At 35.4% G+C, this 44,429-nt stretch carries 41 protein-coding genes, 3 tRNA genes, 1 rRNA gene and 1 pseudogene (1 of these 46 only partly in view); 34 read left to right on the top strand and 12 right to left on the bottom strand.

The annotated features are described in order from the left end of the window. The first annotated feature begins 191 nt into the window (after nt 1–191). The 34 genes from rrf to HNR32_RS02515 all read left to right on the top strand — a co-directional run bounded on the left by rrf (nt 192) and on the right by HNR32_RS02515 (nt 31,156). Nucleotides 192–308 (top strand): 5S ribosomal RNA (rrf, locus tag HNR32_RS02680). Between the two features lie 58 nt (nt 309–366). Next, nucleotides 367–443, top strand: a tRNA-His gene (locus HNR32_RS02675). A gap of 5 nt (nt 444–448) precedes the next feature. Next, nucleotides 449–524 (top strand) — tRNA-Trp (locus HNR32_RS02670). A gap of 18 nt (nt 525–542) precedes the next feature. After that, a tRNA-Ser gene (locus tag HNR32_RS02665) sits at nt 543–633 on the top strand. 163 nt (nt 634–796) lie between these two features. Beyond that, on the top strand, nt 797–1,024 hold the full coding sequence (locus tag HNR32_RS02660; protein WP_183859391.1) for an Imm74 family immunity protein: 228 nt from the start codon (nt 797–799) through the stop codon (nt 1,022–1,024). A gap of 166 nt (nt 1,025–1,190) precedes the next feature. Next, a complete protein-coding gene (locus HNR32_RS02655) occupies nt 1,191–2,396 on the top strand; it encodes an MFS transporter (protein ID WP_183859389.1) in 1,206 nt (401 codons plus the stop codon). Nucleotides 2,397–2,594: 198 nt separating this feature from the next. Continuing rightward, nucleotides 2,595–3,878, top strand: a complete 1,284-nt coding sequence (larA, locus tag HNR32_RS02650; protein WP_183859387.1) for a nickel-dependent lactate racemase — start codon at nt 2,595–2,597, stop codon at nt 3,876–3,878. Nucleotides 3,879–3,912: 34 nt separating this feature from the next. Continuing rightward, a complete protein-coding gene (locus HNR32_RS02645) occupies nt 3,913–4,803 on the top strand; it encodes a LysR family transcriptional regulator (RefSeq protein WP_183859385.1) in 891 nt (296 codons plus the stop codon). A 138-nt stretch (nt 4,804–4,941) separates the two neighbouring features. Beyond that, entirely contained in the window at nt 4,942–5,751 is an 810-nt protein-coding gene (locus HNR32_RS02640) for a methyl-accepting chemotaxis protein (protein ID WP_196611145.1), read from the top strand. Nucleotides 5,752–6,013: 262 nt separating this feature from the next. Beyond that, nucleotides 6,014–7,066 (top strand): hypothetical protein, encoded by a 1,053-nt coding sequence (locus HNR32_RS02635; protein ID WP_183859383.1) that lies wholly within the window; start codon nt 6,014–6,016, stop codon nt 7,064–7,066. A gap of 99 nt (nt 7,067–7,165) precedes the next feature. After that, entirely contained in the window at nt 7,166–7,570 is a 405-nt protein-coding gene (locus HNR32_RS02630) for a DUF3783 domain-containing protein (protein WP_183859381.1), read from the top strand. Beyond that, complete coding sequence (locus HNR32_RS02625; protein ID WP_183859379.1) at nt 7,563–8,195, top strand: hypothetical protein; 633 nt, start codon at nt 7,563–7,565, stop codon at nt 8,193–8,195. Before HNR32_RS02630 ends, HNR32_RS02625 begins: the two co-directional genes overlap by 8 nt. Nucleotides 8,196–8,595: 400 nt before the next feature. Then, the gene (locus tag HNR32_RS02620) at nt 8,596–9,459 is read left to right on the top strand and encodes a YitT family protein (protein WP_183859377.1); all 864 of its coding nucleotides are present in this window, start codon (nt 8,596–8,598) and stop codon (nt 9,457–9,459) included. A gap of 247 nt (nt 9,460–9,706) precedes the next feature. Then, a complete protein-coding gene (locus HNR32_RS02615) occupies nt 9,707–10,438 on the top strand; it encodes an MIP/aquaporin family protein (RefSeq protein ID WP_375782628.1) in 732 nt (243 codons plus the stop codon). Between the two features lie 70 nt (nt 10,439–10,508). Further along, the gene (gene glpK, locus HNR32_RS02610) at nt 10,509–12,002 is read left to right on the top strand and encodes a glycerol kinase GlpK (protein ID WP_183859373.1); all 1,494 of its coding nucleotides are present in this window, start codon (nt 10,509–10,511) and stop codon (nt 12,000–12,002) included. A 394-nt stretch (nt 12,003–12,396) separates the two neighbouring features. Beyond that, nucleotides 12,397–14,004: an anaerobic glycerol-3-phosphate dehydrogenase subunit GlpA gene (gene glpA, locus HNR32_RS02605; RefSeq protein ID WP_183859371.1), complete on the top strand. Its 1,608-nt coding sequence runs from the start codon at nt 12,397–12,399 to the stop codon at nt 14,002–14,004. Beyond that, nucleotides 14,001–15,263 (top strand): anaerobic glycerol-3-phosphate dehydrogenase subunit GlpB, encoded by a 1,263-nt coding sequence (gene glpB, locus HNR32_RS02600; protein ID WP_183859369.1) that lies wholly within the window; start codon nt 14,001–14,003, stop codon nt 15,261–15,263. Before glpA ends, glpB begins: the two co-directional genes overlap by 4 nt. A gap of 8 nt (nt 15,264–15,271) precedes the next feature. After that, a complete protein-coding gene (locus tag HNR32_RS02595) occupies nt 15,272–16,480 on the top strand; it encodes an anaerobic glycerol-3-phosphate dehydrogenase subunit C (protein WP_183859411.1) in 1,209 nt (402 codons plus the stop codon). A 227-nt stretch (nt 16,481–16,707) separates the two neighbouring features. Then, nucleotides 16,708–17,703: a dihydroxyacetone kinase subunit DhaK gene (gene dhaK, locus HNR32_RS02590; protein ID WP_183859367.1), complete on the top strand. Its 996-nt coding sequence runs from the start codon at nt 16,708–16,710 to the stop codon at nt 17,701–17,703. Nucleotides 17,704–17,873: 170 nt separating this feature from the next. Continuing rightward, entirely contained in the window at nt 17,874–18,491 is a 618-nt protein-coding gene (dhaL, locus tag HNR32_RS02585; RefSeq protein WP_183859365.1) for a dihydroxyacetone kinase subunit DhaL, read from the top strand. Nucleotides 18,492–18,503: 12 nt separating this feature from the next. Continuing rightward, on the top strand, nt 18,504–18,893 hold the full coding sequence (gene dhaM, locus HNR32_RS02580) for a dihydroxyacetone kinase phosphoryl donor subunit DhaM (RefSeq protein ID WP_183859363.1): 390 nt from the start codon (nt 18,504–18,506) through the stop codon (nt 18,891–18,893). Between the two features lie 384 nt (nt 18,894–19,277). Beyond that, nucleotides 19,278–20,402: a hydrogenase small subunit gene (locus tag HNR32_RS02575; protein ID WP_183859361.1), complete on the top strand. Its 1,125-nt coding sequence runs from the start codon at nt 19,278–19,280 to the stop codon at nt 20,400–20,402. 8 nt (nt 20,403–20,410) lie between these two features. Then, complete coding sequence (locus tag HNR32_RS02570) at nt 20,411–22,306, top strand: nickel-dependent hydrogenase large subunit (protein WP_183859359.1); 1,896 nt, start codon at nt 20,411–20,413, stop codon at nt 22,304–22,306. Then, nucleotides 22,303–23,064 carry a Ni/Fe-hydrogenase, b-type cytochrome subunit gene (cybH, locus tag HNR32_RS02565; protein ID WP_183859357.1) on the top strand — a complete coding sequence of 254 codons (762 nt, stop codon included), beginning with the start codon at nt 22,303–22,305 and terminating at the stop codon, nt 23,062–23,064. The genes HNR32_RS02570 and cybH overlap by 4 nt, the downstream gene beginning before the upstream one ends. Before the next feature lie 13 nt (nt 23,065–23,077). Next, complete coding sequence (locus tag HNR32_RS02560) at nt 23,078–23,320, top strand: heavy-metal-associated domain-containing protein (RefSeq protein WP_183859355.1); 243 nt, start codon at nt 23,078–23,080, stop codon at nt 23,318–23,320. Between the two features lie 79 nt (nt 23,321–23,399). Next, a complete protein-coding gene (gene hypA, locus HNR32_RS02555; RefSeq protein ID WP_183859353.1) occupies nt 23,400–23,741 on the top strand; it encodes a hydrogenase maturation nickel metallochaperone HypA in 342 nt (113 codons plus the stop codon). After that, entirely contained in the window at nt 23,741–24,400 is a 660-nt protein-coding gene (hypB, locus tag HNR32_RS02550; protein ID WP_183859351.1) for a hydrogenase nickel incorporation protein HypB, read from the top strand. Before hypA ends, hypB begins: the two co-directional genes overlap by 1 nt. Continuing rightward, a complete protein-coding gene (locus HNR32_RS02545) occupies nt 24,397–24,879 on the top strand; it encodes a HyaD/HybD family hydrogenase maturation endopeptidase (RefSeq protein WP_260162431.1) in 483 nt (160 codons plus the stop codon). The genes hypB and HNR32_RS02545 overlap by 4 nt, the downstream gene beginning before the upstream one ends. Nucleotides 24,880–24,892: 13 nt before the next feature. Continuing rightward, nucleotides 24,893–27,166 carry a carbamoyltransferase HypF gene (gene hypF / locus HNR32_RS02540; protein WP_183859349.1) on the top strand — a complete coding sequence of 758 codons (2,274 nt, stop codon included), beginning with the start codon at nt 24,893–24,895 and terminating at the stop codon, nt 27,164–27,166. Nucleotides 27,167–27,245: 79 nt separating this feature from the next. Beyond that, on the top strand, nt 27,246–27,470 hold the full coding sequence (locus tag HNR32_RS02535) for a HypC/HybG/HupF family hydrogenase formation chaperone (RefSeq protein WP_183859347.1): 225 nt from the start codon (nt 27,246–27,248) through the stop codon (nt 27,468–27,470). Then, a complete protein-coding gene (gene hypD / locus HNR32_RS02530) occupies nt 27,457–28,554 on the top strand; it encodes a hydrogenase formation protein HypD (RefSeq protein ID WP_183859345.1) in 1,098 nt (365 codons plus the stop codon). Before HNR32_RS02535 ends, hypD begins: the two co-directional genes overlap by 14 nt. After that, nucleotides 28,544–29,551: a hydrogenase expression/formation protein HypE gene (gene hypE, locus HNR32_RS02525; RefSeq protein ID WP_183859343.1), complete on the top strand. Its 1,008-nt coding sequence runs from the start codon at nt 28,544–28,546 to the stop codon at nt 29,549–29,551. The genes hypD and hypE overlap by 11 nt, the downstream gene beginning before the upstream one ends. A 335-nt stretch (nt 29,552–29,886) precedes the next feature. Next, nucleotides 29,887–30,675, top strand: a complete 789-nt coding sequence (locus HNR32_RS02520) for a DeoR/GlpR family DNA-binding transcription regulator (RefSeq protein ID WP_183859341.1) — start codon at nt 29,887–29,889, stop codon at nt 30,673–30,675. 1 nt (nt 30,676) lies between these two features. Further along, complete coding sequence (locus tag HNR32_RS02515; protein ID WP_231038142.1) at nt 30,677–31,156, top strand: TIM barrel protein; 480 nt, start codon at nt 30,677–30,679, stop codon at nt 31,154–31,156. A gap of 99 nt (nt 31,157–31,255) precedes the next feature. On the opposite strand, the gene HNR32_RS02510 is transcribed toward HNR32_RS02515, so the two are convergent. From HNR32_RS02510 to HNR32_RS02455, 12 genes and pseudogenes are all read right to left on the bottom strand, one after another. Further along, nucleotides 31,256–32,692, bottom strand: a complete 1,437-nt coding sequence (locus tag HNR32_RS02510) for a sucrose-6-phosphate hydrolase (protein ID WP_183859338.1) — start codon at nt 32,690–32,692, stop codon at nt 31,256–31,258. A 12-nt stretch (nt 32,693–32,704) separates the two neighbouring features. Beyond that, nucleotides 32,705–33,676, bottom strand: coding sequence for a LacI family DNA-binding transcriptional regulator (locus HNR32_RS02505; protein WP_183859336.1), 972 nt, complete (start codon nt 33,674–33,676; stop codon nt 32,705–32,707). Between the two features lie 10 nt (nt 33,677–33,686). Continuing rightward, entirely contained in the window at nt 33,687–35,543 is a 1,857-nt protein-coding gene (locus HNR32_RS02500; RefSeq protein WP_183859334.1) for a glucose PTS transporter subunit IIA, read from the bottom strand. 161 nt (nt 35,544–35,704) lie between these two features. Next, nucleotides 35,705–37,063: an S-layer homology domain-containing protein gene (locus HNR32_RS02495; protein WP_183859332.1), complete on the bottom strand. Its 1,359-nt coding sequence runs from the start codon at nt 37,061–37,063 to the stop codon at nt 35,705–35,707. 216 nt (nt 37,064–37,279) lie between these two features. Continuing rightward, nucleotides 37,280–39,166 carry a type I glutamate--ammonia ligase gene (locus HNR32_RS02490; RefSeq protein ID WP_183859330.1) on the bottom strand — a complete coding sequence of 629 codons (1,887 nt, stop codon included), beginning with the start codon at nt 39,164–39,166 and terminating at the stop codon, nt 37,280–37,282. 271 nt (nt 39,167–39,437) lie between these two features. Then, nucleotides 39,438–40,592: a glycerate kinase family protein gene (locus HNR32_RS02485; protein WP_183859328.1), complete on the bottom strand. Its 1,155-nt coding sequence runs from the start codon at nt 40,590–40,592 to the stop codon at nt 39,438–39,440. Between the two features lie 54 nt (nt 40,593–40,646). After that, a complete protein-coding gene (locus HNR32_RS02480) occupies nt 40,647–40,862 on the bottom strand; it encodes a helix-turn-helix domain-containing protein (RefSeq protein ID WP_183859326.1) in 216 nt (71 codons plus the stop codon). 362 nt (nt 40,863–41,224) lie between these two features. Beyond that, nucleotides 41,225–42,232: pseudogene (locus HNR32_RS02475) on the bottom strand (Gfo/Idh/MocA family protein). Nucleotides 42,233–42,538: 306 nt separating this feature from the next. Further along, the gene (locus HNR32_RS02470; protein ID WP_183859324.1) at nt 42,539–43,378 is read right to left on the bottom strand and encodes an AraC family transcriptional regulator; all 840 of its coding nucleotides are present in this window, start codon (nt 43,376–43,378) and stop codon (nt 42,539–42,541) included. A 14-nt stretch (nt 43,379–43,392) separates the two neighbouring features. Beyond that, nucleotides 43,393–43,734 carry an MDR/zinc-dependent alcohol dehydrogenase-like family protein gene (locus HNR32_RS02465; protein WP_183859322.1) on the bottom strand — a complete coding sequence of 114 codons (342 nt, stop codon included), beginning with the start codon at nt 43,732–43,734 and terminating at the stop codon, nt 43,393–43,395. 6 nt (nt 43,735–43,740) lie between these two features. Next, the gene (locus HNR32_RS02460; protein ID WP_183859320.1) at nt 43,741–43,989 is read right to left on the bottom strand and encodes a zinc-binding dehydrogenase; all 249 of its coding nucleotides are present in this window, start codon (nt 43,987–43,989) and stop codon (nt 43,741–43,743) included. 65 nt (nt 43,990–44,054) lie between these two features. Next, nucleotides 44,055–44,429 carry the 3' portion of an alcohol dehydrogenase catalytic domain-containing protein gene (locus HNR32_RS02455; RefSeq protein ID WP_183859318.1) on the bottom strand. 54 nt of this gene lie beyond the right edge of the window, so the window shows 375 of its 429 coding nt (coding positions 55–429); its start codon lies off the right edge, out of view; its stop codon occupies nt 44,055–44,057.

The raw sequence follows: 44,429 nt of genomic DNA, 5'->3' as shown, positions 1-44,429 counted from the left end.
CGAGGTTGATAGGTCAGGAGTAGAAGTGCTGTGAGGCATGAAGCGGACTGATACTAATAAGTCGAGAGCTTAACTTAATTTCAACGAGCAACAAAAAGAGTAAGAAAAAGAATGTTTGGTCTAAGATTTCTTCTGTGAAGTTTTGAGTGTGCAAACACTTAGAAATGAATATCTGAAAAGGTAGTCATTATTCCGGTGGCGATACCTGGATGGATCCACCTGTTCCCATTTCGAACACAGTAGTTAAGCATCCACAGGCCGAAAGTACTTGGGGGGCAGCCCCCTGGGAGGATAGGATGTTGCCGGTTAATAAGTTAATATCAGGTTATCGCTGATAGCCTGATATTGCTTTATAAAGCTAATATGGTGGCTATGGTGAAGCGGTCAACACGGCGGATTGTGGCTCCGTTATTGCGTGGGTTCGATCCCCACTAGTCACCCCATTTATAGGGGTATAGCTCAATTGGTAGAGTAGTGGTCTCCAAAACCATTGGTTGAGGGTTCAAGTCCTTCTGCCCCTGCCATTCTTAATTAAATATTGTGGAGTGATACTCAAGAGGCTGAAGAGGACGGTTTGCTAAATCGTTAGACCGGGTAACCGGTGCGAGAGTTCGAATCTCTCTCACTCCGCCATTTATGTAAGTTCAACGGCATTGGATAATAAATCTGATAGCCGTTTTTTTGTGTGCCTAAATAATTATAAATTTTATTGGTAAGAAGTAAAATTTTTTATATGACTTCTTTTTATAAAGCGGTATAATATAAGATAATCTTATGGGAAAAGGATATATTAATAATGAAGATAGTAGGAACGAAATCTTATATAAAAGTGGAAATTGAAGGCAAAAAACTTATAATTAAAGGTGAATTACTGCAAGGCGGTTTTATTGCATATAGGGCTTCTATAAAAAATTGGGAAGCACCATACGAATCAGAAGTAATAAATGATATCGAAAAGGAAAAAATAATTGCCAGCATAATCAATCAAACAAGCAATTCACATTTAATAATTACATTTGAATAGCTATAAAAATTTATAGCTGGGGTATTAATTCTTACAATATTATTTTATGACATTTATCGAATTATACTGTTATACAAATTAATAGTTAGAGTATATAATAGGCGTTATCATCTTAAGGGATGAAGTTATTATATATTTTAATCAGGTGTAATGGAGAGATGAATGGATGAATAAAGATTCCTTGTTTAACAAAGATTTTCTGTTAGATACAGGCATTAATTTTGTTGTGTATCTTATTTATTATTTATTGATGGTTATAATTGCCGTGGTAGCTAAACAGCAGTTAAATGCATCATTAAGTGAAGCTGGTTTGGCTTCTGGTATTTTTATTTTGGGTACATTATTGGCTCGTTTGCAAGTCGGTAAAGGAATTGAATTATATGGTCGTAAAAAGACGCTATATATTGGAGTGTTCTTTTATTTGGTAACGACATTAATGTATTTTTATATTCCTAATTTAGGAATTATGTATGTTATACGTTTTCTTAACGGTATGGCTTACGGTCTTCTTTCTACCGCAACTAATACTATAATTACAAGCTGTATTCCAGAACAGCGTCGCGGTGAAGGAATCAATTATTACGGATTAAGCACGAGCCTGGCTGCTGCTATTGGTCCATTTTTAGGAATGTTATTGATGCTTGTAGCAAACTTTACTGTTATAATAATTACTTGTACCGTTCTCATTGGGCTTTGTGTAATAGGCTGTCTGATGCTGCATGTTACTGAAATAAAATTGACAGATGCAGAAATAAAGCGCATGAAAGCTTTTAACCTGGAGAATTATGTTGAAGTAAGAGTATTGGTAATTTCTGTCATTGGATTTTTGATGGGATTTGCTTATTCTAGTGTACTTAGTTTTTTGGCAGCATATACAAGAGAAATAAATTTAGTGCAGGCCGGAACATTTTTCTTTGTTGTTTATGCAGTGATCATAACAATTACAAGGCCCTTGACTGGGATAATATTTGATCGTAAAGGTGAAAATTATGTATTATATCCTTGCTACATTTGTTTGGCATTAGGTTTGTTTATGCTTAGCATCACGAATACAGCGGTAATGCTGCTTTTAGCCGGAGTTTTCGTAGGATTAGGTTATGGCACATTCATGTCAAATGGACAGGCAGTATGTATAAAATTAACACCATCACATCGTGTTAGTGTAGCTCTTTCTACTTATTTTGTAGCATTGGATTTAGGTCTTGGTGTTGGTCCCTATATTTTAGGTTGCTTAAGAACACTGCTCACATTTCAATCGCTTTATCTAGTAGCTGCTGCAATAGCAGGTATATGTTTTATATTATATTTTTTGTTTTATGGCAGAAAAGCCAGCGCACAAGTATCATTAGCTATGGAAAATGATAATAATTAAATAGTGTTTGGACATTTTACAGGTATAGAACAAAGACGCAATATTACTTTGTTCTATACCTATTTTATTTATTTAATTGATCAATATATCACTTTTTTTGATAGCAATTATAAAATTTATTTATTAGATTGATAAATAAAAATGATGTATACTTTAAGAAGAATATTAATAAATAAGAAAACAGAAATGAGGATTTTTATGAAAACAGAAAAAATTTTTTTACCGTATCATAAGGGTCATAGCGAAGCCATCATTAATAAAGATAATTTAGCAGCCGTATTAGTTTCAGGAGCAGAAAAATATAAAGCACAAAATACCGAAGAAAACATAGTCGAAGAATCACTTGATAATCCTATCGGTTCTGTAAAATTAGAAGAGTTAGTCAAAGGTAAAAATAAAATTGTAATTATTAGTTCGGATCATACCCGTCCGGTTCCCTCAAAAATTATAATGCCTATTTTATTACGGAGAATTCGCAGTATTGAACCGCTAGCCGATATAACAATATTAGTAGCTACAGGTTTTCATCGTCCCTCCACTAAAGAGGAATTAATTGGTAAATATGGTGAAGATATCGTTAATAATGAAAAAATTGTGATGCATATATCTACAGATGATGAGTCAATGGTAAAAATAGGAACACTGCCATCAGGTGGCCCCTGCATAATTAATAAATTAGCGGTAGAAGCGGATCTTTTATTAGCAGAAGGATTTATTGAATCGCATTTTTTTGCTGGTTTTTCTGGCGGACGAAAATCGGTATTACCGGGAGTAGCTTCATATAAAACAATAATGGCTAATCATTGTGGCGAATTTATTGATTCCCGCAATGCCCGCACGGGAAATTTAACGGGAAATCCTATACATAAAGATATGGTATATGCTGCCAGAAAAGCTAATTTAAAATTTATTATTAATGTGGTACTAAACGGTGATAAAAAAATTATAGCATCTGTTGCCGGTGATATGGAAAAAGCTCATGAACAAGGCTGCGAATTTGTAAAGAATCTAGCACATGTGAAAAAAGTAGAATGTGATATAGCTATATCGACTAATGGCGGTTATCCACTTGACCAAAATATATATCAGGCAGTAAAAGGCATGACAGCAGCAGAGGCTGTCAATAAGAAAAATGGTGTAATTATTATGGTAGCAGGCTGCGCAGATGGTCATGGCGGCGAAGGGTTCTATCATAATTTAGCTGATTATGCAACACCGCAGGAATTTTTGTCGAAAGCTATTGCTACTAAACGGGATGAAACTTTACCTGATCAATGGACGTCACAAATTTTAGCCCGTATTTTAGCTAATCATCATGTTATCTTAGTTTCTGATTTAGTTGATGCTGAATTAGTCCAAAGTATGCACATGGAATTGGCAGCAAGTTTTACTGAAGCATTGCACAGAGCTTTTGCAATAATGGGAGAAGCAGCAAAGATAACAGTTATCCCGGATGGACTATCAGTAATTGTGGATGAATAAAAAAATTATATCAGGCTATTAGGAGTAAGATTATATGTCAGAAATGCCAACTATTCAGCAGTTAGAAAACTTTATTTATTATGGTGAGGTTAAAAATTTTACTTTGGCAGCAAAAAAAGCCAATATAACTCAATCAGCCTTTAGTGCCCAAATAAAAAAATTGGAAGAAATTGTTGGGGTAAAACTTATATCACGCAGTAAACGGGGCAGTGATTTTACTAAAGCCGGTGAGGAATTTTATCGTCAGATAAATGAATGGCTCGAACATTTGCACAGTATTGTGTATGATGTACAGTCGATGTCTAAAAATATTATGACTAATCTGCATGTTGGTGTATTGCGTTCATTTGGTGATGTATTAATGAACCAGCATGTCGCTCATTTTCAAAAGAATAATGAAAATATCAGGATAGATGTTTATGATATGGAAGAGAATAATTTATTGGCGGCTTTACGTAATGAACAGATTGATATTGCATCAATTTATGGCATTGAACCGTTTTTGATGGAAGAATATGAGCGGATTTGTTTTTGTCGGGATAAGTTTGTTTATTATGCTCCGTTATTATTGCAGGAAGATAAATTGATTTCGGTTCACGAGATAATTCAAAGTGATTTTGTGGGATATCCTAATGAATATTCGGTAAATCAGGTTTTTCAAAAATATTTTTTAGAACATGGGAAATTACCTCATATTGTGGCACGATTAGCAACACCATATGCCATGATACACTATTGTAAAGACAATGAAGCTGGAGCATTATTGCCAAAACGTTTATTAAAAGCATTGGGAATAAATAATGGCTGGAGAGAATTAGCTCAGGAATTAGTATTAGAAGAATGCTTAATTTATAAAAAGAATAATCCTAAATATAAAAGCTTACAAATATATATAGAATATATACTGTCCGTTAACAATAATTAATGATTTATTTTGCCATCAGTAAAATTCTGATGGCTTTTTTATTATAAAAAAGGAACGTAAACATCATCGAATAATTTAACATCTAATGCCACACAGTCGGCACAGGGAGCAACACAAACTGCTAATGCTATTGTTGAAGTGGCAGCAGGAACAAGCCGGGAAATAAAGGTTGTAGAAAAAGCCAGTAATGTAGTAGATGCTATTAATCAAAAAATATCTCATGCAGCGGAAAATATATACTATGTTGAAAGTACTGCCGATAAGGCTGCTGATTTTGCCGAAGAAGGTGGGAAGTCAATAAAAAATGCTGTCAACCAAATGGAAATTATCAATAATAAGGTATCACATTCAGCTAATGTTGTAGTAGCTTTGGGGAATCAGTCCAAAGAAATAGGACAGATTGTAAACACAATATCAGATATCGCTGGTCAAACTAATTTATTAGCACTTAATGCTGCGATCGAAGCAGCACGTGCGGGGGAACAGGGAAAAGGGTTTGCGGTGGTTGCTGATGAAGTGCGTAAGTTGGCAGAACAATCACAGACAGCGGCTAAGCAGATAGCTGATTTAATTGCGCAAATTCAAATGCATACAGATAGCGCTGTAGTTGCTATGAACGAAGGTTCAGCGGAAGTGAAGCTTGGAACAGAAGTTGTTGATATGGCAGGTCGAACATTTGCTGATATCGTTAAATTAGTCAATCAAGTTTCTGGGCAGGTACGTGAAATTGCTGGTGCGGTTAAAGACATAACAAATAGCAGCGAAGAAGTTGTTAATTCAGTAAATGAAATTGATATTATTTCACGTGATACAGCAGCGCAGGCTGAAACGGTATCTGCAGTTACGGAAGAACAGTCAGCGGCTATGGATGAAATTACATCATCGAGTGCAGCATTGGCTAAAATGGCAGAAGAATTATCAGAGGCAATAAGTATATTTAAATTGTAAGTAAAAATGTTTTACAGAAGTTGAGTATAAGGTATTGGGTGAAGCGACCCTCATAATTTAGATTTTTTATTCTAATTTGTGGGGGTTGCTTCATTTAATAATAGATATTAGTTGATAACTACTAAAATAAGTTAATAGATGATATTATAATAGATAACAGTGATAAAAATATTTGTTGGAAAATTTAGGGAAGTACTATTGCAGAAACATTGACAAGATGTCATAATATGAGTTACATCTGAATAGAGAGAAGGTGTGAACAATGAAAAAAATTTTTAGCAATATGAAGATAAAATTGTTTTTAATAGGAATAATTTTATTACTGATAGCACTCTCATCATTATATTGGTATTTTGCTTATCATATAAAAACACCAGAATATGCATGGCAGATGGTGCAAACTTCTATTGAAAAACATGATATCGAAAAATTTAATAAATATATTGACGAAAAAGCACTTGTAAATAAATTATCCCAAGATATTATAGAAAATATGCTTATTTCACGTACAGCCCAGCAAGGCGACACTCGTCTTGTAATGCAGGAATACGCAGGAATTTTCCAAGAAGCGTTAGGCAAAAAGATAGATGAGGCTGTTAATTTATATGTAAAAACAGGTAAATGGGAAAAAGATACTGCGCAATCCCAGGAGCAAATGTCGGAAGATGCTGCACTTATCGATAATTTAGGTTTGAATGATATCAAGGTAATAGATAAAAAGCTTGTAAATATTGATGAAAAAGCAGGAAAGGCAATTTATAAAATTGATATACAGCAAACGGAGATAGCACAGAATTTTTCCTTTACAGTACTAATGGAACGTCAGTCTAATGGTGTGTGGAAAATTGTGCAGATAAATAATTTCTCTGAGTTTTTAACTTTATTGAACAATCATCGCCGTCAATATATGCATGAGTATGTAGAAAAGACCGATGCCTTAATGCAGCAGCATAAAAAGACATTTTCTGATATACAAAATCAGCTTAATGCTATAATTAGCAAAAATAGTATTGGCAGTGATGCTGTCCGTAATGACTTAAAGACAATAATAAATACTAATATGGTACCGCACTGGAAAATGTTAAAAGAAGCCTTAACGGCGATTAATGCACCTAAATCAGCCTCAACACTGCAAAAATTGCGATTGCGTATTTGTGATTTATATCTGGAATATTATACGAATTACAGCAAATGGCTTGATGATAAAAACATACAGACTTTGCGTGCGGCTAATAAAGCCTTAAATCAGGTAAAAATATTAGAAAGTAATGAAAACAATTTGACTAATATCGTGAAAAAAGATATTCTTCAGTAAAAAAACAGACAATATTTTGGTAAATAAATATTGTCTGTTTTTTATTTGAGATATTAAGAGTAATTGCGTATAATATACATTAAGAGGTGAAGTGTTTTTATGGATAAAAGAAAAGAAGAAAAAATTTTATTGTATAATTTTTCCGATGAAGAATATTTAAATCAGATTAGCGGGATATTTAAAGCTTTACGTATACAAGTGGTAATATTAAAACCGGAAGATTATTGTCAAAAAATAGGTTATTTATTAAAATTACCAGGTTTTTCAGTAGTAGAACGTGATGAAGATAAGGACTTTGATTTCAACCATGAAGTATTAGTCTTTTATAATATAAAAAACAAACGACTTGATGAAGTTTTGAAAAAATTACGTAATGCTGATATTGAAATAATATATAAAGCTGTGGTAACACCGCTTAATCGATTTTGGTCATTGGAACGATTATGTTTGTCAATACAAAAAGAACATGGTTATATTTTAGAACAAAAAAGTAAAAATGAATAAAAATAGTACAGATAAATTTAATCAAACTAAATTTATGAGTAAGGTAAATTCGAATAAAATTAGTATTGAAAAAAATAATGATATAGTAAAAAAACAAATTTTCGGTATAAAAAATAATAGATATAGATATTTTTTAATTGTAACACTAGTGTTATTTATTTTTATCGGTGGCATATTAAGTGGTTTTAAAATAGCAAATTATTGTCAATATCAGTGGCAATCGTTAGAAAATTCATTTTTACATCAACAATATACTTGGCAGCAGCAGGAGAATGATCTGCAAACGCAGAAAGATAAGTTTAAGGCAATAAAAAAACAGTTGCAGCAAGAGACAGAAAATTTGCTTGAGAAAAAAAATCAACCAGTGCCAAAAGAATCATTGTTGAATAATATTTGGAATGCTATTACCGGAAAAAATAAGAAAAATAGTCAAAAAGAACAGGCAGAAAAGCAAGATATAAATACACGTTTGCTGCAAATACAGGAAAATATTAAAAATATTGATAAAGAAATTGATAAATTAAACCAAGAGGAAAATAAATTAGATAAATTAAAAAGGGAAATTGAAAAAAAATATCAGGAAAATAGTACATTGATTGGCTATTTTAGACAATTTTTTCTATGAAGAATGTTAAAAATGTTATATTTTGAGGTAAAAATGTACTTTTATCAGTTTAATATAGTAATATGAATTTGAAATACTGAAAAAAGATAAATAACGTATTATATTATATGTAATACGTTATTTTATAAAAAAATATATAGTTAATAAATTTTGAAATTTAATTATAAATAAAAATCAATTTAATTACGTTACAAATAATAAAAATAAATAAAATGTAATAAAAAAATTTCGTTCGTACGTTTTTTTTTGTAGGAAAAAATTATAAAGATTGCGAAAATATTTTTTGTTTGCATAAATTGCTAAATTGATTTATAATTATGGCACGGCAATAATTTATAACTATTTGTGGTCATAAGAACATAATGAAGGTAGTTTGTATTTGAATAATTTACATAAAAATATGGAAAATAAAAAAAATATTCGTAAACGTCAATATATTGACTGTGCGAGAAAATACATATTGTTGTTTATAGGGACAATAATAACAGCAGCTGGTCTGGAGTTATTTTTAGTACCTAATAATATTATTGATGGCGGAATTGTCGGTCTTTCAATAATGGGCTCATATGTGTTTAATGTTCCGCTGGGTGTATTTTTGACGGTATTAAATATCCCATTCTTATACTTGGGATATCGTAATATGGGCAAGGCTTTTGTAATTGCCAGTGTTTTTTCCATAATTTCTTTATCAGTATGGACAGCGGTTTTGGTGCCGATACCTGAAGTAACTGAAACACCGTTTTTGGCAGCTGTTTTTGGCGGGATTATCACCGGAATAGGTGTAGGGTTAATCATTAGAAATGGCGGTTCTTTGGATGGGACTGAAATGGTTGCTATTATTTTAGATAAAAGAACGGTTTTTTCTGTTGGTGAGATTGTAATGTTTATCAACATATTCATTCTAAGTGGGGCAGGCCTGATCTTCGGCTGGGATAATGCCATGTATTCGTTAATTGCCTATTTTATCATAGCAAAAACAATTGATGTAGTAATACAGGGATTAGAAGAGTCCTATGCAGTTATGATTGTTACATCTAATTATGATGAAGTAACAGATACGCTTATAAATGAATTAGGACGCGGTGTTACTCTTTTACATGGCGAAGGCGGCTATTCTAAAGAACCGCGAAAGATTCTCTATTGTGTTGTTACCAGATTAGAAATCAGCAAATTAAAGGCGACTGTCTTAAATGTTGATGAGATGGCATTTGTGACAATATATCAGGTAAATGACATAATTGGTGGGCGATTAAAGAAAGGCTAATCAATAATTTGTTTGTAATTGTTTAAATGGTGAGAAAATTATTTAAATAATTACAAATGCTTTGTTAATATTTTTATAAAGTTTTTTTAAAATATTTTAATAATTCATAACAATATATTATTGTAATATTTTTATGTTTTGTGTTTTAATTTTGGTGAATACCGCTATGTAATAATAATTAGAAAGGAGATGGCTTGGATATTTTATAATTACATACGGATAATTTCATATATATTAGGAGGGATTTATAATGGATAATTTAGTAGGAGAATTTTTAGGAACAGCTGTACTTATTATTTTTGGTGGTGGCGTTTGCGCAACTGTATGTTTAAAAGGATCAAAAGGTGAAAATAGTGGGTGGATAGTAATAACTGCTGGATGGGGATTTGCTGTTATGTTAGGTGTTTTTGCAGCAACATCATTAGGTGCTCCACAAGGTGATTTGAATCCAGCTGTTACTTTAGCTAAGCTTTTAAAAGGTGGTATTTATACTTTTGATCAAGCTCTAATTACGATGGTAGTTCAACTTTTAGGTGGCATACTAGGTGGTATAATTGTATGGCTCGCATATTTACCGCATTGGGGAATTACGGAAGACCAAGCAACTAAATTAGGAGTATTTTGTACAGCTCCTGCAGTAAGAAGCTATTGGAAAAATTTCTTATGTGAATTTATTGCTACATTTATGCTTGTTTTCATGATTTTTGCAATATTCAATGCCAATAATGGTCACTTCCCAGCTGGTGTAGGACCATATATTGTTGGTGTATTAATCTGGGCATTAGGTCTTAGTTTGGGTGGACCTACCGGATATGCGATGAATCCTGCACGTGATCTTGGACCGCGTATTGCACATTTTATTTTACCAATAGAAGGTAAAGGTGGTTCTGATTGGGCTTATAGTTGGGTGCCTGTGTTTGGACCATTGGCTGGCGGTTTTGTAGCATATGTAATTGCTAAAGCAGTAGGTATTATTTAAAATTAATAGTTAACAATGCTTGCTATGTAAGCTTTGATATAAGTTGGATAAAAATGGGGAGGCTTTTTTAATGGAAAAGAAATATATACTAGCGTTAGACCAAGGTACAACAAGCGGAAGATCAATCTTATTTGATCATGATTCAAACATTGTGGCAACAGTTCAAAGTGAATTTACACAAATATTCCCTAAACCAGGCTGGGTTGAACATAATGCTAATGAAATTTGGTCTACACAGATTGGTACTATTTCAGAAGTAATTGCTAAAGCTAGTATTGATCCTAACGAAATTGCTGCTATTGGTATAACCAACCAACGTGAAACAGCTGTAGTTTGGGATAAAAATACAGGAAAACCTATTTATAATGCTATTGTATGGCAGTCACGCCAAACAATGGAAATCTGCGATGAACTAAAAGCACAGGGATTGGCAGATGTTTTCCATAAAAAAACAGGCCTTTTAATCGATGCATATTTTTCCGGCACAAAAGTAAAATGGATTTTAGACCATGTTGAAGGTGCACGTGAAAAAGCTGAAGCTGGTGATTTATTATTCGGTACAATGGATACTTGGTTAATTTGGAAACTTACCGGTGGTAAAGTTCATGTAACTGATTATTCCAATGCATCCCGTACATTAATGTACAACATTCGTACTTTAGAATGGGATGAGGAACTTTTAGGATATTTGGATATTCCTAAAGCTATGCTTCCAGAAGTAAAACAATCCAGTGAAGTATATGGCGTTACTATTCCTAGCGTAACCCAGGGCGTTGAAATTCCAATTTCTGGTATTGCTGGTGATCAGCAGGCAGCATTGTTTGGCCAAAACTGCTTCAAAGCAGGTATGGCTAAAAATACTTATGGTACAGGCTGCTTCATGCTTATGAATACTGGTTCACAATTATATGATTCCAAAAATGGCTTATTGACTACAATTGCTTGGGGTATCGACGGCGAAGTTCAATATGCACTTGAAGGCAGTATCTTTGTTGCTGGTTCTGCTATTCAATGGCTCCGCGATGGACTTAAAATTGTTGAATCTGCACCTGATACTGAATTCTATGCTAATAAAGTTGATGATGCTGAGGGTGTTTATGTAGTACCTGCTTTTGTTGGCTTGGGCGCACCTTATTGGGATATGAAAGCTCGCGGCGCTATCTTTGGCTTAACCCGCGGTACTACTAAAAATCATATCATCCGTGCTACTCTTGATTCTTTGGCATATCAGACCAAAGATGTACTTGATGCTATGCAGGCTGATTCCGGCATTAAACTTAATGCATTAAAAGTTGATGGCGGTGCAGTTGCCAATAACTTAATGATGCAGTTCCAAAGTGATTTGCTTGGTGTTCCTGTAGAACGTCCAAAAGTTGTTGAAACAACAGCACTTGGTGCTTGCTATTTAGCAGGTTTGGCAGTAGGCTTCTGGAACAACAAAGAAGAGCTTGCTAATAATTGGCAGATTGATCGCCGCTTTGAAGCAGATATGGACGAAGATACTAGAAGAGAATTATATGTTGGCTGGTTAAAAGCTGTTCGTCGCACTATGAACTGGCTTTGATTCCTAAAAAAGTAACATTGTCGTAAAGATTGAAAAAGGCTGCAGAGGTTGATATAATTTCTGTAGCCTTTATTTATTAGCTATACTTCATAAGAAAAAAATGTAATTTCAAATGTAAAAATATTTTTTATTTATGCATAGTAAAATTGTTGCTATAAACTATATAATGCTTTATAATAATAATGAATTATATTGTGCATCACGCGATGTTAATATGTTAATACCATAATCTGAATTAAATAATATTTTATGCAATAATTATATATTTTAACAGAAGCTTTTATAGATGAAATTTTAATTCGATTGTGTAAATTTAATTATTGTTAGCTTTTGCATATTTTGTTATAATTTAAAGCCTAACAATATATATGCCTGGGGAGGAAAAGGGAGAACTATGTTAAAAACAACAGTAGTCGTTATAGGCGGCGGAGCTACCGGTGTCGGTATCCTGCGTGATTTATCCATGCGTGGGGTTGACGCACTTTTGGTAGAACGTGATGACCTTGGTTATTGGACAAGTTCGAGATTTCATGGACTGCTTCATAGTGGCGGTCGTTATGCGGTAAAAGATAAAGAAGCAGCTAAAGAGTGCATTGAAGAAAATACTATTTTGCGTAAGATTGGCAAGCAATGCGTTGAGGCAACAGAAAGTATTTTTGTTCGTGCGCCCGAAGATAGCGAAGAATTCGAAGCAGAATGGGTAAAATCCTGCAAAGAATGTGGTATTTATGCTGTACCGATGAGTATGGATGAAGCTTTTAAATTAGAACCTAACCTAAGCCGTAAACTTCTTTCGGCATATCGCTGCCCAGGAGCAGCTGTTGATGGTTTCCGTTTGCTGTGGCAGACGGTAGCTTCCGCTAATAAGTATGGCGGTAAGGCTAAAACTTATACTGAAGTTATTGGTATTGAAACTGTCAATGGTGAAGTTGCTGGCGTGCATGTGCGTGACAGATGGACTGGCGAAGAATATAAAATTGCCTGTGATTATGTAATTAGTGCAACTGGTTCATTTGCTGGCAATGTTGCTCATTTAGCAGGCATCGATGTTAATGTAAAACCAAGCAAGGGGACACTTATTGCCTTTAATCACCGTATTTGCAATCATGTAGTACATAGATTGCATCCATCATCTGATGCTGATATTTTTGTGCCACATGGTTCAATTACCATTTTAGGAACAAGCTCTATTGACAGTGCACCTGATGATACAAGTTCCGAAACCTCAGAAGTTCTCGATATGATGAATATTGGTAAAGTAACTTTTGAAAATCTTTATGATTATCGTATTTTACGTGTATTTGCTGGTACACGTCCATTATATAGTGCTGACCCTAATGCTAAAGGCCGCAGTGCATCACGTGGTTTCGTTGCGCTAGATCATGCTCATGACGGCATTAAGCATTTCATGAGTGTTTGTGGTGGTAAATTTACTACTTATCGCTTAATGGCTGAAAAAGTTTGTGATATTGTCTGCGAACAATTAGGCGTTAATACTGCTTGTCGTACAGCTGAAGAAAATCTTGTTGATGGACCATCAGATGACTTGATGAATAGAGCTAAGGCAGTATTCCCAAGCTATGGGGCAGAACTTGCTGCATCACGTTTGGGCAATGAAAAACTAGAACGTGTTATAAAACGCATTGAAAGCAGACCGGAAACTAAAGAGCTTGTTTGTGAATGTGAAAATGTAACATTAGCAGAAATCGAAGAAATAGCATCAGAGCCTAGCAGCCATACTGTCAGCGATTTAAGAAGACGTACCCGTCTTGGCATGGGAACCTGTCAGGGAACCTTCTGTGCATATCGCAGTGTAGGCGCTGTGGATAAAGATGATATGCCTTGGGCTAAAGATACAGTGTTCTTGTTTAAAGAATTCTTAGAAACACGCTGGAAAGGTATTCGTCCGGTATTATGGGGTAATATGCTTCGTGATATCGAATTAACACGCGCAATTTATGATGCAGCTTTAAACTTGAGCGGGGTAGATGAAATAAAATGAAAAAAAGTGATATTTTAATTATAGGAAATGGTATTTCTGGTTTATTTGCGGCTTGCGTAGCTGCAGATAAAGGTAAGAAAGTACAGATATTGTCTTATGGTGCAGGCACTCTTACTATCGGCGGCGGTATTATTGATGTATTGGGATATACTGATGAAGGTACACCAGTAGCAGACCCGATGCAGGCTATTGCTGCTATGGATGCTAAACATCCATATGCTAAAGTTGGAGCAGATACTGCTAAAAAAGCGTTAGATACATTTTTAAAGATTACGGAAGAAGAAGGCTTTCCTTATATTGGTTCTGCTAATGAAAATATATGGCTGCCTACTGCTATTGGTAACTTTAAGCCAAGCTGTTTAGTACCGCGTACTATGAATGGCAAGGCTCTTATAGCTGCTAAAAATATTCTTGTAATTGGTTTTGACACCATGAAGGATTTTTATGCTGATATGGCAACAAAAAATATTGCTAAGCGTTTGCCAGATAAAAATGTTGAACAATTGATAGTTGAACTTAAATTTGAATATGAAAGAGACTTGCGTGATATTTCGGCAATGGATGTTGCAAGATGGCTGGAAACTGAAGCTGGTTATCGTTCTTTTGTCGATCAGGTAAAATCGCATGTAAAACCTGATACCGCTATTGTATTACCGCCAGTATTGGGCCTTGATCCAAATTATAAAATATTGGACACATTGGAAAAAGAGCTTGACTGTGCATTAGTGGAAGTGTCATCTCTGCCACCAGCAGTAACTGGTACACGTTTGACTAAGATGATGACAGCCTATGCTAAAAAACGCGGTGTGCAGATAATTGAAAAAGCACGTGTTGTTGGTTCTGAAATAATTGATGGTAAATGTCAGGCTGTAATAACTGAAGGTTTTGACCGTCAGAGAAAATTTTATGCTGACCAATTTATTTTAGCAACAGGCGGCGTTTATGGCGGTGGACTTGTAGCTAAAATTGGTGCAATGACCGAACCGGTATTCAATATTGACATTGATGTACCGAAAGTGCAGACTGAATGGTCCCATAAAGATCTATTTGGTGATAAAAAACAAATTTTTGCGCAGTTTGGTGTAAATGTAAATTCTGAATTGACACCGCTGGCGGCAGATGGAAAAGAAGTAGCTTCTAATGTAAAAGTTGTAGGTAGAAGCCTCGCGGGCTATGATTTTTGTGTTGAAAAATCAGGCAATGGGGTTGCTTTAATTACGGCGTATAAAGCAGCTGCCGCATTTTGTGGGGAGGCATAATAATGGCAATAAATAAACATCATGCGATAGATCCAGATAAATGTACAGCATGTACAATATGTATTACAGCATGTCCTGTAACAGCAGCCACAAGAAAATTCCGTGGCCCTAAAATGACAGGACCAGCTTTAACTCGTCTTAGAAAATTAGTATCTGATGATGATCCAATGCTCGATTATTGTTCTAACTGTAAGACGTGTGATTTGGTTTGTCCTTCAGGGGTACCTATTTCTACTCTTAATATGTTAGCTAAAAATGAGTATTATAAAACCCATCCGCGTAAATCACCAGCTGATGATATGCTGGCACATAGTGAAAAAATGGGTAAATTAATTACCTCTATACCATTAGCGTCTACTTTTGCCAATTTAGGTATGACTATAGGTAAATCTGTAGGTATGCTTGGTGCTATGGGTATATCTTCAAATGCTAAAATGCCTAGTTATGCTAGTGAATCTTTCATTAGCAAATTCAAAAAAATTAAACAGACTTCCTATCAGCGCAAAGTTGTATTTTTCTCAGGCTGTTTTATAAATTATAATCAGCCAGAAGTTGGCGTTGATATGGTTAAAGTTTATCAGAAAAATAAAATAGAAGTAGCAATCGATGAGAATTTTGTTTGCTGTGGTTCACCAATGGTAGCCGGTGGCTATATTGATGATGCTCGTGTTAATGCGGCTAAAAATGCCAAATTATTAAAAGCATGGGTAGATAAAGGCTATGATATTATCACTGCCTGCACCAGCTGTGGATTGATGCTTAAACAGGAATATCAGGAATTGTTTGATTTCGAAGGAATGTCTGAGTATGCAGAGCATATGTATGATTCTGTAGAGTATTTAGCTAAGCTGCATGATGAAGGTGAATTCAATACAGAATTTGCTAATGACAGTACTGAATATATTTATCATGCTCCTTGTCATTTAAAAGTTCAGGCTATTGGCAGACCTTCCATGGAACTTTTACCGCTTGTTCCTGGTATTAAGATTCAAGAAGCTGATGCTGGTTGTTGTGGTATTTCCGGCAGTTATGGCTTCAAGGCTGATAAAAACCCAATAGCAATGAAGGTTGGCGCTAAATTGTTTGGTAAAATTAAAGATTCTCATGCTGAACTTGGTGTGTGTGAATGTGGTACCTGTCGTCTTCAGATGGAAAATGGCAGTGGTGTTCCAGCAATACATCCATTAACTGTTTTACGTAAAGCTTATGGTTTATAATTATTACTAAGTTTTATTGTTCAATGATAAATGAAAATGGCATCTTTAATTATTATAGATGCCATTTTTTTTCTACAAATAATGATATTTATTACTAATCAATCTATAAATAATAATAATTAAAATAATGTTATTATGGAGTTAATTATTGTAATTTAATGCAGGTTTTTCTTGGTGTTTGTATAACTATATATAATAGAATTGTATAATAAGGAGGATTTATTTAAATGAAAAAAATTATTAACAATCCAGACAATGTTGTAGAAGAAATGCTTAATGGGATGGTGGCATCACATCCGGAATATTTGGAAAGATTAGAAGGTTTTGATGTAGTAACTAGAAAAAATAAAAAATCCGATAAAGTAACTTTAGTAAGCGGCGGTGGCAGCGGTCATGAACCAGCTCATGGAGGTTTTGTCGGTAAAGGAATGCTCGATGCTGCTGTGGCTGGTGCTGTATTTACATCACCTACCCCAGATCAGGTATATGAAGCAATAAAAGCTGTAGACAATGGAAAAGGTGTTTTATTAGTAATAAAAAATTACAGTGGTGATGTTATGAACTTTGATATGGCTGCTGAAATGGCTGAAGCTGATGGCATTAAAGTGGAAAAAGTCGTAACAAATGATGATGTTGCTGTAGAAAACAGCACTTGGACTATTGGTCGTCGTGGTATCGCCGGAACTATTTTGGTACATAAGATAGCTGGAGCAAAAGCTGAGGCTGGCGCATCGCTGGAAGATGTAAAAGCAGTTGCAGAAAAAGTAATAGCAAATTCTCGCTCAATGGGTATGGCATTATCACCATGCACTGTTCCAGCAGCAGGAAAACCAAGCTTTACTTTAGCTGATGATGAAATGGAAATCGGCATGGGCATCCATGGCGAACCAGGCACACATCGTGAAAGCATTACAACAGCTGATGAAATAACCCAGCAATTACTTGATAAAATTTTTGCTGAAGATATTTATCATAGCGGCGATGAAGTTGCTGTACTAATTAATGGCTTAGGAGCAACGCCGTTGATGGAATTATATGTTGTAAGCGGTAAAGTGCAGACTGTACTACAGGAAAAGGGCATAAAAATTGCCAAAACATACGTAGGTAATTATATGACATCGTTGGAAATGGCTGGCTGCTCAATTAGTTTGTTGAAACTTGATGCTGAATTGAAGGAACTATTGGCAGCACCGGCAGACACACCGGCTTTAGTACAGTTTTAATAATATTACGTAAAAACAGCGTAGACATATAGGATAAACTGCAGGAACTACGGGGATAGCCTGTGGCGATAATGTAAGATGTGCTTGGCAAGCAACTATCTATGGAGCAGGAGACCTGCGGCTTTAGTCGTGGGAGGTTCAGTTAAGGAAATAAGAAGGGCGGATGTATAATGACAGCAATAGAAGCAATAAAATTAGCAGGACAGGCTATTATAGAAGAAAAAGATTTTTTAACAGATCTTGATCAGGCTATTGGCGATGGGGACCATGGAATAAATATGGCGCGTGGATTTTCCAGCGTATTTACTAAAATAGATGCACTAAAAGATGATGCTGATATCTCAATGGTATTGAAAACAGTAGGTATGGGATTGATATCAAGTGTTGGTGGGGCATCGGGACCATTATATGGAACAGCTTTTTTACGTGCTAGTGCGGCCTGTAAGGATAAAAATGCAATCGATGCTGTCACGGCTAAAGAAATGCTGGATGCTGCCATTAAAGGCATACAGGATCGGGGCAAGGCAGTTAAAGGTGAAAAAACAATGCTGGATGCGCTTATACCAGCATCCGAAGCTATAGGTACAGGCATTGATGCCGGCAAAAATGTTGTAGAATGCCTAAAAGATGCGGTCGAAGCGGCACAGACTGGTGTAGAGTATACTAAGACAATTATTGCTACAAAAGGCAGAGCCAGTTATTTAGCTGAGCGCAGCATTGGTCACCAGGATCCTGGTGCAACATCGTCAACTACGATGCTTAAAGCACTTTATGAATATGTAAAGTAAAAGGAGAATATAATGGTAGGTGTTGTTATAGTTTCACATAGTGCCAAAATTGCTGAGGGAATCAAAGAATTGGCATTGCAAATGGCTAAGGATCATCCAGTATTTACGGCTGGTGGAACACAAGATGGTGGCATTGGAACTGACCCAATGCGTATCCAGGAAGCAATTGAAAATGCCGATCAAGGTGATGGTGTGGCAGTACTGGCTGATTTAGGCAGTGCGGTTATGAGTGTGGATTTGGCTAAAGAAATGATTGAACCGGAGCTTAGCGCAAGAGTGTTTTTAGCTAATGCGCCAATAGTTGAAGGCAGTATTGCAGCAGTAGTGGAGGCTTCCTTAGGAAGTTCATTGGACAAAGTTTTACAGACAGCTGCTGATGCTAAGAATATGAATAAAGAGTAAATTGTACTCCTTTCAAATGATGATTTTATTTGAAAGGAGTATTTTATTATATAGAGAATAATAATAAAAGGTAGTCTTATTCATTTAGTCCTAGAAGAATAGTTGGATTAAAAGCAAAATAATAAGAAATTTATAATTATAAAAAAATTTATAAATCCTTTAACAGCAGTGTTGACATCTGAAAAAAATATTACTTAGTTATCAATGAAATACAAAACACTTCTATAATTGACTAAATATTGTACTTATAATAAGAATATATTTTATATAGAAAAGAAATAAACTAATAATATGATAAATGAAATTGCTTATTCTTGACTAATAAAATAAATAAGGATTATAATAAAATGTAGATATATATAACAGTATGCGTAGGAGGGTATTATGGAAAAATATGATTCTATTTGGGACATGTACCGAAAAAAAGGTATAAGTCGCCGCAGTTTTATTAAAACTTGTACGGCAATGACAGCATTACTGGGGTTGGCACCTACTATGCTGCCTAAAGTTGTTGAGGCAGCAGAAAAAAGATTACCAGTCGTTATATGGCTGCATGGTCATGAATGCACAGGGTGCAGCGAAGCTTTTATTCGTTCGGGGGCACCGATGACATCAGATGTTATCCTTAATATGATTGCATTGGAATATGATGATACTTTATCAGCAGCATCAGGAGAACCATTTGAACATCATTTACAGGAAGTTATAAAAGAGTATAAGGGTAAATATATTTTAGCTGTAGAAGGTGCTGTTCCACCAGATGCATCTGGTGGCTACTGTATGGTAGGCGGTAAATCATTTTTAGAACAGATAAAAGAAGTTGCGGATGGTGCGGCAGCAGTTATTGCTTACGGTACTTGCGCAGCATGGGGTGGTATACAGGCAGCACGTCCTAATCCTACACAGGCTGTTTCGATCAGTGATGTTATAAAAAATAAACCAATTATTAATGTTCCAGGGTGTCCGCCTATTCCTGAAGTTATGACTGGTGTTATTGCCCATTATGCGATGTTTGGTGAACTACCACCACTTGATAATAAAAATTGTCCTAAACAATTTTATGGTAATCGTATCCATGATACCTGTTATCGCCGTCCATTTTTTGATGCAGGGATGTTTGCTAATGACTTTAATGATGCTGGTGCCAAAGCTGGCTGGTGTTTGTATAAGCTTGGCTGCCGTGGACCAGAAACATATGCTTCTTGTGGCAGTATGAGATGGTGGAATGGTCTGTCCTATCCTATTCAGTCAGGACATGGCTGCATTGGTTGTACCAGTAAGAATTTCTGGGATAATGATCCGTTTTATCAAAGATTGCCAGAAGTTGCTGGCCTCGGCTTAGGTAATATTGATAAAATAGGTGCTGTAGCTACAGGTGCATTAGCTGTTGGTATTACAGCTCATTTGGCTACTTCAGCAGTACAAAAGAAAAAACGTGATAAAAAAGAAGCGGAAAAAATAAAACAGGCACTTGAAGAGCAAGACAGACAAAGCAAAAGAAAGGATTGATTTAATAAATGAAAAGAGTGGTAGTTGATCCGGTTACCCGTATAGAGGGACATTTGCGCGTAGAAGTTGAGGTAGATGAATCAACCGGTAAGGTAAATGATGCGATTTCTAGCGGTACAGCTTGGAGAGGTCTGGAAACTATTGTAAAAAATCGTGATCCGCGTGATGCGTGGGCTTACATACAAAGAATTTGCGGTGTATGTACCACTGCCCATGCATTAGGAGCTGTTCGTGCTGTAGAAGATGCATTGGAAATAAAAATCCCTAAAAATGCCCATTATATAAGAAATATAATGGCGGCTACATTGACGGTACATGACCATACAGTTCATTTTTATCATTTGCATGCGTTGGATTGGGTTAGCCCAATTGAAGCATTAAAGGCAGATCCAGCAGCTACAGCTGCTCTGCAAAATACGGTATTATCTAAATATAAAATTAATATAAAGCCAGCGGCAGGTTTTAATTTCAGTGCGTATCCTAAAGATTTTCCTAAAGGAACAACAGCATATTATGAGGCAATAAAAGGTAAAGTACAGCAATTGATTGATTCCAAGCAATTGGGGATATTTGCTGCTAACTGGTGGGATCATCCAGCATATAAGACATTACCGCCAGAAGTTCATTTGATGGCAGTGTCTCATTATCTTAATATGCTTGATAAACAAAGAGAAATTGTTATTCCGCATGTAATTTTTGGCGGCAAAAATCCACATCCTCATTATGTAGTTGGTGGTATGTCCTGTGCAATTTCCTTAAATGATATGAATGCTCCAGTAAACAGCCAGCGCTTGGCAGCCGTTGATACGGCAATTGCTACAACAAGTGCGCTTGCCAATGAATTTTATGTGCCGGATGTTCTGGCCATTGCCCATATTCATGCCCAAAATGGCAGTGCTGTTGATGGTGGTGGTTTAGCTAAAACACGTGTACTGGGGTTTGGGGCTTATCCTGACGAACCTGTTGCCAGCCACAGAGATTTTGCAGCAGCATGCTTGATACGCTGTGATGGTGTTGTAGAAAACTTTGGACAAGGCGTAGCTGCCGCTCAGTTTACAGAGTTGACAGGTAAGGATTTGGAAGATAGTGCCGTTATTACAGAAAGTGCAGAACATGCCTGGTATAAAGATGATGAAGCACTTCATCCATGGGCTGGTAAAACTGAACCTAACTATACAGGGGATAAAGCCGGTAATAAAGAAAAATGGGAAAATTTGGATGAGGATCATAAATATTCTTGGGTAAAAACACCTACCTGGCGTGGTAAGGTTTGCGAAGTTGGTCCATTATCCCGCTATATTATTGTTTATACCAAAGTAAAAAAAGGTATTATTAAACCTAATTGGGCAGAACAGATAATGATGGACCAGATTGAACATGTATCGCAATTATTGAATCTGCCAGCTGAAAAATGGATGCCTTCAACTGCTGGACGTACCATAGCTCGTGCTCTTGATGCCCAGTTGTCAGCAGCCTTGGAAAAATATTTCTTTGATAAACTTATAAAAAATATTGGCGCTGGTGATACCAATATTGCTAATACCTTAAAATGGGATCCATCTTCCTGGGGCAACGGCGAATATAAAGGTGTTGGCTTATATGAAGCACCACGTGGTGCTTTGTCACATTGGATTGTTATAAAAGATAAAAAGGTTAAAAATTATCAGGCCGTAGTGCCAACAACATGGAATGCCTGCCCACGCGATGACAAGGCCGGTCAGGGAGCGTACGAACTATCCATGATGGATACCAATGTGCAGGTTCCAGATAAACCATTGGAAATAGTACGTGCGGTTCGTTCATTTGATCCTTGCCTGGCTTGTGCAGCCCATGTATATAATACTGAAAAGAAAACACTTAGTGTAATTAGTACCGATCCATATATAGGGAGTGGTAAGATATGACGGTAAAGGAAAGGGATTTTGTTGAGACATCGATACCTGATGGCAAACAATTAAACTTAGTACGATATTATATCTTTAGTCCGTTTTTACGTATTTTTCATTGGTTGATGGTTATATCAATAATTGTATTATTTGCCACAGGTATAGTTATAATGACACCAATGTCTATGGGCGAAGGCCAGTATGTAGCCCTTAATGAATGGCATTTATCAGTAGACTGGATAAGAAACCTGCATTTTGTATTTGGTTTTATTTTAACAGCAGCATTTTTATTTAGAATATATGGTTATATAGTAAATAAGGGTGATAGACTTTTGCCAAACATTTTCAAAATTAAGTTTTGGGATGATTTAGTTGAAGTTATGTTGCATTATTGCTTGCTTAAATACACCCATAAGCAATTTTTACGCAATCCAATGGCACGAATGTCTTATGTAGCCATATATGGATTGATAATTGTGGAAATTTTTACGGGATTGGCGATGTATTTTCAGGTTAATCCCAATGGTGTCGGAGCATTTTTATTTGGCTGGCTGACAGTCCCTTATGGTGAAATGGCACTGCATGTAGTTCATCATTTGGTAGCTTGGGCTATATTCCTATTTGCGGCTATTCATGTCTATATGGTAGTCAGAGCGGATTTTATGGAACGTGAAGGAGAAATATCGAGTATGATTTCAGGTACTAAAATTTTAGCGCATTTGCCGGATGATATAAATGACATCCGTAATGAACACGGTAAAATAATTAAAGGCTGAGGGAGGAATAATTATGTGTTCAACATGTGGATGTTCCACACATGGACAGGGAACTCAGATACAGTTTTTTGTAACAGGCTATGATGCAGATAATGCCAAAGCTGTTGAAAAACAATTATTGGGCTTGCCTGGAGTGTTGCATGTTCATATTCATACGCATGATGGTGAAACAACAATAAATTACAATCCATCTAAAACACGGTTAAGTGAATTGACAGCTGTTTTTGAACAAAAAGGTTTACAAGCGGCTATCTAACGAAATAAAATAAAAAGAGCTGCTGCGTAATGCAGCAGCTCTTTTTATCAGGTATAATTAGATTATTGAGGAGCATAAAATGCACGAGATGGCAATGGCTGAAGGCATAATGGATATAGTAAAGGATTATGCCGAAAAAAATAATGCTGTAAAAGTTCATACAATATCATTATTAATAGGCGAAATGACAGGTGTTGTAGTTGATTCCCTGGAATTTTGCTTTAAAGCACTGTCAAAAGGGACAATTGCTGAAAATGCTGAGATAAAATTAAAAAATGTACCACTGGTTGGTCATTGTAATGATTGTAATTGGCAGGGACATATTGAAAATTATAATTTCTTTTGCCCACATTGTAAATCGGGTCATATGGATATTATTTCCGGGCGAGAATTACGTGTGGAATATTTGGAGGTAGATTAATGGAAGTTTCAGTAATGGAAGATATATTGGGCGGCAATGATAAAATTGCTGCCGAAAATGCGCAAATTTTTAAGAACAATAATATTTTTGCCTTAAACATTATTGGGTCACCAGGCGCCGGCAAGACAACATTATTAGAAAAAACTATAGGTAAATTAAAAAAATCATTGAATATGGCAATTATTGAGGGTGATTTATTTACCAGTAAGGATGCTGATAGAATAGCAAGCCACGAGATACCAGTTATTCAAATAAATACAAGTGGTGGCTGTCATCTTGACGCTGCCATGGTGCAAAAAGTATTGCCGCAGTTAAATTTAGCTGAACTTGATTTAGTGATTATAGAAAATGTCGGTAATCTTGTCTGCCCAGCTGAATTTAATATTGGTGAAGACAGCAAAGCTGCAGTGCTCAGCATTACTGAAGGTGATGATAAACCACTAAAATATCCTCTGATATTTAAAGAAGCAGCGGTTTCTATATTAAATAAGGTTGATATATTACCGTTTACTAATTTTGACATGGCATCAGCAAAAAATGATATAACTTGTCTGCATCCGGGCATTGAAATAATTGAAACTTCCTGTCAACAGGAAAGCGGCATTGATGAGTGGTGCAAGTGGCTGGAAAATGCAGTGAAATCTAAACAGAATGGATGAAACAAATGGATAAAATAACACTTTTAGGTGTAGGTAATACTATTATGCAGGATGATGGTTTTGGTGTGCATGTTATAGAAAAAATGCAGAAAATGAAATTTCCTGATAATGTGCAAATTCTTGATGGCGGAACATTGGGAATGGAACTTCTGCCATATTTGGAAGGAACCGATAAACTAATTATTGTTGACGCCATAAATGCTAAAGGGGAGATTGGTGAGTTTTTTACATTTATCGGTGATGAAATAACGCGGTATTTTACCAATAAACTGTCAATACATGATGTAGGGTTAAATGATTTATTGGCAGCACTGACTTTTACCGATAAACCGATAAAGGAAACTGTGGTAATGGGAGTAAAGCCGGCCGTAGTAGCTTTGGGGGTTGATATGACTGAAGTCATAGCGGATAAAATTGACTATGGCGTAGAAAAGGTGTTACAGCAATTAAACAAATGGGACATAGTACCAATTAAATAAATGGAAGATAATTATGAAAACAAGATTATCACTGCGGGTAAGAGGAATTGTCCAAGGCGTTGGCTTTAGGCCGTTTATATATCGTTTGGTACAGGCTATTACAGCTACGGGATTTGTATTTAATGATGATGACGGTGTTTTTATAGAAATACAGGCTGATAAAGCGGAGCTGGATAAATTTTTACGGGAAATAAAAACAAAATTACCACCAGCGGCACTTATTAGTGAAATGGTGGTAAAGGATATACCAATAAAAGCAAATGAAACGGTTTTTATAATAAAGCCGAGTCCGCCGGCTGTAGAAAGAAAAGCATATATTTCACCAGATCTGGCTATTTGTGAAGACTGCAAACGGGAAATATTGGATAAAGATGATCGGCGTTATCTTTATCCGTTTACCAACTGTACTAATTGCGGACCGAGATTTTCCATAGTTAAGGATATTCCCTATGACAGAAAAAACACAACAATGAATGAGTTTATTATGTGTAAAAAATGTCAAAAAGAATATCAAAATCCACTTGATAGGCGTTTTCACGCCCAGCCTAATGCCTGTGCTGACTGCGGACCGCAGTACAGCTTATTGGATAAAAATGGTAAAGCAGTGGTGGTGGATAATAAACTTATATTGCAGTCTGTACATCAATTATTAAAAACTGGTAAAATAGTAGCAGTAAAAGGTATTGGTGGTTATCATCTGGTCTGTGATGCCTATAATGAACAAGCTGCACAAAATCTGCGCAGTCGAAAACGACGTTTTGACAAAGCGCTGGCAGTAATGGCTGGTTCGATGACTGCTATAGAAAAGCTATGTACGGTATCAGCAAAAGAAAAAGAATTACTGCAAAGTCCGGCGGCACCAATTGTCTTATTGGCAAAAAAAAATACTTATAATTTAGCTGATTCGGTAGCACCAGACAATGAATATTTGGGCATTATGCTGCCATATGCACCAATACATTGTTTATTATTAAAAAATGAAGATGTATTTGTAATGACCAGTGCCAATATTACGGAAGAACCTATAGCTTATAAAAATGATGATGCCTTAACGCGATTAAATGATATTGCCGATTATTTTTTAATACATAACCGCATAATAAACACCCGTATTGATGATTCGGTAGTGCGGGTGATAAATAATGAAACAACATATATACGACGCAGCCGTGGGTTTGCCCCTTCACCGCTGTTATGCAATTTAAATATAAGTAAAAAGATAGTATTTGCGGCAGGCAGTCAGCTGAAAAATACTTTTTGTTTCTTGAAGGATAATAAAGCTTTTATAAGTCATCATATTGGCGATTTGGCTAATAAAGCCGCTAACGATGCCTATAAAGAAGCCATTGAGCATTATAAAAATATTTTTTTCCTGCAGCCGCATATAGCAGCGTGTGATATGCATCCGGAATATTTTTCGAGTAAATATGCCCATAAATTATCGCTGCCAATAATTGCGGTACAGCATCATCATGCCCATATTGCATCTGTTTTGGCCGAAAATGAAATAAAAGATAAAGTTATCGGCATTTCGCTTGATGGTACGGGTTATGGTGATGATGGCAATCTCTGGGGCGGTGAGTTTTTTGTCTGCGATTGTGCGTCTTATGAACGACGGGGGCATTTTTCCTATTTGCCTTTGCCGGGTGGCAGTAAAGCCATAAAAGAGCCATGGCGAATTGCTGTATATTTACTGGATGAATTATATGGAAAAAAAGCAGCAGAAAAAGCACCAGATTTATGGAACATGCTGCCAGACAACTGGCCGTTAGCAGTACAGATTGCTAAAAGTGGTTTTAATACACCCTTATCATCGAGTGCCGGACGTTTGTTTGATGCTGCAGCAGCGGTGCTTGGCATACGCAGCAGTATTAATTATGAGGGACAGGCAGCAATTGAACTGGAACAATTGTCAGCTGCGTATCGGGGAAAAGTACTGCCCTATATGATAAAAAATACGGCAGGCATATATCAGGTAGATATGCTGGAGACTTTTGCGGCACTAATGGAAAATAACGTATCGGTTAATAAAAAAGCAGCTGATTTTCATATGACAATGGCTAGAGCTATATATGATATGGCGGCAAAATTGCAAAAAGAAACAGGCCTTGATAAGCTGGTATTATCGGGTGGTGTTTTTCAAAATATAACATTAGTAAAATTATTGTTTGAGTTATTGGCGGATAAATTTACTATATACATGAATCGTAAAGTACCGGCTAATGATGGTGGATTATCATTAGGACAGGCAGTTATTGCCAGCAATTGCTATAAAAAAGTTATTTAAATACAATATAGAATAATGAGGGTGTTACCATAAAGGATGCTGCTTATGCAGCTTCCCTGATCAGGAAAGGATGATAAGAATGTGTCTAGCAGTCCCCGCTAAAATAGTGGAAAAAAAGGATATGATGGCAACTGTGGATGTTGAAGGTGTACAGCGTCAAATCAGCTTAATGCTTTTACCAGAAGCTGACGAAGGCGATTTTATATTGATGCATGCAGGCTTTGCTATTCAAATGATTGACGAAGAAGAGGCTAAATTTACGGCGCAGTTATTAAAAGAGGTTGCTGAAAATGACGAAAGCTGAGGAAAGTAGAAAAGCTGCCGAAAATTTACTAAAAAAAATAGATGAATTGATTGATCGACCGGTGCGCTTTATGGAGGTTTGTGGGACTCATACTGTCTCTATTTTTCGCTCAGGTATACGTCAACTATTGCCGGAAAAAGTGGAATTAGTAAGTGGACCGGGCTGCCCGGTATGCGTAACGCCTAATGACTATATGGATATGGCAATTGCCTATGCTAAACAAAAAGACATTATTATAGCGACTTTTGGTGATATGCTAAAAGTACCGGGAACATCATCAAGCCTTAATGCGATGAAAACAGCAGGGGCTGATATACGGATAGTGTATTCACCGCTTGATGCATTGCAGATAGCCAGAGATAATCCAGCAAAAAAAATAGTGTTTTTAGGTGTTGGTTTTGAAACGACAGCGCCACTATCCGCGGCAACAATACAGGCCGCTGGTAATGAAAATATAAATAATTTCTTTGTACTGGCAGCACATAAATGGACTAATACTGCTTTAGAGGCATTATTAAATGATAAAGATATTAAGGTAGATGGATTTTTACTGCCAGGGCATGTCTGCGTAATAACGGGGGAAGAACCCTTTGCCTTTGTGGCGGAAAAATATAAAAAACCAGCAGTGGTTGCTGGTTTTGATGCTTTAGATATATTACAGGCTGTATATATGCTGGCCAAACAAGTTAAGAACAAAGAAGCTAAAATAGAAAATGCCTATAAACGTGTTGTTAAAGCAGAGGGAAATATAATAGCCAAGCAGGCTATTGAGGCAGTATTTGATAAAAGCACGCCCTCCTGGCGTGGACTTGGTGAAATTCCTTTATCAGGTATGCAGATTAATGATAAATACAGTAAATATGATGTACTTAAGCAAATAGCGGTAGAAAAAGAAGTGTCAAAAGAAAATCCGGCGTGCTGTTGCGGTGATGTATTGAAAGGACTAAAAAAACCGATTGATTGCCCTTTATTCAAGAAAATATGCACACCGGATAAACCAGCTGGAGCATGTATGGTATCGGTAGAAGGAACATGTCATGCCTGGTATAAATATGGACAAGGCAGGTATCATTATGGACGATAAATTTATAACATTGGCACATGGCGCTGGCGGACTAAAAAGTCGTGAATTAGTTGAAGAAGTTATGTTGCCAGCATTTGACAACGAATATTTGCGTCAGATGCATGACGGTGCAAAATTGCAGATGACCAATAATATTGCATTTACTACTGACTCTTATGTAGTGCAGCCGCTATTTTTTAATGGTGGTAATATAGGGAAATTGGCTGTGTGCGGTACAGTAAATGATTTGGCAATGACTGGGGCTGTACCTAAATATATATCAGTAGGTATGATAATTGAAGAAGGTTTTGCTATAGCTGATTTACAGAAAATCGTTATGACGATGAAAGAAGCTGCAGCGGAAGCTGGTGTACATATTGTTACTGGGGATACCAAGGTTGTAGATAAAAATAAGGGTGATGGTATTTTTATTAATACAGCTGGCGTCGGGGAAATAATACAGGGCTGTGACATAGCACCACAGAATGTTAAGGCCGGTATGGATGTAATAGCAAGCGGCTATTTGGGCGATCATGCAGCGACAATTATGGCCTGCCGCCATAATTTGCAAATGCCGGGTACATTAAAAAGTGATTGTGCACCATTAAATAAATTAGTGGAAAAATTATTACAGGAAGTTCCACAAATTGCTGTTATGCGTGATGCAACCCGGGGCGGAGCAGCCGCTGTATTAAATGAAATTGCCGGGCAGGCTGGTATTGGTATTATTATTGATGAAGATAAAATTCCTGTACGTAAAGAGGTAAATGGCTTTTGTGATATATTGGGATTTGAACCATTGTATTTGGCTAATGAGGGGAAATTTATAACTTTTGTTGATAAAAAATATACAGAAAAAGTATTAGCTGTTATGCATCAGAGTGAATATGGTAAAGATGCTTGTGTTATAGGGGAAACAAATGATAAAGCAGTAAATGAAGTCGTTCTGCGCACAACAATCGGCGGCATGAGAATAATTGATATGCCGGCGGGAGAGCAGATTCCTCGGATTTGCTGATAAATAAAAAGGAAATAACCTTCTGATATAAAATAGAAATATCAGGAGGTTATTTCTATTTTATTTGTAATAGAAACAAGAAGTAGCTGAATATGGGCAAAATGATCATAATATACAACTTTTTCATTGAAAAAATATCATATTCATTATAAAATAGAACGAATATGTTAAGTAAAAGGAAAATATGTAGATTATTATTGCTGGATTAAGAGATATTATATATTTATCATTGTGCCAAAGAAAATAATATATTATAATATAACCAAAAGTTAATAAAAATATATTCAAAAAATATTAAAATCCAATACACTATATAGAAAGGAATGGTATTTTATATGAAGATAGATAGGCTAAATCGTATAAAAGAAATTTTACAGGAAAGTAATACTATTTCAATTGATAAGCTTTGTGCGATTTTTGAGGTATCAAAAAATACAATACGACGTGATATTAATGAATTAGAAAAACAGGATTTAATAAAAAAAGTATATGGCGGAATTATGCTTAAGCAAAATAGCGGTGAACCTGAACCATTTGCGTCCCGCGAAGTAAAAAATTCTGCACAGAAGAAAATTGTTGCCAAGATTGCGGCAGGTTTTATAGAGGATAATGATGTTATTTTTATTGATTCAGGAACGACAACAATGCATCTTATTCCATACTTATCAAATATCAAGAATCTTACTATTTTAACAACCAGTCTGCATATAATAAATGCGGCGGCAAATTATCCACAATTTAATATTATCTGTACAGGCGGTACTTTTTATCATCCTTCAAAGGCATTCATTGGAGCTAGTGTCTTGAAATGTCTTGATAATTATAATATTTCTAAGATCTTTTTAGCATCTACAGGGGTTTCATTGGAAAATGGCGCTACAAATGCATCTCCGCTGGAGTGTGAAACAAAAAAATTTATGATGGGAAAAAATGCACCAAAAATTTTGCTTATTGACTCATCAAAATTAGAGTTGTCATCTTTGATGACTTTTGCCCAGCTAAAAGAATTTGATGATGTGATTATTGATAAAAAGCCGCCACAAAAATATATTGATTATCTTGAAAATAATGATGTTAAGTTTTATTATAATAGTGATGATACAATGACAAATAGTTTCAGATAGCTTGAATAAATTAGGCAAACTTGCCCAAGAAAAAAATATGACGCTTGTTTATCATCATCATATGGGAACTGGTGTGCAGACTGAGGAAGAAATCGATAAATTAATGGAGCTTACTGATCCTAATTTAGTATCATTATTATATGATTCAGGTCATTTAGTATGCTCTGGTGAAAATCATCTGCGTATATTGGAAAAATACATAAATAGAATTAAGCATGTTCATTTAAAAGATGTTCGTAAGGATATAGTGCAAAAAGTAAAAAATGAAAATCTAAGCTTTCTTAAAGGTATACGGCTGGGAATGTTTACAGTGCCAGGCGATGGCAATATTGATTTTGAACCGATTTTTGAAGTTTTGCGTAAACATAACTATGAAGGATGGGCATTGGTTGAAGCCGAACAAGATCCAGCAATAGCTAATCCATTTGAATATGCCCAAAAAGCGAATAATTATATAAAAACATGTGTCAAATTTGCTTGAAAAAATTGATAGTTTTTCGGCTATTTGATTTGCAAACAACAAAAACCAGCGCTGAATGCGCTGGTTTTTGTTGTTTGCAAATTGGAAGAGAAGTTATTATTAATCGCTATAATTTATAGTGCCTAATTCGTAAATATTTATCAGCATATCAGCTGCTTGATCGCTGGCAATTTGAAAGATTGGCGAGGTTCCTTTTTGTGGATAATAAGTCCAGGTGGCGGCAGCATAGCCCTCTTGACAGTAAAGTTCCATAATTGATTTATCAATAAATAGGTCGAGTATTAATTTATCTTCTGATGGAACGGTAAAAGAGCGCTGGCCTTTTGCACCCAAAGACATATTGCTGCGGTCGATGCAGATTTCCTGCGCAGCTTTGTCATAAGAAATAATAAGAGCATCTTTGTTAAAACCTAATGTTATAACTGATGTTTTTATAGAAGCAGTATTTAATTCGATATGCACTTCACAAGTGGCAGGAATAATACAGGAAAAATTATTACTACTATCAGTATAGGAGATTTCTTTTTTGCGCAGCTTTTTTAGTTCATCAATAGGATATTGATAAAGATGATTGTTTTTATATTCCAGCTGACGCGGCATGGTTAGTGAATAGAGCCAGCCATTATTAATAGTAGGGTAATCTGTTTCTTTTTCAGGCATACCGACCCAGCCTAATAAAATGGTCCTTTCATCGTCATGAAAGGCTTGCGGAGCATAAAAATCAAAGCCATTATCAAGTTCAGTGAATTTACCATGTCGCAGGTTTTGAACATTATCATCCAATTTTCCGGCAATATATCCACTTTGGTAAAGGTTATTATACTGATGTCCCTTGCTTTCAAGGCCCTGCGGACAAAACAGTAAAATATCGGTATTATTTAAAGTAAGTAAGTTAGGACATTCCCACATATACCCCAAATTATTGTAAGATGTTTTTAATTCACCGCAAAGTTGCCAGCTATCGTCAGATTGCTGTTGGTAAATTAAAGTGCAGCCCGTCAGGTTTTGGCGTTGGGCGCCTAAAATAAGATAATTATGATTGTTTTTTAGAAAAAAATAAGGATCGCGAAAATGTGCTGTATAATTTTCCGGCTGATGTGCAATGATAATTTTTTCTTTTATAAAAGTACCATCAGGCAGCTGTTTAGCAAGAATTTGGTAGGAAGAACGACTGTCATTATCGTCTTTGACATTACCAGTATAGATTAAATGCAGTATATTATCTTTTATATAGCTGCTGCCTGAGTAGCAGCCATTTTTATCAAATTCATCAATTGGAGCTAATGCTAACTGTGGCAGGCTGTAATTGATAAAATCAGTAGTTTTTACATAGCCCCAGTGCTTGTGAAGATGTTCGCAGCTAAAGGGGTTCCATTGATAAAAAAGATGGTACTCACCTTGGAAATAATTTAAGCCATTGGGATCATTTATGAGACCGAAAGGCATTTCCAGATGAAAGGCATTATGCCAGGTATCTTTTTTGTTAATAGTAGAATGCCAAAGTCGTTTTAGTTTATTATTGTCAATAGTTTTCATAGTATTCCTTGTTTATAATTGAGTGCTGGAACGAATTAAAAGTTTAAAATTATCTTCTAAACATGAATGAAAGGTTTTTCCTACTAATAACTTTAAAATAGAAAAAGCGGCATTTTTACCTAATAATTTAAAGTTAAAAGAAATAGTAGTAAGAGCAGGTGAACTGATTTCACTGACAGGATATCCGCCAAAGCCAGCAACAGCAATATCGTTGGGGATTTTTATATTTTTTTCCTGTAAATATTTAAATACACCCAATGCAATATTATCAGTTGCTCCTACGATTACATCAGGCTTAAATTTTAGTATCTCTGGAGCATGTAGATAAGCATGTTCAAAGCTAAAATCTGTATTAATAAAGTGAACATTGCCGTTAAAAGCCTGTAAGAATCCTTGGCAGCGTTCTATCCCTATAGCTTTATCTGATTTATTAACATTTAAATAAACACAATTTTTGAATTGACATTGTTCAAGATGTTGCCCCAAAAGCATACCGGCTTTTTCATCGTTCAATTTTATGTAGTTTAAATCAGGATGTTGCTGCCCAACAAAAATTGTTGGAGTTGAGTATTGCTGCATTAAAGAAAGTTTTTCTTGAGTAATTCCTACGGAAATAACAATAATAGCATCAACGCCTTGTTGGTTAAATTGATGGATGGCCTGAATTTCCTTGGTAGAATCAAGTTCACTGGTCACAATAATCGATTGATACTGTTCCTGGGTAAGAATTTCATTTATGCCGGCGAGTGTTTGTCCCGCAGAATAAGAATCAATACGCGGAACAACAATACCAATTAATTTATTGAATTTTGTTTTTAATCGTGCTGCAAAAAAATTTGATTTAAAACCGGTATCAGTTATAGCTTTTTTGATGATAGCAGCATTTTTGTCACTTATATAGCCTTGGTTTAAATAACGAGAAACAGTACTTTTAGAAACTCCGGCTAGTTTAGCAACATCGCTGATGGTTACTTTTTTTACCATAATTAATCAATTATTCCTTTGGTTTAAAAAATAAAAATGTAAGGCCGAAGCCTACGACAAGTCCAATCGCATTTACTATTAAATATTGAGGCAACTGATGCATGTATAAAAGTGTCCCAGGAATAACTGTGATGCCCATGCCTGTTCCGGCCAGTTTCATCCAGCTGGCAGCCATTCCGGAAAAAGCCCCGCCGATAAGACCAAAGATAAATGGTTTTATAAAGCGAAGATTTATGCCGAAAATTGCAGGTTCAGTTATACCTAAAAATGCGGGAATTACAGAGGAAATATATAAAGAACGCTTTTTTTTGTCTTTAGTACGAACTGCAACAGCCAATGCAGCACCGCCCTGAGCAATGATAGCACCGGTGATAATAGCATTAAACATATCCTTGCCGGTCGAACTTAACAGTTCTATTTCTAAAGCATTAAAGATTTGATGAACACCACTTACAACAATAACTTGGTGTAGACCACCAACAACAAATCCACCTATGCCATATGGCAGTTCCAAAAACATGCGGACAGCATTGAAAATAAATATTTCCAGATGATGCATAATCGGTCCAATAATAAGTATACCCAAAATCATTGAAATAAACAATGTCAGAAAAGGTGTCAAAATTAAGTCCAAAACATCAGGAACAATTTTTTTTAGGGATAATTGTAATTTTGAAGCAAAAATACCTAAAATTAAAGCAGGCAGTACCGAGCCTTGATAGCCTGTAGTTGGGATGGAGAAACCGCCAATATTAATTAATAAAGGCTGTATACTGCCATTGGCAACAGCATAAGCATTAGGCAGCTGCGGGGCAACGAGCATGAGACCTAGGACAATACCGATAACTGGTGTTCCGCCAAATTTTTTCATAGCTGACCAGGTAACAAGTGCCGGCAAAAAAGCAAAAGCAGTATCGGTAAGTATTTGTGACATTAGTAAGAAGTTATCACTGAAATGGAATCCTAAACTGATAAGTGTGCCGCGCAAGCCCATAAAAAGTCCGGTTGCTACTAAAACAGGAATTATTGGTACAAAGATATCACCGAGAATGCGGGAAGTTTTCTGTAATAAAGTCATATCAGCATAAGCAGCATCTTTGTTATTGCTTTGTGCTAATTCAGAATCATTGTTGACAATAACATTATAAACTTTATTGACAAAGCCTGTACCAAGAATTATTTGGTATTGCGCTGCAGCAAAAAATTGTCCTTTTACGCCTTCAATATTTTCAATGGCTTTTTCATTTATTTTCTCTTTGTTTTTAAGAATAAGACGTAAACGGGTGGCACAATGCTCAACAGAACGAATATTATTAATGCCGCCAATATTAGCTAAAATTTCTTTGGCTACGCGGTCTTCAGAAGGCAAATTATTATTCTCAGCAGCTGTAATGACTGATGATTCGTTTTCAGCAGATTGAGAAAAATCTTTTATAATAATGGTGGAGGAATTATTTTTAACAGCAATATAGGAAAATTCAGTGGCATTGGTTATTATTACAGGGGTTGTTAAATCATAGCCGGCATTTTTGAGCAAGGGAATATCAAATTCCAGCAGTAAATCCCCTTTTTTTATATTATCGCCCTGTTGGACATGGGCAGTAAAGCCTTTGCCTTTCATATTGACAGTATCAAGACCGATATGAATTAAAATAGCAGCATTATTATCAGTGGAAGTGATTCCTAAAGCGTGTTTCGTTTCAAACAAAACATCTATTTTGCCATCAAATGGGGCATATACTTTTCCCTCAGCAGGGGTTATGCCAATGCCAGGCCCCATAGCACCACTGCTGAAACCAGGATCATTTATCTGATTTAAATTGATTATAGAACCTTTTATAGGTGGTATAAATTCTAGTTTTTTCATAGTGTATTAATCCTTCCTAAAATAAAGAAAATTGCTTAAATTATAATCATTTATGGAATTGGTTCCATAAATGATTATAATTTAAAATAATAAAAAATGCAATAATAACTTTGTTCGATATAGAGAAATTATTATTAATGGTTACCATTGAAAATTATTTATTAAATAAGAAAATCACATTCGAAACGGTACATATTATTTCGCTGGTTAGTATCAATATCTTTACCGAAGGTATACCAAGCGGTGAGGCCAATATTAGAAGCTGCGATATAATCGCCGCCAATACGTATGCCTTTAACATTTTGACACCAATCATCGGTATTGCTGTAGCTGGCTAATTGAGGGCTTCTGCGATACATAGCAAAAATATCAAAGCTTTTTGGTTTAGTGAAATCAGCTTGTTTGTATTTTAATTTTAGCAGGTAGGAATTAGTTGCCGTACTTAAAATATTTGAATTACGATAGCCTTTAGCATTGGATTTTGCATATACAGCATCTAAAGTTAAATTGTCAGCTAATTTACTATTAAAACCCAGCGTATAATAATTTACATACGCATCAGGATCTTGGTGCTGGAGTAAATTGCCGCCGATATGATAATAGCCGACAGATGATGTTGTGGTTTTGCTTAAAGGAATATCAAATAAAATTGATTGATAGTTTTGGGAATGATATGTATAGGTATTATTACCAATTGTTACATCGCTGGTATCATCATCGGTGGAAGTTGCTTTACCAACATCAATAGTGGTTTTTACGACAGTGCCCAATATTGCTTCGGCACCGCTTACTTTATCATCGTACACGAGGCCCTGGGGCGAGTAAACGCTGAAACGGCCTGCTTTTATTGTGGCACCAGCTATTGGGCCACTTAAGTACATTTGTTCAAAAACGGAATTTTGTAGTTTTTGGTTCTCACCACCATAATTGAGCTGGCGACCATATTCTGATTCACCATATACAGACCATTTGTCATTTATTTTATATTTATAAAACAGATCTAAATTGATATGGCTGTTGGGCGTGTAACTGCCTGTGGTATTTCCGCGTTGCGCAGTTAAGCCGCTGGTATTACCCTTGTCTAATCTGATGCGGCCTGTTCCATGAAAACTTAGTCGATCAAACTTGTTTTCTGCTTTTGGGGGAACAGCTGTTGGCGATGCACTAACCTCAGTATCATCAGTTACACCAATTATTTTTAATTCATAGGCATATTCAAGGGCAAGTTTATCAATAACTTTTTTAGTTTCTAAATTTACAATATCTTCCTTAGATATGGCTTTAGCTACTAATACAGCCATATCATTGCGTGTGATAATTTTGTTTTTATCAAAACTACTGTCATTGACACCACGTACTAGATTATCATGGATAAGATTGGCCATAGCAGTGTAAGACCAGTCATCTTTAGGTACATCAGCATAGGGATTGTTTTTTGCGGAACCGGTTCCACAAGCGGTAAAAAAAATACCAGCTGTTAAAGCTAAAATTAATTTTTTATCATTTTGTTTTTGCCACATCTTTACCCTCCTCTTATTGTTTAATATTTAATAGTATAACTAGTTACCAAAAAATATTATATTATTAATAATAGTTAAAGTCAATAAAAAATTCAGATAAATTAGATATTATAGAAAAAACAGGAATGTTTAATTTACTTACTTGTCCAATAAATAAATTAGCAGGAGTAAATTTGTGTTTACCCCTGCGTTTAGTAAAGCAGCTTATAATAAATATTAAATCATATTCATTTTATAATCAGCATAAAGAGATTTTAATTCTTCCATTTTATCGTACATTTCAACCTGTAAACCGGAAGCAGTAGCAAAATCACCTTCGTTTAATGCTTTTATCAGTAAGGTAAACAAGGATTTTTCATCAATGCTGTCTTTAGCAAGATAGCAGCGAGTACCATTGATTTTATTCCAGTTGTATGAATCCTGATCAGTTACAAAATTGGATTTGATTTCCTGACAAGCACTGACAATAGTACGGTTTTCAGGGATTATGCGGCTGATAAGTTCAGTCTTCCAACGAAGAAGTTCACCAGCAACAAAAGCATCGATGATTTGATCGCGTAAAGCACCACCGGCAGTAACAACATTGCGTTTTTCAGGGAAGTTTTTAAGTGCCTGCATATTTTCCCAAACAGTAGCAGGTGGGATGGAGAACAGATGATCGCGTTCTTCCTGACTGTAATCTTCAAATACATCTTCTTCACTGCGATATGCACGATCTTTTTCCAAATAACCAGCAGTAGTTCCAGCTTCTTTAGAAAGCTCAGCTAGAAGAGCATCAGTTGTTTTGTCAATAGAATAAGTAACACCATCTAAGATAGCTGAGTAAATTGCAGCTAAAGCTACATAAGTATTGGTATAAGGATTGCAAGCGCGCAATTCAAAACGTGTAGCCATTGGGCTGTTAATGTCGCGAACAAGACCAGCTAGGATAGTACGATTACGGGAAGGTATTTCTGGTTTATGACCAAGTGATGTTACAATACATACAGGTGCTTCAAAACCAGGTTTCAAGCGATTAAGAGAATCATTTGTGGAAGAAACGAATGGATTAATTACTTCATAGTTTTTCAAAAGACCCATGATTGCACCATAACCAATTGCACTCATGAAATCTTTGGTCATTTCTTTAGGAGAGAACAAGTTAATGATTTTACCGCTTTTTAGTTTAGCAGCTATCCCAATATGAGTATGTTCACCGTTACCAGCAAGACCGATCATTGGTTTTGCTTTGAAGTTCACTTCAAGACCGTTAGAACGGAAAACTTCTTTTACTAAAGTACGAACGAATAATTCGTTATCAGCAGCTTGAACGGCGTTAGCAAATTTCCAGTCAATTTCAATTTGTTCGCAAACATGTCCCATATGACCATCACTGTCCATATGACCTTTCATGCCGCCAACTTCTTTATGACCCATTTCTGGTTCAAGTCCGTATTCCTGCATGAACATGATTGTCTGTTCAAGTGCAGAACGAACTGCGCCGCGGGTACGCTGCCAGTATTGTTCCTGCATAACCTGAGATGCGCTCATTTCAGGAATATCAGCTTCAGCAAGTGGCGTTTTTACCCAAAATTCGAGTTCAGTAGCAGAGGTGAATAAAACATCTTCAACATCGCTGCCTTTGATATGTTCAAGGCCAGAGATAGTATCATTTTTAGCAAATAATGCCATTAATTTTTCTTTTACAAAAGATAAAGTATCAGTAAGAACAGCACGTGAATCAACACGTTTGCCTTCATGAATTAAAAATGCCGGAATGCGAAGGGTACCAACAGGTTTGCCGGTTGCTTCATCGCCATATTCCCAGTTATAATCAACAAACCAATTAACAGCAGGGTCAACTGGCATATCAACTTTAGCATTATTCAAAGTTGCAATGTTAGTCAGGACAACAGAAGAACCATCAGTTTGTACTGCCGAACCTTCATAGAATTTATCAATATCGTCTAAGAATAATTCTACAGGGATTTTTTCATCTGTATCATTACCAGCTAAATCAATACCTACTAATGAAACAAATTTAATTTCCGGATGTTCTTTTAATTTGCTTAAAATATCTTCTTTTTCAGAATTAGCAGGGATAACGAGAAGTAAATCGTCCATAAGAAAACCACCTTTATATTTTAGAAATTAAGCAATAAAAAAACCATATGAATACACTAATCCCTCATAATAATATGTAGAAATCAGAACATCATATGGCCCCATTGCCTTGTTAACATGTTTACGATTCATATCTTAGCATATCTATTTGTGTTTGTCTAGGGGTTTATAGTATATTTTGCAAGTATTTACTAAAAACTCATAAGTATATAAAAAAAATATAAAAATATATTAAATTTTATAAAGATATAGTAAAAAAATGCTAAGTATATTAATTAATATTTTTATTTGGGAACAGTTTAATTAAACGGACAATATTATCCATAGTCAGATAAAGATTATTTTTGCTGTGAGGAGCACTTTTAGAAAAGGATAGTGGCTGACGATTGATACTAAATATTGCGGTGACACCTAAATCATAAACAGCATCAATATCATTATCAATGCTGCCGACTACGGCAATAACAGGTATAGCGTGTTTTTTTGCTCGCTGTGCAATGCCACTTATGACTTTGCCTTGAATAGATTGTTGATCTATTTTACCCTCACCGGTAAATATAATATCAGAATCTTCGCAGATATTATCAAAATTTACAGTATTTAGAATAATATCAATACCACTTTTTAAATCACAATTAAGAAAGGCGAAGATACCAGCTCCCATACCACCAGCAGCACCAGCTCCTTTTAGGTGAAGGGTGTCCTTTTGCAGCTGTGTTTTTAATATTGCCGCAAAATGATACAATCCATTATCTAATAAATCAACCGTTGCTGCATCAGCACCTTTTTGCGGGGCAAAAACAGCGGCAGCCCCGTTGGAACCGCATAATTCGTTATTAATATCACACATGGCAGAAAAACATACACCAGAATAATTTTCCTTGATAGCCGAAATATCAATAGAAGCTATATTATGTAAGGTTTTGCCAATAGGAATAAACTGTTGACCAACAGTATCTGTGAAGACAGCACCTAACGCGGCGGCCATGCCACAGCCACCATCATTGGTGCAGCTTCCCCCTAGACCAATGATAATTTTTTGGCAGTTATAATTATCAATAGCATCTTTTATAAGTTCGCCCACTCCAAAAGTGGTAGTTTGTTCGGCATGACGCTTATTGCCAACTAACGGAAGTCCAGCGGCGGCGGCCATTTCTATTATGGCGGTATTATCAGGAAGAATTCCATAAAATGCAGGAATTTTTTTAAAATATGGTCCTGTTACATTAAGGTCAATTTTTTGACCGCCGTTGGCAGTAATAAAAGCATCAACAGTTCCTTCACCACCATCGGCTACAGGCAGAGAAATAATTTTGGCTGTTGGGAAGTGCAGTAATAATGATTTTTTCATAATAGAACAGATTTCCATAGAAGTCATTGTGCCTTTAAATGAATCAGGCATGATAATAAATTTTTTATTTTTCATAATAATATCCAATATCGGCAATTATTATTAATAGTTGCTAATTTTATTTTAAATTTAATGTAGCTTTGCTGTACTGGAAAGCATTACCTCGGGCATGATAAGTTCTTCAATACTGCAGTTGAGAATATTAGCCAGCATTGGTAATTTATCAGCACGGGGAAAGCAAATACCAGATTCCCATTGAACAATCGCTCCTTGTGTAACATTCATTTTTGCCGCCAAATCAGATTGAGTAATTTTTAGTTTTTTACGATAAACTTTTATATTCATATTCTAACCACTCCTAGAAAAAAATATTGAAATTTAGTGTGCTAAATACAAAAAAAAGCCAGGATATTGTTATCCTGACTTTTATAACAGATACAGCAGATGTATCACTTAATTAACAGAATTGTTTGTTAATTAAAATATAAAAAAGGATGCAAATATAACCATACGGTTATTATTGCATCCCTACCACCCACCAAAATGTTCTGCACATTTTATATTTAGTTATATCAATAAAAGCAACACTAATATTTATTAATTAAATTATATACTATTTAATTAATATAATCAATCTTTTTATAGAAAGTTTTTTAGAAGGGAGGATATAATATTTCCTTGATTATTTTGGATATAAATAGGGGAAGTTATTTATAAAATGCAGGTTTTTGCGGTATGCTAATTTCTACTTTAGTTTGAGTATCACGAGCTTTAGAAGCAGCTTTGGCAGTAATCTGACCTAAATAGCCATCCCATGCAGATGGACCAGTAACTTTTCCTTCTTTGCAGGAATTTATCCATTCTTGGAATTCAATATTGTATGCATCAACAAAGCGTTCTGATCAGTCTTTGCAGATAGGCGTAATGCGTGCGGCATCACTGCGAACCATAGCATTAGCAGGTTCAGGTAAATTAAGAACACCTTTTTCACAAACGACTTCACATTTAATATCATAGCCGTATTGACAGTTGACAAAAGATTCTACATCAATTCTTATACCTGATTCAGTTGTAAGATACATTATTTGAGGATCTTTTAAGTCACCATCAGCAAATTTTGTGGTTTTAGGGAAAACAACTTCAGCACTTGCATAATTTTCCCCAATAAGCCAACGTAAAACATCAATTTCATGTATCATTGAATTTTCAACAGGCATATCAGTGGTAAAGCCAGGAGCTGTAGGATTACGATGGGCACAATGGAGCATTAAGGTAGCACCATATTTTCCCGAAGTTATAAGTTTTTTTAATTGACCATAACCTGGATCATAACGACGCATAAAACCAACTTGAACTAATTGTTTGCCGCCAGCTATTTCGGCATCAACAATTCTTTTACATGCTTTAGCTTCTGGCGCAAGTGGTTTTTCGCAGAAAACAAATTTGCCGGCTTTAATAGCAGCCATTACATATTCTTCATGGAATGGATCAAGAGTAGTTACAACAACAGCATCAATCTCGTTGGCAGTGATCATTTCTTCGCCGGTTGCAAAAGCTTTTAAATTATATTTTTGCGCAATTGATTTGCAAAAATCAATATTTGCATCAGCGCAGGCAACAACTTTTGCGCCTTGAAGCGTTTGGTTAATTCTTTCAATATGGGTGCGGCCGATAGCACCTGTCCCAACTACACCAATCTGTAAAAATTCTTTCATAATAAGAACCTCCTAAAAATGATTATGGATGAAACTTCAATTTAATGATGAGTTCATTATATAATCTTGTTTAAATATAGCAGTCAAAATTATTTAAATAAAAATAAATTTTTTTATAATTTAAATAATTCACTAACTTTATTAAAGTATAACAAAATAGGTGCATAGATGTTATTAAGATATTGCTGTATTAATACCGGGGAATATAGATTAATAAGAAAAAAATATAATGGAATTATAAAATACTGCAATTACTTGAATTGAGACAAAAAATGATGCCTGATGAATTTTTTAAATCATCAGGCATCATTTTTTACAAGATCTTTTAAAGTGTTGACGATAGCTTTTTGGTGTAATGCCAATATATTTTTTAAACATCATGCAAAAATGAACACTGCTGCAAAAACCCAGCGATTCTTCAATATCTTGAATAGGGGCATCGCTTTCTATAAGTAAACTTTGAGCTTCACCAATTCTGCGATGAATAGCATATTGAATGGGCGAAAGCCCGGTTTCTTCCTTGAATACATGAGAAAGACGAGAAGGACTGATATGAAATGTTTTACTGATTTTTTCCAGTGTGAGGTTTTCCTTATAATTATCGTCAATAAAAGCAGTAATATTTCGGACTAAATTGTCATTTTTTTGTTCGGATAAAGTCGTTTTTGCTTTTTGATGGGTTAGTATTTCATTGTACAGCATATATAATAAGCTTATAGATAAATGTTTTGCTATTTGTGAATTTCCTTTATGGAAATAGTTATGTATCATTGGCATTAATGAATTGAAATGACATAAGAGTTCTTTTGATATGACAAATAGAGGTTTTTCTTCGGGCAAAGTCAAGGTGTTTATCGGCAGATGCTTGATTTTTACATTATCATAAGAGTAGCAGTAGGTCTGCATAGTATGTTTTTGTAATGGTGATTCACCATGTAAAATATTAGCATTGCAGATAATTATATCGCCATTATTGACAGCATATTCTCTGCTGCCAATAAAATATCGGCCACAGCCGCTATAGATATACAGCAGTTCAAGTGTTTTATGTGAATGGACCATATGAATATGGTCTTTACTGTAGGTTTCATCAACATAAAAAGAGTTATTTAATTTAATGTTATTCTCATCTAGAAAATTATTCATAGTAAACATCCAATTTAGTTTATAATATGTAGTTCAGGAAAAGTTTTTAAATTGTCCTGTAAATCCTCAATGGTAGGTGTCGTAATGATTTTTAAACCTTTATGCGTTTGGGCAAAATTAAAACATTCTTCAAATTTATCTAAAGTACCAATATGGCTTATAATTTTATGAGCATTTATTTTATTATTGGCTAGCAGATTTAGGGCGGTTTGATTATGATATGGTGAAGAAGATGATGTACCGTATAATGAGAGCTGTTTGTAATGAATAAGGTTTAAATCTAATGAAATTTGTGCGCTGTTTTTAGGCATGCCGCTGAATAAACAAATTTTACCTAATGGTGCTGCTAGCTGCAATGCTAATTATATGGCAGCTTGAGAAGCAACAGTAACAATAATAACTCCGATATTTTGGTAGTAATGATTGTTTAATAATTCATCTGTAGAAGAACTGGATAAATCAACATAGGCATCATAATTAAATTTTTTTGCCAACAGTAATCGTGACGGACTTTTATTTATTAAAATTATTTTATTAGCACCATATAATTTAGCAGTTTCTGCATGTAATAAACCTATTGGTCCGGCACCGATTACAGCCACGGAAGTCATAGGGTTAATTTGTAAGTTTTCCTGGCCATTTAATACACAAGCTAAAGGTTCTGTTAAAGTGGCACTTAGATAATCGAGAGATTCTGGAATAAGATTAATGTTCCCGTTAGTGATTGCTGCAGAAGGAATTTTAACATATTCAGCAAAACCACCATTATAATCACTAGCAAATTTTTTTTATGAATACAGTGATGCTGATTTCCTGTTTTACAAAAATAACATTGACCACAGCCAATAGTCGGTGACACAACTACCCGTTGACCTATCGTAAAATTATCATTATCAGTACTTATATCAACAATTTCACCAGTAAATTCATGTCCTAATATAATTGGCGATTGGATAGCTTCTCGGGCATGCGTAAGTGTTTTTATATCACTGCTGCAAATGCCACAGGTTTGCACTTTTAATAATAATTCGTTATTTTTCATTGCTGGTAA

Source organism: Pectinatus brassicae (genome assembly GCF_014201835.1).
In the GTDB taxonomy this organism is placed as follows: Bacteria; Bacillota; Negativicutes; order Selenomonadales; family Selenomonadaceae; genus Pectinatus; species Pectinatus brassicae.
This window is presented reverse-complemented; position numbering and strand designations above follow the sequence as displayed.

Coding starts and splice junctions, on each gene's coding strand:
- HNR32_RS02645 (WP_183859385.1), top strand. CDS start 3,913: ATGTCAGAAATGCCAACTATTCAGCAGTTAGAAAACTTTATTTATTAT.
- glpB (WP_183859369.1), top strand. CDS start 14,001: ATGAAAAAAAGTGATATTTTAATTATAGGAAATGGTATTTCTGGTTTA.
- HNR32_RS02480 (WP_183859326.1), bottom strand. CDS start 40,862: ATGAATATAAAAGTTTATCGTAAAAAACTAAAAATTACTCAATCTGAT.
- HNR32_RS02535 (WP_183859347.1), top strand. CDS start 27,246: ATGTGTCTAGCAGTCCCCGCTAAAATAGTGGAAAAAAAGGATATGATG.
- HNR32_RS02495 (WP_183859332.1), bottom strand. CDS start 37,063: ATGTGGCAAAAACAAAATGATAAAAAATTAATTTTAGCTTTAACAGCT.
- HNR32_RS02505 (WP_183859336.1), bottom strand. CDS start 33,676: ATGGTAAAAAAAGTAACCATCAGCGATGTTGCTAAACTAGCCGGAGTT.
- glpA (WP_183859371.1), top strand. CDS start 12,397: ATGTTAAAAACAACAGTAGTCGTTATAGGCGGCGGAGCTACCGGTGTC.
- HNR32_RS02625 (WP_183859379.1), top strand. CDS start 7,563: ATGAATAAAAATAGTACAGATAAATTTAATCAAACTAAATTTATGAGT.
- glpK (WP_183859373.1), top strand. CDS start 10,509: ATGGAAAAGAAATATATACTAGCGTTAGACCAAGGTACAACAAGCGGA.
- HNR32_RS02635 (WP_183859383.1), top strand. CDS start 6,014: ATGAAAAAAATTTTTAGCAATATGAAGATAAAATTGTTTTTAATAGGA.
- HNR32_RS02460 (WP_183859320.1), bottom strand. CDS start 43,989: ATGACTTCCGTGGCTGTAATCGGTGCCGGACCAATAGGTTTATTACAT.
- HNR32_RS02485 (WP_183859328.1), bottom strand. CDS start 40,592: ATGAAAAATAAAAAATTTATTATCATGCCTGATTCATTTAAAGGCACA.
- HNR32_RS02470 (WP_183859324.1), bottom strand. CDS start 43,378: ATGAATAATTTTCTAGATGAGAATAACATTAAATTAAATAACTCTTTT.
- dhaL (WP_183859365.1), top strand. CDS start 17,874: ATGACAGCAATAGAAGCAATAAAATTAGCAGGACAGGCTATTATAGAA.
- hypA (WP_183859353.1), top strand. CDS start 23,400: ATGCACGAGATGGCAATGGCTGAAGGCATAATGGATATAGTAAAGGAT.
- hypF (WP_183859349.1), top strand. CDS start 24,893: ATGAAAACAAGATTATCACTGCGGGTAAGAGGAATTGTCCAAGGCGTT.
- dhaM (WP_183859363.1), top strand. CDS start 18,504: ATGGTAGGTGTTGTTATAGTTTCACATAGTGCCAAAATTGCTGAGGGA.
- hypD (WP_183859345.1), top strand. CDS start 27,457: ATGACGAAAGCTGAGGAAAGTAGAAAAGCTGCCGAAAATTTACTAAAA.
- HNR32_RS02655 (WP_183859389.1), top strand. CDS start 1,191: ATGAATAAAGATTCCTTGTTTAACAAAGATTTTCTGTTAGATACAGGC.
- cybH (WP_183859357.1), top strand. CDS start 22,303: ATGACGGTAAAGGAAAGGGATTTTGTTGAGACATCGATACCTGATGGC.
- hypB (WP_183859351.1), top strand. CDS start 23,741: ATGGAAGTTTCAGTAATGGAAGATATATTGGGCGGCAATGATAAAATT.
- HNR32_RS02570 (WP_183859359.1), top strand. CDS start 20,411: ATGAAAAGAGTGGTAGTTGATCCGGTTACCCGTATAGAGGGACATTTG.
- HNR32_RS02500 (WP_183859334.1), bottom strand. CDS start 35,543: ATGAAAAAACTAGAATTTATACCACCTATAAAAGGTTCTATAATCAAT.
- HNR32_RS02620 (WP_183859377.1), top strand. CDS start 8,596: ATGGAAAATAAAAAAAATATTCGTAAACGTCAATATATTGACTGTGCG.
- HNR32_RS02630 (WP_183859381.1), top strand. CDS start 7,166: ATGGATAAAAGAAAAGAAGAAAAAATTTTATTGTATAATTTTTCCGAT.
- HNR32_RS02545 (WP_260162431.1), top strand. CDS start 24,397: ATGAAACAAATGGATAAAATAACACTTTTAGGTGTAGGTAATACTATT.
- HNR32_RS02490 (WP_183859330.1), bottom strand. CDS start 39,166: ATGGACGATTTACTTCTCGTTATCCCTGCTAATTCTGAAAAAGAAGAT.
- HNR32_RS02560 (WP_183859355.1), top strand. CDS start 23,078: ATGTGTTCAACATGTGGATGTTCCACACATGGACAGGGAACTCAGATA.
- HNR32_RS02520 (WP_183859341.1), top strand. CDS start 29,887: ATGAAGATAGATAGGCTAAATCGTATAAAAGAAATTTTACAGGAAAGT.
- HNR32_RS02660 (WP_183859391.1), top strand. CDS start 797: ATGAAGATAGTAGGAACGAAATCTTATATAAAAGTGGAAATTGAAGGC.
- hypE (WP_183859343.1), top strand. CDS start 28,544: ATGGACGATAAATTTATAACATTGGCACATGGCGCTGGCGGACTAAAA.
- larA (WP_183859387.1), top strand. CDS start 2,595: ATGAAAACAGAAAAAATTTTTTTACCGTATCATAAGGGTCATAGCGAA.
- HNR32_RS02510 (WP_183859338.1), bottom strand. CDS start 32,692: ATGAAAACTATTGACAATAATAAACTAAAACGACTTTGGCATTCTACT.
- HNR32_RS02575 (WP_183859361.1), top strand. CDS start 19,278: ATGGAAAAATATGATTCTATTTGGGACATGTACCGAAAAAAAGGTATA.
- dhaK (WP_183859367.1), top strand. CDS start 16,708: ATGAAAAAAATTATTAACAATCCAGACAATGTTGTAGAAGAAATGCTT.